This window comes from Crateriforma spongiae (assembly GCF_012290005.1).
GTDB lineage: Bacteria > Planctomycetota > Planctomycetia > Pirellulales > Pirellulaceae > Crateriforma > Crateriforma spongiae.
In genome coordinates this window covers 173,015-230,685 of sequence record NZ_JAAXMS010000009.1, presented here as the reverse complement: position 1 = coordinate 230,685, position 57,671 = coordinate 173,015, and the positions used below count along the sequence as shown (strand labels likewise).

Sequence of the window (57,671 nt, the reverse complement as noted above, 5' to 3'; positions counted from 1 at the left end):
CGTTGTATGCCGCCAAGAACACGGGCCGCAATCGTGTCTATTTCCACGACGGCCGTCACACCGCGTTGCTGGGCGCGCCGGAAATCGTTCACTGACGCATCGCGGTACGCCGGGGATTTTGTTCGATAAATTCCCGGCAAATTCATCGCTTCATGCGGATGATCTTTGGCATCGCACGCTACAACGCATGCCATGGACCCGTCGTTCGTGTCGGAATCGCCTCAGGCGAGTGATGCCGCTCCGTTGGTGATGCCGCCCTGGTCATGCGCCTTGTTTGCACGAACGTGCACGTCGGCACGGTCGCAAGTGTGACGTTGTGGGGACGGCCGTCGCACACCGATCGATCTCTATGCCGCCGGGGCCCGGCATCCGCCGCAACCGCAGGTGCGTGGCACGCCCCGTGCTTCCGTTCGTGTCGTCGGAGGTGATCACGGTGGTTGTCGGCAACTGCCCGAAAGTGGCAGGTGCGGTGACCGGTGGGTAGCATGAACCGTCGCTTGCCAATGGACCGTTTCGAAAAGACACGATTCGAAAAGACACGTTTTGAAAGAAGTCCACGACTGATTTCACCGGAATCGATCCCCCCGAAGCCATTGGCCGAGCATTCAAAGCAGGCCACGATTGGACATCGACGGATGCGCCCATCGGTCGAGGCCTTCAGTGCAGTGTTTCAACCGCGATGCGGTCGTTTTTGTCTTCAGACCCAAAGGGAAAGAGCCATGTTCAGCAGAATCGGATTGGCGGCCGTGCTGGCCGTCGCCGGCGTCCTGGCGACGTCGCAACAAGCGTCCGCGCACGGGCCGTTTTGGGGGCCGCGTGTGGCGTACCGCCCCTACGTTCCGGTGTATGTCCCGGCGGTGCCCGTGTACCGTCCGCCGGTATACACCTATCGTCGCGTGGTCACGCGAGTCCCCGCGGCCACCGTTTATCGCCCGCCGGTGGTCTATCACGGCGCGGTTGTCCAACGCCGGACCACGTACTATCGGGCCTATCCCAGCTATCGCAGTGGTGTGACCATTCGCGTCGGGTACTGAGCTGACGAATTGGGCCGACGAATCGCAGGATTTGCGCTCGCTTTTTGCCTTGGATGCAGAACGCGGGCGTTTTTTCTGCGCCAAGGCACCGCTTGCCGCGACCGGCGGGGACACGGCAATGCATAGCGTCTAAAATCGCGAAACGCCGAAGCTTCGCAGGAACTTCGCCGCAATCACGATTTCGTCGGACACTGTGCAAGTCCGGCCGGCTTTCAAACGTATGGATTCGATTCGCATGACCGGTGGAACCAACGATTCGGCATCGCCAGGTGGCAACGGGACACACCCGGAATCCAACCCGTTGCATTTGTCCGATGTCGAACTGGACAAGGAACCGTCCAACGTCCCACCGCCCCAAGAATTGCAGACGGGGCAGCCCGCCGGCCTGTGGGTGCTGTTCATCACCGAAATGTGGGAACGGTTCAGCTATTACGGCATGCGAGCGCTGTTGGTCTTGTACCTGATCGCATCGACGGCGGAAACGGAATCCAACCCCGGATTCGGATGGTCCGAGGCCAACGCGGCGATTCTGTATGCCGTTTACACCTGGGCGGTCTACCTGACGCCGATTTTCGGTGGTTGGTTGGCCGACCGGTTCTTGGGGACGCACCGGTCGATGTTGATCGGAGGATGGATCATCGCTGCGGGGCACATCGTGTTGGCGATGACGGAGATGTTCGGCATCACTGCTGGGGAAGCGGTAACTCTGCAGACCGGCCCTGGGGCCCTGTGTTCCTTCATTGCGGGCTTGGCCCTGATCGTGATCGGGACGGGTTTTTTCAAGCCCTGTGTCAGCGTGATGGTCGGTCAGCTGTATGGCAAAGATGACCCCCGTCGTGATAGTGGATTCACGATTTTTTACATGGGGATCAATTTAGGCGCATTTTTATCGCCCCTGATTGCGGGAACTTTGGGCCAGAAGGTTGGCTGGCACTGGGGATTCGGATCCGCCGCGGTGGGAATGATTTTGGGATTGCTCTGTTATCAGTTTTTGCGTCCGAAGTATCTGTCGGGGATCGGATTGTCGCCCAAGGAGGTCGCCGCCAATGGTACCGCCAGCGCCGTCGATCAGGCGGAACTGCAGCGTCCATTGACCAAGGTCGACACCCAACGGATCGCCGTGATTTTGATTCTGGCCTTGGTCGGAAACATCTTCTTCTGGGCCGCCTTTGAACAGGCTGGCAGTTCGCTGAACGTGTTCGCCGACCAGAATACCGATCGCACGATCATGGGATACGAGTTTCCGTCGACCTGGTATCAATCGGTCAACGCGTTGACGATCGTCATTTGTGCCCCGTTCTTCTCCATGCTTTGGGTTTGGTTGGCCAAGCGGAATGCCAACCCGTCGACGCCGATGAAGTTTGCATGGGGGTTGTGGTTTTTGGGGCTGGCGTTCGTGGCCATGGTCTTTGGTGCCCTTCAAGCACGTGACGGTTTGGCCGGTCCCCATTGGTTGTTGATCACTTATGTGTTGTGTACGTGGGGTGAATTGTGTTTATCGCCGGTCGGTTTATCGATGGTGACCAAGTTGGCGCCCCTGCGTTTGCAGTCGTTGATGATGGGAGTTTGGTTCTTGTCGTTTTCCGCCGCCAATTTGTTGGGCGGACTGATGGCGGCGTTTTCGACGAAGTTTAAGCCCGGTGCGGACGGCAGCCCCGCCGAGATTTCGTTCGTGATCGATGGGCTGCCTGGGTTCTTCTTGTTGTTGGTCTTGTTGCCAACGGTTGCCGGAGTGCTGTTGGCAATCGTTTCACCGGTCTTGAAACGTATGATGCACGGGATCAAGTGAGCGAGGTCGATTCGGCACGACTGATCGGATTGTTGCGACGGGTGATTCGCGACTGCCAGAAACTGTACGTCGATTCGGCGAAGTGGCTGGCGAAGCGACACCCGACGTTAATTGATGGACGCGCGACAGACTTCATCCGGCTGATGGAAGATCTGCATCGCGGGCTGTTGATCAAGGTCTACGTCGAAATCGTCCGCGCCGACGATCGATGGACGGGGCCGGAAAAACGTGTCGCGGCCGCGATGATCGAACATCTGTGGGACGAGAAACTGGCCGGTGCCGCGCTCCGCGAAGCCGCGATGGGGTTGTTCGAACAAGCCGATCGTTTGACTTGGGCCAGCTTGGTGGCTCCGTTTGTGCGGCACGAACCATTGGCGGGGGCACGAGCACAGGTCGAAACCGTGACCTTGCGTTTAGCAAACTTGATCGCCAAGTGTGACGGGCAAACCATGCCCGAAGAAGCTGATGCCCTGCACCGATTGCAGTATCAGATCGATTCGGCGCTGTACCCGGTCGGTGGTGCACAGGCATCCGGTGTCGATCTGGTCGACGACGGTGGACCGTCCCGGCAGGCCAAAGCGGGCCAACCGCCGGCGGACAAACATGGCACCGCCGTCGAACCGGCCGGGCCGCTGACCGATCAGCAGCGTCAGCAGCAATTGAGTTCGGCACGAAAAGAACTGGATTCGTTGATCGGCCTGTCCGCGGTCAAGTCGCGGGTCAACAGTTACACGAATTTCTTGCGACTGCAGCAACAACGTCGTGACAAAGGCATGTCGACGATGCCGATCAGTCTGCACATGGCTTTCCTGGGGAATCCCGGGACCGGAAAGACGACGGTGGCTCGCATCATCGGCCAGATCTTGGGCGCGATGGGAACGCTTTCGCGGGGACATATTGTCGAAACCGACCGCAGCGGCCTGGTTGCCCAGTACGCGGGTCAAACGGCGGTGAAGACCAACGAATTGGTCGATTCCGCCATGGGCGGCGTGCTGTTCATCGACGAAGCGTACAGCTTGATCGATGCGTCGGGGGATGATGCCTATGGCCGCGAAGCGGTGGGCACCTTGCTGAAACGGATGGAAGACAATCGCGATGACTTGGCGGTGATCCTGGCCGGATATAGCGGCGAAATGGCCAAGATGATTGAGTCCAATCCGGGTTTGAAGTCACGCATCAATACCACGATCGACTTTGAAGATTATCGTCCACAAGAATTGGGTCAGATCTTTGAATTGATGTGTCGCAAGAACCAATATCAGTTGGATGCAGCGGCACGCCATCGATTGCTGGTGGGATTCGATCATCTTTATCGCACCCGTGATCGGCACTTTGGCAACGGACGTTTGGTCCGAAACACTTTCGAAGACACGGTTCGTCGGTTGGCCGATCGAGTCGCCGAAACGACGCAGTTGTCCGAGGACTTGTTAAGCCGGCTGAAAGAAACCGACATCAGCATCAGTGGGACACGGCGATCGGTCATTGATCAACGAATGGCGATGCCTCATCGACTGCGGATCGATTGCGAAGGTTGTGCAAAACGTGTTTCGGTTCAACCGGATTCTCTGGGACGTCAGGTCCGCTGTCCGAAATGTCGTCACGTCCAAGCGGTCTTTTGGGCCGACGTGCACTATGCCGATTCCGATTCAAAGTGCTCGTAGGGAAGCGAGTGAGCGTCTCGTTTCGGGGCCGGCGGCGTCATTTTTACTGAGGACGTTGCAAACGCATGATGCGGATCGGGTGATCCGGGTCGTCTTCCAACACAACGCTGTGTTCTTCATAGACCCAGTCGTGGTTCTGAATCCAATCACGAAATTCGTTGGCGATGATTCGATGCGGATCACTTAACAACACCTCGCCGCCGGGGGACAGGTGATCGCGGACGCACTGATCCAGTTGTGGCCACAGTTCCCGCAGGTAGGTCACGTCGCTTCCCAAGATCAGCGGAAAGGTCACGCCGTCGATCCGATCGACGCCGAATCGCAGACGCTGGATTTCGCACCGATCGCGGATCGCATGGCTGCTCATTCGGACCAAATGCAGTGGATCTTCCACACCATCGGTTAGCGTCACGTTGGCACCACGAAGGGCGGCGGAGATGCCGGCATGTCCGGTGCCACAGCCGAGTTCCAGGACCCGCTGGCCTTCCAATCGGTATCGGTCCAAAAAACGGTCCAAACCTGATGCGGCTCGCCAAGTGGTCGCCCAGAACGGATCGATGACGCCTTCTTCGCCGGCATCTTGTCGCTCACAGGCCTCGATCAGCATCGCGTCGGGATCCGTCGCGACCGCCAAGTCCCAGGTGTGCCCGGCGATCGGGGTCGGTTGCCATTTCCACTTCAATCGCTGATCGGCGCGCCGGGTCAACTCGGACGGAACATCGGGAACGGGCATGGGTATTTGGCAACGGAGAAAACGATCGGATCCATGGGGCGGCAAAATGACGCGACGACACGGAACCGGCTAAGCTGGTCGGCCAATCGTAACCCAATGTTCGGTTTTCTTACAGCAAGAAGAAATGCGTCGCATGTCCGAATCCAGCCAACTTGAAAACACACCAATCGATTCAGCGTGCACACGGCGGGTGGCACTGAAATCCGGATTGGTGGCCGCCATTGCCGGCGGGTGTGCCGGTGTGGAATCAACCAGTCTGGCGCAGGCAACGGCAGACGGTTCGCTGGCGATGCCCGCCGACCAGTGGTGGTGTTGGCGGGGACCACGCGGCGACAACACGACCGCACCCGATGCCCAGGCACCCCAGCAACCGGACCCGTCGAAAGTCCGCTGGGCTGTGGATGTTCCCGGACGTGGTCACAGTTCACCCGTGGTGACCGATGACGCGATCTATCTGACGACCGGCGACAAGCAACAGCAAATCCAAGCTGTGCTCGGGTTTGACCGCGCCACCGGAAAACCGTTGTTCCAAACGGTGGTGCATCGGGGCGGAATTCCTGCAAAGAACCATCCCAAGAATACGGAAGCCAGTCCCACGGTGGCTTTTGATGGCCGTTCTTTGTTCGCGTCGTTTTATAACAGCGATGCGATTCAACTGACGTCGCTGACGACCGACGGCAAGATCCGCTGGACGAAGAAGATCGCACCGTTCGATCCACAGCGTTACCAATTCGGTTACGGCGCATCGCCACTGCTGTACGGCAACACCGTGATCGTTGCATCGGAGATGGATTTGGGGGCTTGGCTGGTCGCGCTGGATCGTCAAAGTGGCAAAGAAGTGTGGCGAACGCCGCGACCCAAAATGATCACGTTTTCATCGCCAATCGTCGCCAACGTGGCGGGACGTGATCAACTATTGATTAGCGGTGCGAATCTGGTTTGCAGCTACGATCCGAGCAACGGACGCATGCTGTGGCAAACGCCGGCGACCACCGCGGCCACCTGCGGCACCATGGTATGGAATTCGACGCATGTCTTTGCCAGCGGCGGCTATCCCGACAGCCAAACCGTGTGTGTCGCGGCCGACGGATCGGGCAAGGTCCAGTGGTCCAATAACCAAAAATGTTACGAACAATCGATGTTGGTGGTGGGTAATCACCTGTATGGCGTGACGGATGCGGGCGTCGGCCATTGCTGGGATGTGTCCGACGGACGTGTCATTTGGCGTCAACGGTTGGGCGGCAAATGGAGTAGTTCACCGGTGTTGGTCGGTGACTTGATTTATGCGTTCAACGAATCGGGAGACGGCTGGGTTTTCGAATCCGGTCGAGATCGATTCGTCCAGCGATCCCAAGTTCGTGTGGCCGACGAAGTGTTCAGCACGCCAACGGTGGTGGGCGATACGATGTACTTGAGAGTGGCCAACGGATCGGGGCAGTCGCGACGCGAAAAACTGTTGGCCATGATTTGATGCGGGGTGATCGTGGTCGCCACGGGCGACGACATCCTTTTCCCAAGGCGGACGCGGCGATGAATCGAACGTTATGGATCGGAATAGCCACCGCGCTTTTGGTGGCCGGATGTGGCATGCCGGAAGCCGGTTACAGCGGCAAAATGGCCAGCGTTGATACGGCGGAGGCTGCGGCATACGAATCCGAATCGGCCGATGCGTTGATGTCGGCATTGGCCGAGGCGGATGGATCCGGCAACGCGGCAGATCGTGCCAACGGAGCCACCAAACGCCGGATCATCTATCAAACGCGGTTATCGATGGTTGTCGAGGACTACCAAGTCTTTGAAGCCAAGTTGCCCCAGTTGGTCCGCGATCACGATGGGTTTGTGTCCAACGCCGAAACCAACCGTCGATATCGCGACGAACAATCGGGCACCTGGGTCATCCGCGTGCCAGTGGATCGCTATGACGGTTTCCTTGCGGGGGTGATGGGTCTGGGCTTTGCCGAATCACGCAAAGAAGACGCTCAAGACGTTACCGAAGAATACGTCGACGTCGAATCACGCATCAAGAATAGCCAGCGATTGGAACAACGGATGGTCGATCTGTTGGAAGAACGATCGGGCAAATTGTCCGATGTCTTGGAGATCGAACGAGAACTGGCGCGGGTCCGTGAAGAGATCGAACGGATGCAAGGCCGGCTGCGTGTGCTGGCGGATCGCACGACCTTGGCCACCGTCACGATTCAGTGTCGCGAGGAACGCAAATACACGCCGCCCGCCGCGCCGACGTTCACCTCGCGGATCGGACAATCGTGGTCGCATTCACTGGCTTCATTGCGACTGACTGCGGAAAACGCGGTCGTGTTGGCGGTCGGTGCGGTGCCCTGGTTGGTCGTCGGCGGTTTTGTCTTGTTGCCGACCGTTTGGTGGTGGCGTCGACGGCGGCGACGTCGACGCCAAGGCTGATTTGGTGTGAGTTCAGCTTTCCAATAACTCGGCGGCTTCGGCGGCAAAATAGGTCAAGACACCGTCGGCTCCGGCGCGTTTGAATGCCAACAGGCTTTCCAACATCACGGCGTTTCGGTCTAGCCATCCGTTTTGTGCCGCAGCGGCGATCATCGCGTATTCACCGCTGACTTGATAAGCGAACGTGGGCACAGCGAACGTTTCTTTGACGCGACGGACGATGTCCAAGTAAGGCATGCCGGGTTTGACCATCACGCTGTCGGCACCTTCGCCCAAGTCCAAGGCGACTTCATGAATGGCTTCGTCGGATTGGCTGGGAGCTTGCTGGTACGTTTTCTTGTCGCCACTGCCCAGGTTGCCGGACGAACCAACCGCATCGCGAAACGGACCGTAAAACGCGCTGGCGTATTTTGCGGCATAGGACATGATCTGCACTTGGCTGAAACCCGATTGGTCCAACGCTTCGCGGATCGCGCCGATTCGACCGTCCATCATGTCGCTCGGTGCGATCACGTCGCATCCGGCACGGGCCTGGACGATGGCTTGCTGGCACAGGACGTCAACGGTTTCGTCGTTGACGATCTTACCGTCACGGACCAAACCATCCTGTCCGTGGCTGCTGTACGGATCCAACGCGACGTCGCAGATCACACCGACCGCGTCACCGACCTCGGCTTTGATCGCGGCAACTGTTCGGCAAACCAAATTGTCGGGGTTGATTGCTTCGGCCGCGTCGTCGGTCTTCAATTTCGGGTCGGTCGCTGGGAAGACGGCGACCGCGGGAATCGATAGTTCACGAGCGCGTCGGGCGGCACCGGCGATCTGATCAATGCCCAGGCGTTCGACACCCGGCATGCTGGGGACGGGCTGGACGCCCGGGCCGTCGAAAACGAACCAGGGCCAGATCAGATCGCCCGAACCCAGTCGGTGTTCGGCGACTAAGCGTCGCGACCAATCGGATTGTCGGACCCGCCGCATGCGGGTGGCGGGAAACGGACCACGGGAGGTCATGTTCATCGGTAAAAGATTCTCCGGGAAATGGATACCCCATCATCGTAATAGTCCGGCGGCGGGTCGTTAGCCCGGCATCAGAATGCCCATCTTTCGGAAAACCGATTCGGCCGCGGAAGGAGCCAAGCTGTCGCAGCGTCGCGGTTGCAATACCGAGGCCATGCAATGCCCGGGCATCGAGAGTGCTAAACTGGGCGATTGAATGGGGCGACCCAAACAAGTGGCCGCCCGAACGAACATTGACCCATGGGTAACTGCGAAGAAGGACAGTGATGCTCGCACGATTAATCTTGGCGGTCGCCGCCACGTTTGGATTCAGTATTTTTAGTTTCGCGGCAGCTGCATCGCCGTTGAAAGTGTTGATCATCGACGGGTTCAACCCGTATCACGATTGGCAAAAGACGACTCCCGAACTGACGGCGATCTTGGAAGGCAGCGGTCGTTTCGAAGTCACCGTCATGACCGCGCCACAAGACGAAAAGGCGATGCGTCAGTTTCGACCCGACTTCGACAAGTTTGACGTCTTTGTTTCCAACTACAACGGATTGGCGTGGACGGAACAGACCCAACAAGCTTTTGAAAAGTACATCGCCAGCGGTGGTGGATTCGTCAGCGTTCATGCCGCCGATAATGCTTTCCCGCAATGGCCCGAGTACAACCGGATGATCGGACTGGGCGGCTGGGGCGGACGCAACGAAAAATCGGGACCCTACGTGCGGTGGAACGATCAACAGCAACGCTTCGTTCGTGATCTGTCACCCGGGAAAGGTGGTGCGCATGGCAAGCGAGTGCCGTTCTTGGTGATTTGCCGTGACATGGACCACCCGATCACACGTGGCTTGCCGTCATCGTTTTTGCAAACCGATGATGAACTTTATTCGAAGCTGCGTGGTCCGGCGGAAAACATGCATATTTTGGCCACCGCGCAACAGGACCCATCGACGGGCGGCACAGGATTGCATGAGCCGGTTCTGATGACGATTCACTACGGCAACGGACGCGTGTTCCATACGACGTTGGGACACGATTTGACCGCGATGTCGGGTGCAGCGTTTCAAGTCACGTTGCTGCGTGGTACCGAATGGGCGGCAACCGGTCAGGTGTCCGACGATATCGTCGACGCGAAGGTGTTGAGCGCTGATGAAGCCGTGGTGCTGGTCAAAACCGATGCGGCGGACAGCACAGAAGAGGCACCGGCGATCGATGGCGAAGGTTGGGTCACGATCTTCAACGGCAAAGACACGACCGGCTGGACTCAAAAGAATGGCACCGCCACGTATCGTATCGAGGATGGTGTGGTCGTCGGAAAGACCGCCGAAGGAAGCCCGAACAGCTTCCTGTGTACCGAGAAGTCCTATGGTGATTTCGAATTGACTTTCGAAGTCATGGTCGACCCGGGATTGAACAGCGGTGTGCAGATTCGTTCCGGAACCAAAGAAGATACCGGCCGCGTGTATGGTCCCCAGGTGGAAATTGAAACGGCTCCCGGCGAATCGGGATACGTCTATGGGGAAGCGACCGGGCGTGGGTGGCTGAGCCCGAACCAGGACACCAAAGACGCCTACAAGAACGATCAGTGGAACCGATACGTGATCCGCGCCAAAGGCGATCGGATTCAAACGTGGATCAACGGCACGATGGTCGAAGATCTGCGCGATGCGGAATCGCGACGCGAAGGCTTCATCGGATTGCAGGTCCACGGCATCAAGAAGGGTACCGGCCCGTACGAAGTCCGCTGGCGCGACATTCGCGTACGTGAACTTTAACGATTAACCCGGTTGTCACCCCTGTGACCGGCGTGACGAATGCCGACATGTCGCCGGTTGTTCGGTCTGTCGCAGGGGCACGGCGGGTTTCCGTCGACCACCGACCGCATTCCCGTCAACGGAATTCGCCTGTTCAGTCGATTGAAGCACGATGGATCGGTTGTCTTCGGTGTGCAAGGACGCATGCCGGGCCGCCAAGAGGGATCATCGTGAGCCGCCACTGTCATGGAAGTACGACGAAGTGATCGTTGTCGACGTGCGACAAAAAGTCGGCGGGTCTGGATCGCCCTATTAAGCCTGTCGTGCGTCGCCGCCGGCAGTTCCGCGTTCGCACAGCAACAGTGTGTTCGGCTGCCCGCCACCGGTGAAACGGCTACGGCGTCGTCACCGATCTTCTTGCCACCGCCCACGCCGCCTTCGCTTTCCACCACGGTTGCGGCTCGCCAAGCCAAGCCTGAACCCAGGCGCCTGCCCACGCTTGACCCTGGCGGTGCCGACGTATTGGAGTCGGCCGACCCGAAATGGCGCGATCCCGATGCGATTCGATTGCGCAGCCAATCCGTTCAATCCCTTTACGATGCCGCGGCTTCACTGCAACGTGGCTCCGTCTTCACAGCCGAGCATCAGGCATGGTCGGCGCTGCAGCAATGGGTGGCTTCGCGCGACGCGGCTGAAGACACGACGATTCATAGCCGACAGTTGAACCGTGCCGTTGATGCGGTTCGCGAGGCGGAAGACTTTGGCGGTCGCTTTGATGGCATCGATGCGGATGCGATCGCGCGAATGATCGAAGCTCACCAGACCGTGACTTTGAAAGATCGTCCGGCAACGTCGCTGACCGCGGATCAAGCCACCAAGGCTTACCTGGCTGAAGCGGAACGCAATCTGATCGCTGCTTGCGGCAATTCCCCAGAAGCGGGCGATGCCTTGCTGGTGTTGGCGCGAATCCGCAATCGCCGCGATGAAGGAAACCGCCACTTCAACGCTCGAGTGGCCATCACGTTTCAAAAAGCCGCGGTGATGGCATCACCACAAAGCGCGATCGCACGCCGCGATCTGGGGGCTTCGTTACTGAAGCAGGGAATGGTGCCTCAGGCGATCGAATCGCTGTTGATGAGCAATCAGCTTGCTCCCACACGCCAGACCACTGAACTGTTGATGACGGCGGCGGGCACGATTGGTCATGCACCGTTAGTGCAAGCTTGTCACCGCAGTTTGCAAGACACTCGGCTGCCCAGCGACTTTCCCGTCGTACAACTCAGCCCACAGGCCTTCGCTCAAACGAGTGCTAGGCGCGGGCCGTCGGTTAGCCCACCGACACAGATTGCCACACGCCCCGGTCCGCCATCCGAAGCAACGCCGACACCGGCGTGGTACCAATTCTGGCGACGATAAACCTTTGGATTCATGGACTCTGGCTTTCCGTCAGGCATCAACGATGACCCAACACCGCGCTGCACGACCGATCACCGCCCCAATCGCGACTTTGGCTTTGGCCGTCGCCATGTTGGGTGGATTGATGCATGGCGATTGTGCTTGGTCGCAGACGTTGTTACCGCCCAATTCATCGGTCAGCGGTCAACGGTCCATGCCCACGATGCGTTTGCCTGCTGGGAATGAGTTCGGCAAACATGCCGGGCCGATCGGCGAAGTCGGGCTGTCACATCACCGACCGGCGCCGTATGCCGTCGCCGCGATGCCGATGGTCGCACCGTCCACATGCGCGTCATGTGCCGGGGTGGGATGCCGTGTTTGCGTCGACCGCGATGGTCGCGAAGGCTTTGATCAGTTCGCCCATCACCAGGGCATCTGCACGGATCAGTGTGCCCAAAGTCAGTGTTGGCAGTGTCCGTACACATCGCCGTTTGATCTGTATCGACAAGGCGGATACGCCGGTCCGTCCCGAACACCGCACGTCTATCAGTACCGCTTGCGCCCCGGTGACGTGATTCAGTTGACGTATTTGTTAAGCGACCACCAAACGGCCACTGAGTATCGATTGAGCGTTGGTGACGAACTGTTGATTGAATCGGAGGCCGATGAAGCGCTGACTCGGGGAACGCTGGAGAACGGAATCGAAATCCAGCCGGATGGTACGATCACGCTGCGGTTCATTGGAACCGTTCACGCTGCGGGGCAGACGATTGACCAACTGCGTGAATCACTGAATGACAAATATTCCAAACTGTATGCGGATCCAGCGATTGACGTGACGCCGGTTTCCACGGCGACTGCCTCCAAACGCATCCGAGATGCGATCAGCGGTACCGGTGGATTCACGGCGCAGTTCGTCAACCAAACCGTCACCCCCCAAGGCGAAATTCGCTTGCCCGGCATCGGCAGTGTTCAGGCACAAGGCCTGACCTTGGAAGAACTAAAACGCGAAATCAATCTGCGGTACGCTTCGTCAGTGGGTGGGATCGAAGTCGAACCGGCACTGCAGCAACAGGCGCCACACTACATCTATGTGCTGGGCGAAGCGGTCACGCCGGGACGATTCACCATCGACCAGCCGACCACGGTGTTGGGCGCGATCGCGATGGCCGGCGGTCACGTTCCCGGTGCCAACCTTCGTCAGATCGTCATTTTCCGACGCGGTGAAAACTGGGAACTGATATCGACCATGTTGGATTTGCGTGGGGCCATTCTGGGCAAATCTGCGCTGCCACACGATGAGATTTGGGTCCAAGACGGTGACGTGATCATCCTGCCCAGCATGCCGATCCGACTGTTCGATAACTTTGTGCGTCTGGTTTTCACCGAAGGCATCTACGGCATTGTCCCATTCCAAGGGTTTTCCATCGACCTGGATGACAGCAATTAATCCTTTGCCAGGGTTGGCCGTTTGACACGAACGACCCACCAAGCGTCTTCGTAGGCCCTCGGATTCTCCAGGGGATCTGCGTCTTGTAGTCCCTCCGTCATTTGGTCGGGACGTTGCATCGGTTCCAGCCAAATGAGGGCGCTGGATTCACCGTCCACGCGATATCGCAATGGCAACGAATGACGGATGCTGGATCCCTCCGGTGCGATAATTTGTTCGAATTCACCGGGCGACGGCCATGATCCGCGTTGGGCCGCGGATCGTTGGATCTGCAGGCCGGCTGAAACCACCGCGGCTGTGGTTTCGGATCTGGCGAATGCCTTGCTGATCGCAACCAAGCTGGGCCGTGACATTTCGGTCAAGGCACGATCCATCTTGGACAGCCAGCCGGCTTGGGCGTACTCCGAATCCAACTGCGTCGATAGCTGCTGGATCTTTTCGTCGGTGGTGTGAATGTTGCCACCGATTTGCCCCAAAGTTTTTTCGAACAATTCCAACGTGGCCAATGCGTCGAAGGGGCGTTTTCCCAAGCCAACACCGCCGGGAAGGTTTCGCAGGTTGGTCAGCATCATGCTGCGTTCGCCGATCAATGCCAGTCGCAGTTCGTCCAGCGGATCTCCGCGGCGGTCGACTTCTTTCAGCAGTTGGTTCAACTGCGATACGTTGTAAGCGTCGTGGTCCAAACCGATGCGGATCTGTTGAAGGCTGATTTGCAGGATGGCGATGCGGATCAGCTGGGTGATCACGTCCGGTGTCCCTTGCAGTGACCTGGCGACGGCCAAGGTTTGCGTGGTTGATTCGGTCGCTTCGGCGCCGTCGCCATCACGCATCGCCACACGGTGCCGCAGCGTTAACAAACGGGCCAATGCCCGACATGCTTGCTGGTGTTGCAATCGCGCGTTGGCGTTGTTGAATGCGATCGGATAGCGAACCGCACCCGGTGATGCCGCCAGGATTGCCAGTTCGTCGAACACCGATTTCTGAGATTGCAAAAAGTCACGCACCGTCGATTCGTCTTGCCAATCGGAACCGGCCGACGGAACGTCGTCTGCACCGCCCAGGACCGGCATTCCACGCGCGGCTTGTAAAAACTCGGGCGTTTCGACGTGGGATGTCAGTGCGGTCCAGCGATTCGACAGGGCGTCACTGGAATGGCTGGCGTAGTACTGCTGATGACTGGTGATGTCGATGGGCTGGCCATCGGCGGCCAGCGTTGCCAGTGCGTCATCCAGTCGGCCTTGGGCGAAGGAGTTTCGACCCAACCACCAAGTCACCACGATCAAAACCAGAACCAGTGGCGCGACGAAAACCGCAATCATCAGTTTCGCCATGCACGACAATCCCCTGCTCTCGCGTTTCTCACTCATTCGTTTTCCTGGGGTTTCGTGGAGATCCGAATCACCATGTCTCGGTCCGGGTTCAGGGTCAGGTTGGGCGGTTCGGTTGGTGTCGGGGCGAGTTCACTGAATGCTGAGTAGTCCGTGGTCGGATCAAATCCCCAAACCAACAGCGTACCGTCGGCTTGTTCATGAATGCCGAAGGGCCGGTCGCCACTGGGATGTACTGATTTCGCGTCCAGGCCGACTCGCTGAAGTTCGTCAACGGTTTGCGGCCAGCGACTTTCTTGATGGCGATACAGTCTCGCCGCGATCGCGGTACGAACGAGTCGACGTTGATGTTCGTTTCGAAGAAATGCCAACACCGACATCTGGATCGGGGGTGTCAACGTTGCCGATACGCATCGTTCGGCTTGCTGAAAGACGTTCAATTGCTGTAGCGATTGAGACTGTTGATCGGCGATGTCCAGAAGCAATGGAGCGTCTTTGACGAGATCGTCGGACACCGCGCGAAGCCACAGTTCAAACGATTCAATCGCCGACAACTTGTCGGTGGCGTGGCCGCCTAGTGTTCGTTGCAGGCGATCAGGTTTGTCAAAGAACAGATTTTCGTCGGCAAAGACGTCGCGATTGAAGTTGTCCAGCGCGAAGGCGCGTTCGCCGATGATCGCGTTCCGAAGCGATTCGGCGGAAGAATCCAATGCGTCGATCGCTTGCAACAGATCCGACAGCTGCGACTGATCCAGCGTGTCGGCTTCCAGTGCCATGTCAATACTGTCCATTGCGACCGATTCTACCGCGATTCGCACCAAATGGCTGATCAGCAACGGCGACTTTTCCTGGCTTCGTGCGAAGAAGATCCCGTTGCGAAGGGCCTGGTGGGCGGACACCGAATCACCATGGTGAATCGCGTGTCTTGCTTTGACACGTAGCACTCGGGCCAGGTTGCGTTGATCGCCAAACTGGTCAAAGACGGTATCAAAATCCCGGAAATCGACGTCCACTCGAAAGTGTGTGTCGGCATCCAACCATTGATCGATCTTGCGGAAGAATTCAACGTTGTCATCAAGGAATTGTTGGACTTCTTTGTCGGCCGGGTATGGCTTACCCGGCAGTGGAATTTCCTTCTCATCGACCGCAATCAGGACATTTCCGAGCGATGTGGCAAAGGGTTCCGAATTCAATTGGTCTCTGATCGACCGCCAAAGGTCACGGCCGTGGTTTGTCGTCGACCGGTTGTAATACGTCTGCAGGCTGATCGCGTCGATCGGCAAGCCTTGCGCTGAAAGCGTTTGCAGACGGTCTGTGACGGCTTGATTTGCCAACGCTTGTCGACGCTTCCACCACAGCCCCATTGAACCGGCGATCAACAACGGCAGAACCGTCAACAGAATCAGCGACCATCCCAGGCAGCCGAAACCAAACGAGCCGCGGCGATCGTTGTTTTTTTTAGGATCGGGCGTTGATCGGTCAGGCGATGACATCGCGACGGCGGGATAAAATCAGGACGGGCGACGGGACCGAATCGGTGAGATTTCGATGGTCAGCGACCAGTCTAGGCCAAGTACCAGGCGATCAGGGGCGCGGTTCTTTTAGCAATTCTTTCGCCGCGCGAAGTCCGCTGTTCATGGCACCCTGGATGCTGGGCGTTTCCAGGTAGTCGCCGCATCGAACCAGCGTTCCAGCGGGCACGTCGGCGTCACCAAGTCGCCGAACCGACGCCGGTTGAATCACGGGATCCAGATCAGTGACGGGCAATCCGAACGGTACTCGGTACACGTGCAGACAATTCCACCCGCATGCTGAATCACCGAACCACGATGCCAATTGGTTGCGAACTTGGGTCTCCGTGGTTTCGGTGTCGCCGGTTTCGGGATCCATGTCGGCCGAATCGACCGATACGCTGATCAACGATTTCCCCGGTGGTGCGTATTCCGGTGCCACATCGCTGATCACGACGGCCGTTTGGATCGGACCCGATTCGTCGCCGCGGAGCATCAATAGTTTTCTCGGATCGGGTGTCCGATCGGTGGTGAAGTAATAGTTCGTGGTACCCGACCACGGCGTTTCCATGGACGCATCGCCCAGTAGCGCCGCCGCGGCATTGCTTTCCACCGCCACGGCGACCCGGTCGGACGTCAACGATGAACCGTCGGACAACCCGATCCGGTATTCGCCGTTCTGACGCACCAGGTCGACGACCGTGTGCGAAAACCGCAACGTACCTTGTGGCAGTTGGTCGGCCAGCTGACGCGGGATCGCGGCCATGCCTTCGGCGGGAATCGCAATGTCGCCCTCGGCAAACATGCGAAACACGAACTCCAGCATACGGCTGGACGTTCGAAGGGTTTCATCCAAAAAGACGCCACCCAAGAACGGTCGGAAAAACTGATCGATCATCGACTGGCTGAAACCCGCCTGATTCAGTCGATCGATCGTGGCCGTTGCCGGACGTTGGTATAGGCCGTCCAGAGTGCCATGCCGGCTGGACGAACGTAATTTCGCGACCCGTATTTTATCGCTCAACGTTCCCACCGGGTTGGTCAATGTCGCGATGGCTTGGGTGGGGCGTCGCCAAGGATCGCCCAGGACCGCAAACCGACCTTGTTGTCGAATGAGCGCCCCCGGTTCAAAGGGGCGCAACCGCAACGCGTCGTAGTCAAGCAGTTCGCGACAGGCCGGATAAGCAGTCAACAAGACTTGAAAGCCGTGGTCCAGCGTGAAGCCGTCGATCACATCGGTGCGGACGCGACCACCGGGACGTTCGCTGGCTTCCAGAATTGAAAAGTCGACGCCATGATTTGCCAAGTGTGTGGCACAAGACAATCCGGCAAGCCCGCCGCCAATGATCAGGGTGTTGTAATGAGTTTTCATGGCTGCGATAGATCCTGAATAATATGCCGGCGGGATGGCCGACGATTAAAAGTCGTCGACCTGGTATCCCTTCTCGGTCAGCTTCTTGGCCAGGGTGCGTTTGGGTTGGTAATCCCCGTGGACCAACCGAATACGTTTGGGGGCGGATTCAAAATGGTCCACAAATTCGATCAGGTCCGCTTGGTCCGCGTGGGCGCTGTAGCCGCTTAATTGGTGGACGTCTGCGGCGACGTGGTACTTTTTACCGTCCAGCCGAAGCCAGTGGGCACCACGCTGCAACCGTTGGCCCGGTGTTCCGCTGGCTTGGTAACCACAGAACACGATATCTGTTCGCGGATCGTCCAAGAAACGTTTTAGATAGTTGACCACCCTGCCGCCGGTGCACATGCCACTGCCGGCGATGACGATGGCGGGCAGTTCGGTGCGCGCGATGTAATTCAGCGTGTCCCGGTGTTCGTCGTGATCGCCGATCTTGACCAAGTTTTCGAAGACCAGTGGTTGATCATCGGTCTTCATCAAGTGCTGGGCTTCTTCGCTCCAGTAGTCCTGCAGGTCGTCGTATAGGGCGGTGAAGCGTGACGCCAAAGGCGAATCGATCAACACATCGACGCGGTGCAAAAGCGACTGTCCGCCTTCGGATTGCAACCGCTCAAAGATGCCGTTCATCTCGTACAGCAGCGCTTGGGTACGTCCCAGACTGAATGCCGGGATGATCGTCACGCCATGGTCTTGCAGCGTTTTCCGCAGGATCGATTCCAATGCGGCTTGCCGATCGCCCGATCGCGGGTGCAATCGATCGCCGTAGGTCGATTCCAACACCAGCAAGTCGGCCTCCGGCGGACTGGTCGGCGGATTCAACAATGGATTGGTGCCCGCACCCAGATCGCCGGAAAAGACCACCAACGATCCGTCGGGCAAACGAACTTCGAAAATCGTCGATCCCAGGACATGTCCCGCCGGACGAAGACGGATTTCCACACCGCCTTCGATGCGATGCCATTGGTGATAATCCAGCGGGCGGACCAACGCGTCGACCGCTTCCAGGAATCGGTCGATCAGACGTTCCGATCGGGTGAAGCCGATCCGAATGGCGTCCTCCATCACCAGCGGCAACAACTTGGCCGATGGAGGGCTGCAATAAATCGGCTGTTCGAACCCCGCGGCCATCAAGTGGGGTAACCGTCCACAGTGATCAATGTGAACGTGGGTCAGCAACAGACTTTGGATGCCGTCGAGCGGAAACTCGATTTCTGGTCCACCGTGTTTCTGGGCTTCATCGCCTTGGAAGATCCCACAGTCAACCAACAGACTGTGACGTCCGTCATCCCAAGACAACTGGTGGCATGATCCGGTCACGCCTTGGTGGGCCCCGTGGTGAAACAGCTTCATGAAACCGGTGGATGCATGGAATTGGCGGCGGTGACCAGACGTGTCATTCGCCCGGCGATCTTTGACAACAGATCGGATGAATCTATTCGCCAAATCAAGGATACGGAATCATGGATAAGTTTTACGTGCAATCGGGATCGTTTCGTTGTGTCGTCCAAGCTGACGATTCCCGCAAAGCAGCGTTGTGGGCGGTGCATCAAGTGATGGGCCAAATTTTGCCGATCGACGGCGACGAACCGACGGCATCGGAATCGGCCGATGGCAACGAAGCGTCCAAACCGGTCGCCGTTTTGGGCGGTCGTGTGAAAGTCAGCCGTCGCGGGTATGACCGCGACGATGCGGGTGAAATGCCGACGATGGACGTGGTCGCGGACTGGAACCAGATGGTCACGACGTTGGACCGGTTGCAACGCATGATGTACCGCGCGGCATGATCGTGTGCCGGATCCGGCCTGACCTGCCCGCAGCGTGCGTCACGAACCCAGGTGGCCGACGCTGGTTTGAAAGTATTTGGTGCGCCGGCGGACGGTTTCTTCACCGCCGGCCGCCGCGGCTTCCAAATCCGCCAGATTGGCGGCGCAGTAACGACAACCGACTTGTTCCAGATGGAACCGAATGTAATCGGCGCGTTCTTCGTCCAAGGTGCCCAAGATGTATTGCCCCAGTTCGCCTCGGTCGGGGCATGACAGTCGGTTGCGTCGCCAAATGCCGCCGATGGTGTGCAGGCCGGCGGATTGTCGTCCGGTCACCTCGGTCAGCCGATGACGCAACGCCGCGTCGGTTCGCAGATGATGCTCCAGTTCCGCCGATCGCGATGGCGGCAGGGCTTCGTCCAGAAAGGCGGCCAATTCGGCGTCGGTAAACTCAGCCATGGTGCAACTCAGCCAACAGAAAACATCAGCCGTCGTGGCGGCTTAAGCAAAGCGAAACGTTCTGGCCGCCGAACCCGAAGCTGTTGTTCAAAGCGTATCGGATTTCGCCCGGGCGGGCTTCGTTGGGAACGTAATCCAGATCGCATTCTGGATCAGGATTTTCATAGTTGATTGTCGGTGGCAAAACGCTGTCACGCATCGCCATCAAACACACGATCATCTCGGTCACGCCGGCCGCGGCGATCAAATGGCCCATCATGCTCTTGGTGCTGCTGACGGGGACCGAATCGGCCAACGCGCCGAACACCTCGCGGCAAGCTTTGGTTTCGACGCGGTCGTTGACCTTGGTGCTGGTGCCGTGGGCGTTGACGTATTGAATGTCGGCGGGTGTCAAACTTGCGTCGCTGATCGCCATTCGCATCGCGGCAATCGCGCCGTGGCCGTCCGGTGGAATGTCGGTGACACGGTACGCGTCGGCGGTGGTGCCATAGCCGGCGATTTCGCCATAGATCGTCGCGCCGCGTTTCTTAGCCATCTCCAGTTCTTCCAAGATGACCATTGCCGATCCTTCGCCCAGCACGAATCCATTTCGTTTCAAATCGAACGGACGGCTGGCTTTGGTCGGCTGGTCGTTGGATTCGGACAACGCGGTCAACAGGTTGAACCCGGTCACGCCGAACGGATGGATCATGCTGTGGGTTCCGCCGGCGATCATCGCGTCGGCTTCGCCGCGACGGATGATTTCGGTGGCTTCGCCGACGGCTTGGCTGCTGGCGGCACAGGCGGTCAGGCAATTGAAATTGGGACCCTGGGCATTGAACTTGGTCGCCACGTGGGCGGCCGGCATGTTGGGTTCCTGTTCCAGTTCCTTGGCGGGATCCAGCAGGTCCAGTCCGGCACGGACGAACTTGGCTTCGTCGTATTCGCCTTCGGCCAAAGCGGCGACCATCATTTTGCTGAAGGTGTTGAAGTCCTGATTGCCTTCACCACTGCCCAAGTAAACGCCCAACCGCGTCGGGTCGGTGATCGCGTCGATGATGCCGCTGTCACGGACGGCTTGGTTGGCCGCGCCGATGGCAAACTTGGTATGCCTACCCAACTTGTCGACCGATCCCATGCCGTCGTCGGCTTCGGTCAGGTCCCAGTTCTTGATTTCGGCGCTGATCTTGGTCGGAAATCCGCTGGCGTCAAACAGCGTCGTCGGTGCGACACCGGATTTGCCTTCCTGTAACCCGGACCAGACGGTGGCAACGTCGTGTCCCATGGGATTGATCATCCCGATACCGGTGACGACGACGCGACGGCGATGGGAATCAGTGGGCATGAAAGCGTGGGTCCAGCGGGGAAAGTCGATGACAAAGGGCGACACCGATCACGGTACGCCGTCGTGACGACAGGCGGTCGATCAAAGGTTGTCGTAATGGGGCAACGGATTGCCGTCAGCGTCGACGGCGACGTGAAAGAAATTCATGATCCGCAGCATCGTTCGCAGGTCGCCGGGTTGGAACAGAGGGCCGTCGACCAGATGACCGGGTTCCAAAAAGGCGAACATCAAATCAATGTCGGCTTGCGGTTGCGTACCGCAAACACTGTGTCCGGTCGCAATGGCGCCGGTGTCGTTGGCCGATTTAAAATCGACGCGATAACGCAGTTGGTCACCGACCCGAGCCGGTTGGTGGTACGTCGCCTTGCCGACTTTGGCCAGCACGACACGCTTTTCAAACTTGAAGTGTTCGGCCACCAGGATACCGCCCAGCTGTGCCATGCCCTCGATGATCAGGGTCGGCGGCAGGACGGGATAGCCCGGCAGGTATTCGTCAACCACTTCTTCATCCAGCGCGACATTCTTGATCCCGCTGGCGTGTGAACCGCTGACGAACTCGGTAAATCGGTCGATCCAAAACCAACGCATGGATCACTGGCCGAGCTTGGATTCGACGTATTTGCACAAATCGCCGACGGTCAGAATGTTTCCAAAGTCTTGGACGCGAGGGTTCTTTTCGAACTCTTCCAGATCAGCCCAGGGCATACGTCGTTTCAGTTCCGCCATGCCTTCGGCGGTCACGGTGCCGTCCTGGACGTATTGACTGTTGGTCAAAATGTCTTCGGGCGACAGTTCTTCGCGCGGGATCGAGATATCGAATGCGCTTTCAAGTTTGAAAACGATGTCCAAGAAATCGATCGATTCGGCACCCAAGTCGCCCACCAGGGTCGCTTCGCGGGTGACCTCGTCGTCATCGACGCCCAGTGCGTCGACGAGTGATTCCTGGACTTTTTCGAAGATTTCATCCTGTGACAGACTCATTGTGCGATTTCCTTGGCAGGGGTGACGTTGAATGGAAGTGAATGGGATGTCGGATGGACGTTGATTTTGATGCCGGTCGGTCCCGGTCGCTAGCGGACGACGTTGCGGCAAAACGGGGAAGCCATCGCTAGGCGGCTTCGACTTCCGGAATGTCTTGGGGACATCCGAACAATGTCTGAAACTGGTTTCGGCACCGCTGCGCCAATTCTTCGTCGGTATTCAGACGCGCCGGATCCCCGCTGCTGCGGACATCCATGTGCAGAATCGCACTGACAGTGACCCGGCCCTCTTTGGCGGCGACCGCTTTGATGCGGAACGAATCGCCGTCGCGTGATTTGATCTCGGCGGTCACGCGGAGCGTTTCGCCGGGGGACAAAAAGTCGCCGAACTTCACACTGCGGGCTTCCCGCAGAAAGATCATCGGGCACTGAAAATCCAGCGTCGAACGGACCAGCCAGATCGCCGCTTGGTGCAGCGCTTCGAGCATCATCACCCCGGGCATCACGGGGAGATTCGGAAAATGGTCGCTCAGATATTCTTCATCGGCCAAAAGCGTGCGTTCCCCGACCAGCCGCGAACCGGGCTGGAGGGCGATGATTTTATCGATTTGCCGATATTTCACTGCAGTATCTAACGGTGCCAATCAGGCGAAGTGGGGCGTTTGCCAGCGCGGGCGCGACCTGAAGTCGAATCGATACGATAGTTGTCGGCATATATTGCCTCAACCGGAGTTCTTTCCAGCCGCAGCCGCGATTTGCCACCGCGGGATACCAAATCGGCGTTCGGTGCGACCAGATCGACCCCGTCGGTCCAAAACGATTGGTTCAGCGATCGGTGACCTGATCGCCGGCCGTCGGTTCCGCGGGCGGGGGATCACCACTGGTGGTGACGACCTGGCGTTGGGCGGCAACGATGACCAGGACGCCCGCAATCAACAACGCGGTGCCCAGCAAACGCATTGGCGATGCGGCGGTCCGTGGATTTCCCAGCCATCCGTAGTGGTCCAGGATCACCGCACCGACGGTCTGGCCGGTCATCACGGCGGCGAACCACGGCAATGAACCCACCCGGGGCACGAAAATCAGCGACGTCGTGACCATCACCACGCCGATGGCACCGCCGAACCAAATCCACCAAGGCAATTGGCCGGCTGGGCGGACAAATTCCGGCGGAAACCGGCCCATCGCCAGGCAAATCACGAATACGATCGCCGCGCCGCTGGCAAAAGAAATCATGGACGCCTGCATCGGGTGTGCGACACTTCGTCCCAATTGTCCGTTCACGCTGGGCTGGGTTGCCAACAGGCATCCGGTCGCCAGACCCACCAGCACGGCGACGGTCAAAATTCCGAAATTGGACAAACGCGATTACCCCCCCGCCGGGCTTCGACGCTGGGGGCCGGCCAATTCGGGGCCGCCGTGAACGATTTGGTTCGATTCGTCGACGAACACCAAACGCGGCTGATGCCGGTCGACTTCGGATTCGGGCACAAAACAGTAGGTCGCCAGGATCACCAGATCGCCGGGGTGAATCAGGTGGGCCGCCGCGCCGTTGGCGCAGATGTCGTTTGAATCGGGCAGCCCTTCGATGGCGTACGTTTCCAGACGGCTTCCCCGTGTGACGTCCCACACGTGGATTGCTTCGTAGGGAACGATCCCGGCGGCTTCCAACAAGTGTGGTGGAACCGTCAGGCTGCCCTCATATTCCAAATCGGCACCCGTCACCGTCGCGCGGTGAATCTTTGATGCCAACATCTTTCGAAAACGTCCGTTCATGCGTGAATTATGGTCGTCGGTCGACCGATCGCCAAGCGCAAACGGTTCTTTGGTCGCACCCGATGTTGACCACTATGCATCACCCAGAAAGGGTTCCAACAGCGACCGTGTTGCCGGATCGGTCAACGCCAGCTTCCCGAAACCCGGCACCGCACCGGTTTCGGTCGCGGTTTGTTGGTGTTCCTCGTAATTGGAAACCAGCATCACCGGAACCGCATTGGTGTCTGGATCCGATTTGATCTGACGGATCACGTCCAGGCCATCGGTGTAGTCACGGTCAAGTTTACGATTGACCGTGACCAAGTCGACCTTGCGGTTCTTCAAAACCTCCAGGGTGTCTTCGGCCCCATGAGTCTGAATCACGTGCACCTTGAAGTGACGGGTGACCATTTGACGGATGGAGGCAAAATCAGGGCCACAGTTGCCGCAATCGACAAGCGTCTTGGCGGTTTGCCCGTTGGACGATGTGTTCAAGATTGGGTTCGATGGTTGAGAAGGAAATTGGATTCGACAGCGATGCCAAAAAGAAACCGACCGGTTCTGACGCCGCATGGTTGGTACCTGCGGCGGCCGGGATCGGTCGGTCAAGAATGACATTGTGATGATTGTTGGCAATGACGCCGCCATGGCAAGGATGCCGTAAGCGGATGTCAGCGGCCTGCCGGGCCTGCCAGGGTCCGCCGTTTCGGCCGACCGCGACGATGCCCTAAACGCACCTACGCGATCATCGCCCCGGCGTCGTGTCGGCCGGGACGTTTCGCATGTCCGTACTGCGTTTTCTACTCTTGCTCGATGGCAAACAGCTTGTCTTTGGTGCTGATGTACAGCCGGCCGTTGGCAGCCACCGGCGTGCTGTAGACGCTGGTTCCCATGTTGATCTCCTCGATCGGCTCGGCATTGTCTTTGCCGAGTTCGAAGACACACACGTCGCCGTCTTCGTCCCCGACATAGACTTTGCCATCGCTGATCAACGCACTGCCCCAGCTTTGGGCCAGCATGTCATAAGTGAAGTGGACGATCGGTTGCCCGTCATCGGTTCCCTTGGCATCCAGGCAATGCACCAAGCCGGAAAAGTCAGCGATGTACAGCAGGCCGTCTTTGATCGCAACGGTGCCGCAGGTGCGGTGCATTTCTTCTTCGAAATCGATGTTGCCGTCGCCGTCTTGGTCTTGCTGGCTGTAATGCCACAGCGCGGCGGAATTCGGGTTGTCGATCGCTGCTTCGCCCTTCTCCGGTTCAACCGCTTGAATGCGTTTGTGCGGGATCGGAACGCGTTTGTCGCCTTCGATGCGAACCGCCAATTGGGGTGACACGTCGCCGCGTTTGTTCGGGTCGATGCACCACAGGTGACCTTCGCCCTCTTGGTGTTCCGGGTCTTGGCCGACGCCGATGTAAACGCGACCGTCATAGGCGACCGGCGTGCCGATCAAGTTATTCCGGGTGCCTTCGCCGCCCAGGATCCACTTGGACGTCTTGGGGTTACAGTCGAATTTCCACAGCAATTCTGGGTTGCCGTCGCTGCCGCGATCGGCGCGGAAGCTGTACAGCCAACCATCGCCGCCACAGAACAGCACTTGGGGAACGCCGTTGCATTCGGCCACCGTGGGGCTGGACCACTGACCGTGCAAGATGTTCGTACCGGGCGAATTGTCCGTCCAATAGACTTCGCCGGTGTTCTTGTTCATGCAGAAGAAGCTGGGGGCGTCCGGTGCGGGCAAGTTGCCGTGAGATTCGTCTTGGCCGTTGCTGGTGTTGACGAACAGCAGGTCGCCGTAGCTGGTCACACTGCAGCTGCACATGTTGTGCTGGCTGGTCCCCAGTTCGGTCATCATGTTGAAGACCCAAATCGTGTCCGCGTCGTTCTTGTCGTTGACACCGAGTGCCTTGAAAACACTGATCCGCGGTCCGATCTGCTTGATCGTCAATTCGCGGTCGACACCACCGAAGTTGCCCGTGGCGGTCCAGACCTTATTTTCGGTGACCGTTTTGATGGCGGTTTCGCCCTCGGCCGCTTCACCGGCTTGGGCGATTTGTTCCAGCAAAGCGGCGGGGAAGGTCCCGCCGTTCAGTTCGGCCAAAGCTTCTTCGAATGTGTTGCCTTCACCGGTGTCCATGATCGACGCGACGAATGCCGGTTCGTTCTTGACCGGTCCGTCGTCTTCGTTGTCATAGAAACCTTTGGTGTCCAGACAACGGACTTCGCCGCGACTGGTGACAAACCACAACCGTTCGCCTTCGACCAGCGGGGCACAACAGATGCCTTGCAGCGGCCAATCGTGAACGCGTCCGGTGATCAGTTTCTCGCTGCTGTGCTGCCACAGGAAGTCGCCGTTTTCTTCGTCAAAGGCCAGCAAGCATCCCAGGTCGACCTTGGCGGGATAGCGTTTCAGGTAGCCGGCCCCGTTGTTGGTCCCGACATAAACCTGACCGTCCGCGACGACCGGATTGCCATAGGTCTGGCTGCCCAGGTTGGCGTACCAGCGAATGTTTTCGACGCGGCTCTTGTCCCACTCACCCGTGCGACGGTCGAAACGGCCGGTGTTCCAGCTTTCCGGCAAGCCCGTCACGCCGGGAACGTTGTTGCGGACCCGGGTGCCGCCCCACTGGGGCCAGTCGCCGCCGGCGGCCATGATCTTTTCGACAGTGTCTTCGGCGACCGATGCGGTCAGCGTGGACCCTTGGACTTCTGCAGTCTCGGGTGTCGATCCGGCCAGCGGCGTTTCCACCACGCCGGCGGCGCCGACGGTGGTGTTGCCGGCGTTCGGGGTTTCGACGCCGGTGGTGACGTTGTCGCCAGGTTCCAGCGGCTCGGTCGACACATTCACGTCGGTCGATTGGGGCGGTTTACAACCGCTAAGCGATGCGGTCGTGATGCTGCCTAGGATCAAGGAACCCAGGATCATCATCGTGGCGGAAAATTCGGTTTGACGCATGGAGTTGATTCGACAGATTTCGAATGAAACGTGGTGGGGGGATTTTCTTTGTCAGAAGCCGTCGCGGGTTCAGTCTTCGTTCGCGGTGACTTCGATATTGTCCAAGTACAGTTCGGCGACTTTGGCGTTTCCGTACAGCCCGGGGCTGGCCGACAGCACCGGCGATTCGTCACGCGCGGTGACCGTCCACTCCTTGGGCTCCGGTTCGTCACGCGGCCAGATCTTGCCTCGCAAAATCGCGGTCGCGGCGGGGCCTTCGCTTTCGATTTCCGCGCTGAACTTCATCCGATACCAGACGCCCTCTTTCCACTCGAAAGGAACGGTGGAACGGGCACGTTCTTCGGACGACACCCAGGTGCGGATTTGCAACTGTTGGCTTTGGCCCATCAGGTCCAGCACATAGCCTTGAGCGGTCAGGCCGATATCGGGCAATTGGTCCAGATTCCGGGAACCCATGACGTCGGCGCTGATGGTGTATTCCGCCATGTCGCTGGGGCCCATCCAAGCGCGGCTGCGGGCACCCTTGGGGATCGTGCTGATCTTGGTCAGCGCGGGTGAACCGTCGACGTCGCGGATGACGTGGCGATAGCGTGCACCGACCCACGACAGCGGCGGATCGGAAAGATCGTCAAAGGTGAATCGCCACGGCAGCGATGGAACGATACGGACGCGGGCCACCCCCGTCGCGTCGCCTGCCTTGGCGTGAATCACCGCGGCGGTGTGCTGGGCCTGGGCGTCGGCGACAAAGGTCATGCCGTCAATCGTTCCCGGACCCTGGACGGTCAGTTCGACATCGGCGGGTGTTTCGACCGGCTGGCCGATTCGATTGTACGCACGAACCGACAGCTGGATCGATTCGCCGGGCTTGATCAGCGATTCGTTGGGAACCAGTAACAACTGCGTTGCAGCGGGATTTTGGGAAACCGGTGTTTCCTGGCCCAAGACTTCTTCGGCCGTGGGCATGGTTTGGCTACCGCTACCGGTATCCAAGCAGTAAAGCGTATTGGTGCCTTGGAAATAGACGCGACCGCCCGACGCGATCGGCGACGCGGCGAAACCTTGGCCACGAATGCGGCGCTGTTTGTTCAGCACTTCGAAGCCGTCTTCGGTCGGTTCCAAGATGGCCCAGCCGCCGCCTTCGGAAAGCACGTACAGTTTGCCGTCGGCATAAAACAGTGCCGAACGCTGACGGGACCCCACCACACTTTTCTTTTCCAAGATGATTTCGCCGGTGTCCGCCTGAATCACCCACATTTTGTTGCGGTCATCCAAGACATACAGGCGGTCGTCGACCATGACCGGTTCGCCATAGCCGCAAACCAGTTCCTCGATCTTCCACAGTTCTTTGACGGTGGTGTCGTCGCCGGTGCCGCTGATTTCCAATCCGACCATTGCGCCCATTGCACTGCCGGAGACGTTTTCTTCGCTGTGGCCGGCAAAGACACGGTTGCCGACGACCAGCGGGGTGGCGTACAGACCGCGGCGTGAAAACGGATAGCTCCACAGCGGTTTGCCGGTCCGCGGTTGAAAGCCCCAGACTTGGCCGTCGCCACAGCCCAGGATCAGTTGCCGCTGGCCGTCGATCGTGACCAGGCTGGGGGCGGAATAACTGGTGTCATACGGCAGATCGCGGGTGCCGCTGAACCAGACGACTTCGCCGGTTTTCTTGTCCAGGCCCAACAGACGGTGGTTCGGTTTGGCCCGATCGCCCCAGTTGATGATGATGCCGGAGATGATCACCAGGTCTTCGTGGATGATCGGGAAATTCGTGCGGCCGCCGTAGGTCGACAGCATGCCGAATTGCTCGTGCAGCGGTTTGTTCCAGACCACATCGCCCGTCTCGCCGTCCAGGCACATGAAGATGTCGCAGGACCCCAGGACATAGACGTATCCGGTTTCCGGGTCGGCGACCGGGCTGCTCCAGCCGACCCGTTCGGCCGGGACGTCCGACAACCAGACGTTGTACGAATGTTCCCACAGGGTTTCGCCGGTGGCGGCGTCCAGGCACAGCACGCGTTCGCCTTCGACTTCGGTGTCCGCATCGCTCCGCTGGATCGTGTACAGCCGGCCGTTCATCGAGACGGGGGTACAGATGCCGCCGACGTCGTCACGTTTCCACAGCAGATTACTGCCTTCGCCGCCTTCGGGGTCCCAGTCCTCTGGCAAACCCGTCGCATCGGCGGTCCCGTCGTAGCGGGGGCCACGCCAATAAGGCCAGTCGGCCGGTGCCGCCGAGGTGACCAAGATGCCGACCGCCAAGGTCAGGCCCCATGGAAAACGTGCAGTGAAGATGAAGCTTGGCATATTCAATCGAAAAACTCGTCTTCGGGGTCAAATTCGGGGCTGCAAACGATCAGCACCGTCAGGCGGCCGACGGCGCGATGGCGAACCCCGGGAGGGATCAGGATGGAGGTGTGGGGGCGAACCGGATGCGGGGTGCCGTCCAGTTCAATCGCGGCGTCGGGGTCACATTCCAGGACGACGTAAATCTCGGTGTGATGCCGGTGGTAATGTGTGCGGGCGGCGTGGTCGATGCGGGTCAGGTGGACGGTGCCAGGGAAATCGTCATGTTCGGCGAATGCCCGCCGGGCGACGCCGCAGGGGCAATCAATTCCGGGCAGGTCCGGCAGGTGGACGACTTCGGCCCGTCGGGGCTCGGTTGGGGGGGCGGGCGATTTCAAGGCGGATGAAACCGTGGGTCGGGCGACAGGAACCGAAGGCGGACGATCGGAGGCCAACGCCGGCCGGGCCGTGTGTTCCCGGATCAACGCGGACAATCGGCACATCGTGGCGGTCTTCCAGCCACCCGTCGGAAAATCCGAATCGCGGCACCGAAGGCCCCGACTGACAGTTTAGACGTGATTTGTCGATTATGCCACGCGCAGCCGTTTCGTGATGCAAAACACCGGCATCAGGAGAAAATTTTGGCTGACCGGCAAAGGTTAACAAGCCGGCGAAAATGGTGTGGAACAGTAATTACCCACAGCACCAGGGCCGATAGCTGTAACTGAATCGCTGGGCGTCCCGTCGGCTCGTGGTCGACGCGGATGTCTCGTGAGGAAGACCCAGAGGCAAGGCAACCGGAAGTTGCCTGTCTTGTGGTCGTGACGACTTTCGTGACCCGTCGGATTCGAACGCGGCAAAGGATCGGAAACGATTCGACGTCGTTGGCGAACGGCAAGCTGAACGAAGTCAACCGTCACTCGGACGCGGTTGGGCCATCGGCCCTGCGGCATCTCCGAAGGACAAATGTGCTTGTTGGGCCCCCGGAGGCATCCGCCGGCGACTTCGTCCGCCGAATGGTTCCGGATCCCGCCAACGACGCAGAATTTGACGGTGACAAGCGACACGACCACGAACCGACCCGCTTTATGGTGAAGGGAGACGTGGCTCCAATGACTCGGACCATTCTTACTCTGACCATGGTTTTGGCGTGCAGCTGCTGCACTCAAAGTTATGGATTCGACTTGCTGGATCGCATGTTGGGCTTGGACGGCTGTTGCTCGTCCAGCAGCTGCGACAGCGGTTGTGACGTTGGCTGTGAACCGACCTGTGGCTGCGAAGCCCCTTGCGGTTGTGCTGCCGAACCGACCTGTGGTTGCGAAGCACCGGCCTGTGGCTGTGTTGCCGAACCGACCTGTGGTTGCGAAGCTCCGGCTTGCGGCTGTGCTGCTGAGCCGACCTGTGGCTGCGAAGCTCCGGCTTGTGGCTGTGTTGCTGAACCGACCTGCGGCTGCGAAGCTCCGGCTTGCGGCTGTGCTGCTGAACCGACCTGCGGCTGCGAAGCTCCGGCTTGCGGTTGTGCTGCTGAACCGACCTGTGGCTGCGAAGCTCCGGCTTGCGGTTGCGGCGTCGACGTCTGCGAACCCGCTTGTGGCTGCGAAGTCGCTTGCGAACCGTCCTGCGACGGTTGCGGATGCAGCAAGAAAAGCTGTGGCGGCCTGCTGAGCAAGCTGTTCGCCAAGAAGAGCAGCTGCTGCGGTGGCTGTGACAGCTGCTGTGCAGAACCCGCCTGCGGTTGCGAAATCGCTTGCGAACCTTCCTGCGGTTGTGACATGGGCTGCGACAGCGGCTGTGACAGCTGTGGCTGCAGCAAGAAGAGCTGCGGCGGATTGCTGACCAAGCTGTTCGGCAACCTGAAGAAGAAGAGCAGCTGCTGTGACAGCGGATGCGACATGGGCTGTGACACCGGATGCAGCAGCTGTGGCTGTGGCGCTCCGATGGCTGCCCCGATGGCCGCTCCGGCTCCTTCGGCCGCTCCGATGCCGCCCGCTCCGGTCGTCGACCCCAGCGCCAGCATCTCGCGTACTCGTCGCGTCATCCAGGCCAGCGCCAGCTACGCTCGCTGAAATATGCAAGCAAGTAGCACGCTGTAACCTTCAGACGTGATCTATCAACGGCCCGCAGTCGCGAAAGCACTGCGGGCCGTTTTTTTATGCGCCCACCTCTGCCGGGACGCGTTCAATCCGATTCTGGAACTCAACAAGTCCATTTCTTTGCGTTGACACACCGCCCAGCCTTTTAGTATTCCCCAGCTTGCAACCGGTTTCACGACGTCGACTGGCGCATTTCGCGATCCACGCGATCCGACGATTCCCAAACCCTACAGGCAAGCGAACCGATGAAAGCAGTCATACTGGCCGGTGGACTCGGGACACGGCTGAGCGAAGAAACGTCGGTTCGACCCAAACCGATGGTCGAGATCGGAGGGCATCCAATCCTTTGGCATGTGATGAAGATCTATGCCAAACATGGAATCACCGATTTCGTGATTTGCGCGGGATACAAAGGCGATTCGATCAAACGCTATTTCGCGGAATACTTCATGCGGAATGCGAACGTGACGTTTGATCTGGCTGCCAACCGGGTGACTTACCATGACGGCCAAGGTGAACCATGGAAAGTCACCGTCGTCGACACCGGACGTGACACGATGACAGGAGGACGCTTGAAACGAGTTGCGTCTTTTCTGGACGATGAAACGTTCTGTATGACGTACGGCGACGGCGTGGGGAACGTCGACATCGGCGAAAGTATTCGTATGCATCGCCGGTGTCGCCGCGACGCAACGCTAACGGCCGTGCAGCCCCCCGGTCGCTTCGGCGCCCTTCGCTTTGATGCCCAAGACGCCGACCGCATCGGCTGCTTTCGCGAAAAACCGGTCGGTGATGACGCTTGGATCAACGGCGGCTTTTTCGTGCTGGAACCTTCGGTCATTGATCGCATCGATGGCGATTCGTGCATTTGGGAACAAGCCCCACTGCGAGGCCTGGCGGACGACGGCCAGTTGACCGCTTTTCGGCATCCAGGGTTTTGGCGTCCCATGGATACCTTGCGCGACAAAATGGAACTGGAGAAACTCTGCCAGCAGGGGACCCCTCCTTGGTTCCAAGCTCCGTCGACTCCTCTCCGCATCGCCGCATAAAGCGAAAGCATGTCCAAAGACTTCTCTGGCTGCTTCGGCGGCGTATTTGATGGCCAAGACGTGTTGGTCACAGGTCACACGGGTTTCAAAGGTGGTTGGCTGTGCCACTGGCTTGCGCAGTGTGGTGCTCGGGTTCACGGTCTTGCCATGGATCCCGACGACGGACACAGCCTGTTTGCAACGATTCAGTTGACCAAGGATTTGGCCGGCGACCACCGAGGAAACATTGCAGATCGCCAAATGGTGTCGGATCTGGTGCGTGAGATTCGGCCGAGATACCTGTTTCATTTGGCTGCGCAGCCGTTGGTCCGCCAGTCGTATCAATGTCCGGTCGAAACATTCGAAACCAATGTGATGGGGACCGTGAACGTTTTGGATGCGCTTCGTTCGGCCGGTCATCGCTGCAATGTCGTGGTGGTCACCACGGACAAGTGCTATCGCAATCGCGAATGGGTGCACGGGTATCGTGAAGACGATCCGTTGGGCGGCCATGACCCCTATAGTGCCAGTAAGGCTGGGGCTGAAATCGTCACGTCGGCCTATCGGGACTCCTTTTTCCGAAACAGCCCGATTCGAATGGCGTCGGTCCGTGCCGGCAATGTCATCGGCGGCGGTGACTGGGCGGCCGATCGCTTGGTGCCCGATTGCATTCGGGCGCTGACGCATGACGAGGAAATCTGTGTCCGGAATCGTCACAGCACTCGCCCGTGGCAACACGTTTTGGAACCCTTGTCCGGATATCTACATTTGGCCAGCCGATTGGAGATGGCCGATGATGCTGCCCCACTTACCGAAGCGTTCAATTTTGGGCCTCCGCTGGCCAGCAACCGTTCCGTTTTGGATTTGGTTAAAGAGCTGATCCGTTATTGGCCCGGACGCTGGCGTGACGGAACGGATCCGAACGCCGTTCACGAAGCGGCACTGTTGAACTTGGCGATCGACAAAGCACACCACACGCTCGGCTGGACTCCCGTTTGGGACTTTCAACAGACGGTTTGCCAAACCGCCGTGTGGTATCAGACGCATCATGCGGGCGAAGACATTCGTGCGTTCACGACGGAACAAATCCGACGTTACGTCTGCGATGCGTCCAATGCCGGCCTGTGCTGGACAGGCAAGCGGGCAGTTCAACGTCGCGCTGCGGCATGATTTGAACACCCTCCTTTGACCGGTCATTTCTGAATCGCACTGCACGCGAATCCCCCAACGACTGACATGCAAGACTTTGCGGATTTCTCCGACCAAACACTGAAAGAACAGATTCTTCAGATGACCGCCGAATACAGTCGGCGTTGCCATCAACAGAATCGCCCGGCTGATGACGCCGTCACTGCCAAGTTTGTTGCTGGTGAAACGACCATCCCTTATGCGGGGCGGGTTTTTGATGAACAGGAAGTGGTCGCAGCGGTCGATTCGACACTGGATTTCTGGCTGACCCTTGGCCGCGAAGGTGAGAAATTTGAATCCGGGTTGGCGGACTATTTGGGCGTGCGGCGCAGCTTGTTGGTCAACAGCGGCAGCAGTGCAAACTTGGTCGCTTTGTCAGCGCTGACCAGCCATAAACTGCCGAAAGAAAAGCGGATCATGCCCGGCGATGAGGTCATCACCGTTGCCGCCGGATTCCCGACCACCGTCAGCCCCATCATTCAGTGCGGCGCGCGGGCGGTGTTCATTGACGCCGATCCGGTGACGGGCAACCCAGAATGCGAACAGTTGGAATCCGCGTATCGTCCTGGGAAAACCAAAGCCGTCATGTTCGCCCACGCACTGGGCAATCCGTTCGACCTGTCGGCAACGATACAGTTTTGTCGGCAGCACGATTTGTGGCTGATCGAAGACAATTGCGATGCATTGGGATGCGAATACAGTGTTCCCGATGATTCTCCGGTGCAATCAATGGATCCGAAAGCGGTCCGCGATGATTCGGGACGCTTGTCCAAGCCGACCGGCAGTTGGGGCGACCTGTCGACACAAAGCTTCTACCCGCCACACCACCTCACGTTGGGTGAAGGCGGCGCGGTGAATGTGGTCCGCCAACCGGCGTTGAAAGTTTTGGTGGAAAGCTTCCGGGACTGGGGACGCGATTGCTGGTGCCCGTCTGGGAAGGATGACACTTGCAACAAACGCTTCGCTTGGCAACTCGGCGAACTGCCCGAAGGCTATGACCATAAATACATCTATAGCCATCTGGGATACAATCTGAAGCCTTTGGACATCCAGGCCGCGATTGGCGTGCAACAGTTGGCAAAGTTGGACCGCTTTGTGCAAGCGCGCAAAGATAACTGGCAACGTCTGCGTGCCGGTTTGGCGGACCTGGAAGACGTGATCGAATTTTCGCTGCCCACTCATGCGACCCGTTGGAACTCCGATGGCAGCTTTGACTGGGATTCGACCGGATGCCGGACCGAGTGTTCCTGGTTCGGTTTCAAAATGTCGGTCCGTGATGGAGCTCCGTTCGGTCGAACGGACCTGGCCCGACACTTGGATCAAGCCAAGATCGGCAACCGAATGCTGTTCGGCGGGAACTTGGTTCGTCAGCCCGCATTCGTGGCTCTTCGTCGCGATAATCCCGATGCGTTTCGCGTGATCGGTGATTTGACGGGAGCCGATGCGATCATGAACCAGACGGTCTTCATCGGGACGTTTCCGGGACTGACGGGACCAATGATCGACTACATCATCGATAGCATTCAACAGTTCGTGAAATCTGCCCGCCGCCGACCGCTGCGTCAAACGGCTGCCTAAGAACCGGTTTTCGGTTGGTCGATGCATCCGACGTAACGCATGACCTCGTTTTCACGGTAGGCAATGGCACCGGGAATCAGTTTTCCGGTTGCCCCCCAATGTTTCCACCAATGACGGCTGAATTCCAGGATGGATTGGGGATGGCCTGATCCCAAGTTGTGATACGACGCGACTCCCGATTCAGTAGCTCCGGATTCGCAAGCATCCAACAGCCTTTTCGCGACGTCTTGCACCGCAATGAAGTCGCGGATCTGCTCGCCCTTGGTCATGGCGAAATCTTCGCCCTCCAATGCTGCTTTTCGAAGCGACGGCCAGAGCCGCCCCTCCGCTTCCCCCTCGCCGTACACCTGAAACAGTCGATGAACCGAAACTCGGGTTTTGGTCGTTGCGGCAAAGCTGCGGAGGGCGACCGATGCTGTCGCTTTAGACGTCGGGTACGTTGCCGTCGGCTCCAGCGGCGCGTCCACCGGAATATGTTCGTATCGTTCGCCTGATCGCCCGTATTCAAAGCACGATCCGGTAACGACGAATCGGTCGACGCCGGCGGTCACCGCCTTGCCAAGGGCGTCAAGCGATACCATGACGTTCCAATACAAGCACTGCTGCAATGTATCGTACGGCGGATTGGTCGAATGCGCCGCCAGGTGGACCACAACATCCACGTCCGTGAAGTCTTCCGGAGTCAGTTCGGACAAACATCGATCCAGCCATCTCGGTTGATGGGTCAATTCAATCCTGCACCCACGGTCGGCGGATCGGCGAACGCCGGTCACCTGATGGCCACGGATGACCGCCTGCTGGACGAAGTGAGAGCCGACGAATCCCGTCGCGCCTGTGACGAATAGATGCATGATGTTGATCCAGAATGGCAAAGCCTTGGTTGGCACCACTAAAAAGGACTGGAAAATTCGTGCAATGTTGGATGCATTTGGTCCCGTGGAGAAAGAGAGACCGATGATTCGTCGCACGGCCAAGACATGCCAAAACTGTCCCAGCGAATCCCTGCATCAGATTCTGGATGATGCTCGCGGTCGGTCTTGTAGATCAGGCAGCTGTCGTCTGCAAGCGACAAAAATCCGTGCGCCAGTCCCTTGGGAATCCACAACATTTGTCGGCGCTTGCCAGATAGTTCAACCGACAGGTGCTTACCATAGTGCTCTGAACCCATGCGCAGGTCTAAAACGACATCCAAGACACGTCCCGCAATGCAATAGACAAGCTTGTGGTGATCATGGGGAGGCAACTGGAAATGCATCCCACGCAGAACGTGCTTTCCCGAGATCGAGAAAAACTCTTCACGCACCTTGAATGACAAACCCCGCTGTTCGAATAACGGGTGGTGAAAGGTTTTGACGAATTCGCCACGTTGGTCCATGTGCTGGAAACCATCGATCAGGTAGACGCCTGGCAGGGACAACTCGGTGAATTCCATGGCGGGGCAAAGTACTAGATGCTTGAGAGATGAGGTTGGTCTTTGATTTCCGGTGCGGACAGATGGCTTAGCGTTTCCATTCGCGAAGCGTGTCTTTGATGCGTCGTCGCAGCGACCGTTTGCTGGCGTTTTCCAGATGTCGGTTTTCACCCAGCACATCGCGTAGAACGGCGATCAAGTCGGCGTCACCGCAATCGGCCAGGATGGTGCGCAGGTGAGATCGCCAAGCCTGTCGGCGCAGCGGTCCGATCCAATCATCCGGGACGGATTCAGTGAGATTTGCATCGTAAAGGTATTCCCAGCAAATGGAGGCTTTGCACAGTGCGTAGTGCGCCCGCAAATTAGCGGACGTTTGGATTCGTACCGCCGGACTGTCATCGTTGTAGGTGAAGCTGGAAAGGATTTCGTCAACGAAACCGCCACGCTTGGACAGGAAGCTCCGAAGGGTCAACTCGAGATCCGGAAACGACATCATCCCGTTGTAGGTTTTTCCACAATCAGGAATGACCGACAGGCAAGACGCAGAAAAAATCCACGCATTGATGTCACCGAATGGATTGAAGGTACTGTCGTCGATCGACAACAGCATTTCTGCTTTTTGTTCCGGCGTTAAGTCGGCGTGAATCTTCTGCCGAAATTCGTGGACTCGGTTGTAATAGCTCCCTCCAAGCTTGGGATCGTTGCTGATCACTTTTGTCAAACCGACGGCAAAGTCCCAGTCATTAGCCTGCATCTTTTGAACGACCGGGCCGGGATCCGCGACACAGGCGTCGTCGCCCAGACAGAGCTTGCGATAGTCCGCCGTGCCGTACCGCAACGCGGCGATCCAGCTTTCATTGATGGGCAGCACGTGCTCGCTGCGGTGAACGACCGCACCAAGGCGGTCCTGCCAGTGGGCGATTCTTGCGGACGATTCGTCCGTGCTGCCGTTATCAAAGAAGACAAACTCGCATTGATCCAAATCGACGTAATCCACGAACGAATGCAACACGTCATCGATGTATGCACCCTTATTGAAAATCGGGAAACACAACGACAATCGTGGCACGGGTTGGGGCATCGGTTTAGCAAGCAAAGTGAATTGACGTTTCGATCGGCCCGGCGTTTAGGTTCACGTTGAACGCATTGCGTTCGGACGCCGGCCAGGCGAATGTCGGGCCATGATAGGGATTTTGCCCTGATTTCCTACCTTTCTTCCACGCTCGATTGCGATCTGTCGTATCGGCCGGCATCGATTCGGCTTTCGTCGCGTCCGGCCCTTTTGCTATACGCAGACGTTGTGTGGAAGGCCAACCCTTTCGGTGAAGGCCGGCCGATTCCGCCTGTTCGAATTTCGCCCGCCCTTCCAAATACCCAGGTTTCATGAACGTCGCCAACGAAACGATTCATGTCGCGTTCGCGGTCGACGGTTCTTTCGCGTCTTTGTCGTGCGTGGCCGTCGAATCGGCTATTCGGCATTGTCAGCGCGACGTGCATGTGCATGTGCTGCACGATCCGGAAGCCGATCGCTGCTTCGGACCGCTGCGGCGCGTCCTGAAACGGCTGGAAACCGAGCATACATTTCATCCGATCGATCCGTCCTGTTTCGCCGGGCTGCCCGTCACCGACCATGTCAGCTTGGCCACGTACTATCGCCTGGCGATCGCTCGTTTGATCGACGAAGCGGTGCCACGAGTTATCTACCTGGACGCGGATCTGATTGTGCGAGACTGTCTCTCTCTTCTTGCCGATGTTCCCCCGCATCCGTCCGGAATCGCCGCCGTGCCGGAACCGAGTGATTCGTCGCAGCGGTTGGGCATGACGCCGGAGACACCCTATTTGAATGCCGGGGTGTTGGTAATGGACTTGGATACTTGGCGAAACAACGGGGTCACTGAAACCCTGTTCGACATTGCCGAGAAGCACCGTGACCAGTTGCGATTCTGGGACCAGGACGTTTTAGCGCTTTATCTGCAAGGACAATGGCAGCCGCTGGACCGGAGGTGGAATTGCAACCACCGCTGCTTTTTCGGTCAGCATCGGCTCAGTCTGCCCGACGATCCCGCGATTGTCCATTTCAGTGGTTCGGGACTGAAGCCCTGGAGCCCCAATGTCGTTCATCCCTATGCGGATGAATTCTGGCAGATCGCCGATCGGCTGCGACGCGACGGTGTGCGGATCGACCGACCGGGCAAAAAGAACTGGTGGCGGCGACGAATGGAAAAGCTGGGGATCCGGCGACGAGCGGCCTGATCAATTGAACTGATACCCCGATCTTTTAGGGCAAGACGATGACGCATCATCCCACACGGATCACCGTGATGATGCCCAACTACAACAACGCAAGGTACGTCAGTCAGGCCATCGCATCGGTGATGCGCCAGACCTGGCAATCGTGGGAATTGTTGATCGTCGATGATGCGTCAACCGACGATTCCGTTGACATGATCCGGGCCGTTGGTGACCCGCGGATTCGTTTGGTGATCAATTCACGAAATGAAGGGATCAGTGCCGTTCGCAACCGGTTGCTGGATCTTGCAAGTGGTGATCATGTCACTTCGTTGGACAGCGACGATGTCTTCTACGGTGACGACAAGTTGGAGCGCGAAGTCGCGGTGCTGAGCCAGCCATCGTGGGGGCGTCCCCAAGTCGCCTTTTCCGACGTGATGTTGATTGATGAATCCGGAAACGATCTGGCGTTGGTCAGTGAACAACAGCCGTTGCGTGAAGGCCCCCTTTTCCATGGCATGTTGCGTCGGTCCGTGTTCATCCCACGCGACTATCTGGTGAATACCGATGTTGCCCGATCGGTCGGCGGTTTCGATACGACGCTGAAGATCTACGAAGATTGGGATTTCAAGTTGCGATTGGCCCGCCGCGCGAATTTTTGCTTTAGCGGGGTAACCGGGATCGGTTATCGCCGACACGGAAACGGCCTTTCCAGTGCGTCTTCGTGCCAGCATGTGAAAGTTCAATCACAGATTCAAATGCGTTACAGCGGCTTGGCCGTCAAATTGGATTCGAAGGGACGAGTGATGGATCGAAAGGCCGCGTGATGCTGGAAACGAGCGATACTCATTCAAATGGCGGATCAACGGTGGGGACTTGCCCGCTTGCCTTGATTGCATCGCAGCCACGTGCCGGATCGACGCTATTGCAAACGATGCTTGGCAAGCACCCCGACGTCGTCTCGGCGGGTGAAACCTGGTTGCTGCTGCCGCTCGTGTATGCGTTGGAATCCCGCACGCACGGTCACCCCATGCCGTTTGACGGGGAACTGGCCGATCAGGCGGTCGATGACTTTGCCAAGTCAATGTTGCCCGGCGGGCGACGCAGCATCGAGCGGGCGATGGCGACGATGGTCAATGGGATTTTTGATCAGGCTCGAAACGCGGCGGGTCAAAAGATGTTGGTCGATAAGACGCCACGCTATTACCGGATCATCGATGAGATTTTGCGAATTCTTGACGACGTGCGGATGGTCCTGCTGATTCGCAACCCGTTGGCCGTTTTCTCATCCATACTGGATACTTGGATCCGCGGTAACTGGCCCTACATCGCAGTTCACCGCGACGATCTACTGATGGCTCCGGTGCATCTGGCTGTAGCGTCGGAGTGTGGCGATCGGCGTTTGCGGACCGTTCGCTACGAAGACCTGACGGCTGACCCCGATTCGGTGTTGGCGGATTTGCAGCGGTTTCTGGGGCTCCAATTGACCGGAGGATTGGCGGACTATGGCGAAGCGACACATCGGCGTTTCGGCGATCCAAAGGGGATCGGACTGCATCGGTGTGCCAACGCACAGTCGATCGACAAATGGGTTTGTCGCGCCGGTCAGGACCCGGTGCATTGGCGGATGCTTGACGACTACCGTCAGATGCTTGGCAGCGAATTGCTGCAGCGATTGGGATATGACGACCGCCAGCTGGCCGACCAGTTGGCACAAGTTCGCCCCAAGGCGGTCGGTCTCGTGCCTCCCTTGACCACGTTTCTGCGACGTCCGGTGAAATCGAAAATGCGACGATCCATCAAGTCGCGAATTCGTTTGGCTCAGGCGATTTCCCAGCGTCCGACGACACCGTTGACCAAATCGGCGTAATACAGTTTGCCGTCGACGCCTTGTTTGATGTCGGTGATCCACTCGGCACCGGTGGCGAACACGCTGCTGCCCAGCAGGGTGCCGTCGGCGGAAACGTCCGCGTGGCTGACGATGCCGCGACCAAAGTCATTGTAGAAAAGATCGCCGTCATACTGCGGACCATAAACCAGTTCCGTCGCTACATCGCCCACGACCACAACATTGGGGCCGGTGCCGTGTGGAATTGCAATCAGTGCCGGCGTCGCATAGACGCTGCTGTAGATTGCTTGTGACTGGGCCAGATTTTGATAGGTCGGTGTCGGACGATTGGTGCCTTGGCCGCCTTCGTAAGCGGGCCAGCCGAAGTTGGTGCCCGGGTCCCCGGTGTTGATCTCTTCGAAGTTACTGAGTCCTGTTTCGCCGATGAACAGTCGTCCGGTATCCGGATCGACGGCTAGCCGCCACGGGTTTCGCAAGCCGAGTTGATAGACCTTGCTGCGGTTGTCGTCAGGGTTTCCGTTGTAGAACGGATTATCCGATAGGCCTTGCCCTGTGTAGGGATCAATCCGCAGTACTTTGCCCGAAAGACTGTCGGGGTCTTGGACGCGGAATGCGCGAACGTCGGTTTGGTTGAAACTGGCGCCGTCACCAATCGACACGAACAAATTGCCGTCGGTGCCGAACTCCAACGAACCAACCGTATGGCTGCGGCTGTCGCTGTTGATGAAGTCATTGATGTAACTGCCGTCCGGATTCTGGCCGGCCGGGGGTTCACCAAAGTTCAGTGTGCTGTCGGTGAACGCGTTGAAGTTGTTCCAAGTGCTTTGGCTGCCCAGAAGCGTGACTTCGCTGCCGGGAACCACCGATGTGAATCCTGTCGATGCGTCCAAGGTGACGCGGATCAGTTGACCGGCGCGATTGCCCTGGCCGTCGGGGCCGGCATAGATGTTTCCGACGTTATCGTAGACTTCGGGCGGGTCCACGGTGTACAGCAGGTAGAGATATCCGTTGGATTGAAAATCCGGATGCACGGCGATGTCAATCAGCCCGCGGTCTTGAAAATCATTAACGCGATCGGCGATGTCGATGACGGTGGTCACCGCGCCCCCGTCGCGAACCACTTTGACACGCCCCGGTTTCTCGGCAATGTAAAGATTGCGACCATCGTTCGACCATTCCAGAGAAACCGGTTGGTCCAGTCCTGAATACAGTGCAAGCTCGGTCGGTGTCCCGGTCGGATAGGTCGGTGGATCGGCCGCGGGCGTATCCAGGGTGAAGGTCCAAGAATCAATGTAGGTGTTGTTGAATGCCGTACCGGTCGATCCGGCGAACCCAACGTATGCTTGATCGCCCACGGTTGCGGCTAGATCGACGGTTGTTTTAAGGATTGCAAAGTCGGGCTTTTCGGATGTCTCTGACAGATAGACCGCCAGCACGTTACTGTCGCCGTTGTAGTCGACCCACACGTATTTCTCGGTGCCATCATTCAAATCATAGGGGGATTGAATGTTGGCAAGCGGATAGACCGGCAATCCATCTTTGACGATGGTGATTTCATCGGCGTAGGTCTCGTAAACATTTTTGAACGTATCAAGTTCAACCGCCAAGCTGTTGGGGACAGCGTTGTAGTCCAACCCGCCGGAGTAGTTGCCGATGTTTTGGGCGGAGGTGCCCGCAGGCGAATTCTGGATGACAAACGCCAGGCCTTCGCCCCCGGCGGAACCTTGTCCACCGGTGAATCTTGCCGTGAAGGAAGTTTGGAATGATGTGCCTTCACTGATCGGGATGGCCGCCGTGTAGTACGCACTGCCCCGTTGTTGTGCAGTTGCCGCGGTCAACTGCAGACTGCCGCCGGTGACCACGGCGTTTCCGTTCAAGTCCAGCCCGTTTGCGGAATCGAAGGAGGCATAGAGTGGCAGGTTGGAATCATCGTCCAAGATCTGGATGACTGCGGTTCTCGGTGCCAGCAGGCCCGCGCCGTTCGGATTGTTCAGCCGGATGCTGAAGGATTCGGTCGATTCCGCTTGGCCATCGTCGTAAATCGGGATCGTGACCTGCTTGCTGGTTTCCCCGGTGAAGAATGTCAACTGACCTGACACGGCGGCATAATCTTGGCCGGCAATTGCGGTGTCATCGGCGGTGAAGTACTCGATGGTCGCTGTCCCGTCGGTACCTCCGATTCGTTCGATGGTGACGGTGACGCTGCCATTGGATTCGTCGACGGATTCGCCACCGGTACCAAGTGCAAAACTGCCTTGTTCACCATTTCCCGGATTTCCACCAACGTAGTCGTACTGGAAATAGCCGTTGTCATGAAGGATGTCGCTGCGCCAGTTGCCGGGAATGATTCCCTGGCCGTTGACGTAGGTGCCAGTGCTGTAAGTGGATGCCGATTCTGATTCGAATGATTCACCGTCGATGCGAATGCGATCAACTCGTAAGTTCTGGTCATAGCCAAATTCGGGCTGATAGACTGCACCGATGAAGGCCACACGAACGTCGCCGGGCGTGACATCACCGTAATAGTCGTAGCTGTAAGTGGTGCCGCCGGTCGGCACGTTCAAGTACGTCCAAACGACTTCGTCTTTGACAATCAACTGCATCGCTTCGTCGCCTGTTTCACCGAAGGCGTCGATTTCAATCGTGGTGATCGTGGACGTGCCGCCACCGTCGGACGCGAATTGGAAATACCCGTTATTCGTCAGGTACTCGCTTTGTCGATTGCCGGGCGTCACGCCGGTGTCAGGCTGCCAAGTCCCCGTCGAATAAACACTGGGGGCTTCGGTCTCGTAAGTGATCCCGTCAACCACGATTTTGTCGACACGTAAGTTGCGGTCGGTTCCCGAGGCGGGATCATAGAAGTCGTTAACAAAGTTGATTCGAATTTGATCGGGTGAAATTCCGTCAACGTTGTAGTAGTACGGCAGGAAGGTGCCGTCATTGGCGTTGGTGTCCCGGACGAACCAACTGTCGACGACTTGACCATCGATCTCCAGTTCCATCAGTTCATCGGTGGTTTCGCCGGCGGCCCAAATTTCGATCCCAAGGTGCTCGCGGATTCCGGACAACGCCTGTCGGTTCAACAAGGTGGCAAAACGAACGTCGCCGACGGTGAACTCGAGGTCCCAATCGGCCGCCGCCAAATTCTCGCTCGTGTTGCCTGTCGCATCGTCGGAAGCTGCGACATCGACACCGGCCAACCGTGACAGCATCCGCGCGAACGATTTCCCTTCGGGTCCACCAGCCACGTCGCATCCGTAAAGCAACAGGTCGGCATCGTTCGCAAACGCAGAACGCCAGTGGCGAATCTGTTCTTGCTGGATCGTGAGGGTCTGTTGATCGATGGACTGGCCGGCCAATCGAACTTGTCCGACACTTCCATGGCTAATGACATGCAGCGATCGGATGTCGCGGCGTTGGGAAAGAATTTGGCTGATCTGATCAATCGGATCTGCGCCCGGTTGCAGCACAGCTATCTCAGCCGTCTCGGGCAGCGCCGATTCCCATTGGGAAAGATCGGTGATCTCGCTATCGATCAACACGAGGTGTTCGCAGCTACTTCGCGACGTCGCGTCGACTTTGTTGGCCACTGTTTCCACGGCTACTGAGCCGGAGATTGGTGCCGCAGCGGCGACGCCCGCGTCGGCGGCCAACATCAATCGTGGTTCCAAAGAGGCGAGGGACCAGCGGGACGGACCGCTTCCTGGACGGAAACTCTGACGGCGTGAGCGGCGGGGCATCGGGGGGCCTGATAGCGAAGAGGGCAAGAACGCTTCTGGCCATCACGCTAGTACGAAGGCGGGCGAATTCAAGAAACGTTGCACCAACTTCTCGGGCGTACGAATCGTTTCTTTGGGTTGTGACGATTGTAGGCCAGGAATTTCCCGACCGGTATCGTTGTCCTGATGGTGCCCTTGCCGATGGAAGCCGAACAGAGGCTACGCGGCTTGAGACTGTGGATGGGGCATCGAAGCGTTGCGGTGATAGACCGTCAGCACCGCGGGCGTGCGATCTTTGATGGCAAACGTCGCATCCAAGTGAAGACGCCTGGGGCACGAATCGACGGTTCGTCGAATGGTGTCGGGACCGTCTGGCGCCGCCGATGGTCTCGGGATCGGTTTTCGGCCGGTGCACCAATCGATGAACGGGTCCTTGGCTTGCAAGTATCCGTGCACCAAAACGACATTGGGGTCTTCAAGGTCCATCGCAAGCCGCTGCTCGGTGGTCAGGCGGATGCTGGGCGTGTCGGCATAGCCACCGGTGGTTGCCAGAATCTGGCCAAGTCGGGTGTCAAAAATTCCTTCACGATGATCGTCGGGCATATGGCGAACCAGATCGTTTCGATAACAGGCGCCGCCGTTGACGTGTTGGCCGATCCAGGGCACATGAACGTGATGGTGCCGACGCCCCCGCCAGGTCCAGCGAGTTTTTCGGATCAGGCGATTGGTGTGTGGAATGACTGTGCCCATCACCAAGACGTCGCCACACTGTCGCCATTGCGAGTCCAACCGTTCGACCCAGTCGGGACGGACCGGGCACATGTCCGATTCCAGCCACAGGGCGAATCCGTCACCGGCCTGCTTTGCAAGATGGTCCATGCAGTCCCAGAACATTGCGGAGGGACCTTCGGGATAACCAAAGACTTGGCTAGGGCATTCAAAGTGTTGCACCGGAGCAACGGCTGATGCCGCTTTGTACAAGCGATCGCTGGCGGACGTCTTTGGACTGGCCGCCAACAGGAAGCGAAATTCCACCCGCGAAGGCCCAAAAGACTGCATGTGACGGAGGATCGACGTGTAACGTTCGACTTCCTCTTCACAGTAATACGGCAAAATGATCGTGTGCACGTGTCAGATCCTGGGGTCACGCCGCTTGTTGTAGTGTGGATGGACGCTGGGATTGACGGGAGACACCCAGACGTTTGCGGATGAAGTCCAGCTGAGTGTGCGTTTGGACGCGAGCATCCAGCGACAGACGCAGGGCTTGGCGTCCGAAGGTCTGGCGTTTCATCGCATTGCCGGCCAGGTCGGCCATACAGCGTCCCATGTCCGACCAATCGAATTCGTCGCACAGATATCCATTGACGTCTTGGGTCACTTGTTCGCAAATCCCCGCATGTCGTGTGGCGACGACCGGCAATCCGCGTGACATTGCTTCGCCGATGGCGACGGGCCATCCTTCCATCATTCCGTTGGCTGCCGTCACACTGTGCTGAACAAACACGTCCGCTTGCAACATCTGGCGTCGAACGACCTCGGCCGGTTGGACGCCCTGCAACGTGACGTGATCTTTCAAACCCAGACGCTGAATGAGGTTTTCGGTCTCACCACGCATTGGTCCATCGCCGATGATGGTCAATCGGCTGGCCGGGTGCAGGCTTTGGCATAAAGCAAAAGCACGGATCAAGTTCAGCGGCGACTTCATTTCGCACAAACGACCGACCGCCAGAAACTGACAGTTCGATCGTTGGGGACGAATCGACGTCGCGTCGGGTTCTAAAGGTGCGCCATAAGGAATCAAGGCGACATGTTCGGGGGTGGCCCCGCGACGCAGCAGCCATTGTTGTTGATATCGGGCAACCGTGATCAATCCCGCAAAGTTGCCGATGGACCGCACCATTCGTTCGCGTCCGCGTCGTCGATGGACTAAACAAGATAGTCCGTCGCCGTTGAATTGGACAAAGACAGGGATGTTCAGTCCGGCGACAGCGTCCAGCGTTGAAAGCCCCACCGTTCCGTATTGGCAATGAATGGCATCCGGTCGAATGCGGCAGACCTGTTCCCGAAACCATTGCCGTTGATGCTGACCGTATCGTGTGCCTTGCATGCCGGGAAATCGAATCCGGTCCCAATGCCGGCGTAATCCACGCAGCGGGCTGTTCATCGATTCGGGCACCGTTGTGATCGGGATCCCGGTCAGATCGAATTGTTCGTGCCGATGTCGATGCCCGGCAATGATGTGCAAATCTTGGTGGCGAAAGACCTGCAATTGGCGATACATCCAAACTTCGCTGGGCCGGATCAAATGGGGGATGACCGCCAAAATTTTTAGTCGTGACACGAGTTAGCGACTCCCTTCAGGGCGCTTCGACGGCGGACAGCCGGGAACGTTGCGAAGTTGGCAGCGGAGCTTTCCGCACACCGACAACATCCATAGGGGGACCCGCCGACCGAAGTCAACGTCGTTTGATGGGCGGGCGATTTCGTCGCGGGCAGATGATGTTGCGGGCAGGTGATCAGCTCACGCTTGCATCTGAGTCGCCCGCGATCGTTCTGTCGCGACGATGCGCCCTCTGTCGCGGCGATGCACCTCAGGGGGCCAAAAAACACTCTGGCCACCGACGGTGGAAATTCGATAGGGTCGCGTGCGAACAGGAAATCCGTTGGTCGACAGCATCGTCGGCCCACACATCCTTTCGAGCCGATTCATGCGTTCCTCCTGTCTGATCAACTGCCACAACTACGTCGACTATGTCGGTGAAGCGATCGATAGTGCGCTGGCACAGTCGAAACCGTTTAACGAAGTGATCGTGGTCGACGACGGATCATCGGATGGTTCAGTGGATCGCATCCGTAAGGACTATGGCGGCCATGCCAAGGTGCGTTTGATTGCCAAACCTCAGGCCGGTCAGCTGTCGTGTTTTCACGTCGGATTGGCCGAATCTCGAGGCGATTTGTTGTTCTTTTTGGACGCCGACGATCGCTATGCCCCGGAAATGCTGCAGCGGGTGACGGATCTGTATCGGCGGCGGCCCGAAATCGGTTTCGTCAGTACGGGGTACCGGCGGTTTGGTGCGATCGAAGGCTGGCATCCGCCCGCATCGGGATCTCGTCGACGTGGCATCAGTGTTGCATCGGCGGCCCTGCATCGCTGTTGGATCGGAAACCCGACGTCGTGTCTGTCGATGCGCCGAACGATGGCCCAAAAAGTACTGCCCTATCCCGACGAATCGGATTGGCAGACGCGTGCCGATGACGTTTTGGTGCTGGGGTCGTCCATCATGGGGGCCGACAAGTATCACCTGGAATTGCCGCTGGTCGAATATCGCATTCATGACCGCAATCACTTTGCCGGAAAGCGACTGGATGCGGTCGGAAAAATGCGATACGCCCTTTGCGTGGAACGAATGGTGAATTGGTACTTGCGTGCCGCGAGGGTGAATCGCGACAGCATCGCGTACCTGCTGCATCGAGAGTTCCGCACCTGCGAACGTCCGTCTTCAAAAGAACTGCGGAGCTACCTGCGGATGCTGGGCCGCGGTCGCCTGCCCTGGTCCACACGCTTGGATTACGCCCTGAACATGGTGTTGCATTACGCCAAAGAATATCGGCGTCGCAAAGCCACACCGCCGGCGGTCGAACCCGACTTGGCGGTGACCGAAGCACCTCGCCACGCAAACGCGACAGGCACTTCCCAATCGAACGTCAAGGCGGCCTGAGATCCATGAAGCGGCCCTTGATCAGCATCGTGACGCCGTCGTTCAATCAGGCAGAATTTCTGGAACAAACCATTCGCAGCGTTTTGTCCCAGGCCGGACGCGGCAGCCGGTTCGACTTGCAGTACTTCGTCATTGATGGCGGCAGCACTGACCACACCGTCGATGTCATTGGCCGGTACGAAAGCGAACTTGCCGGTTGGTGCAGTGAACCGGATCGTGGACAAACGCACGCGATCAACAAGGGGTTCCAGCGTTGTGACGGCGATCTGTTGGCGTACATCAACAGCGACGATTATTACCTGCCCGGTGCTTTCGAAGCGGTCGTGGATGCTTGGGAAGCCGATCCACGGCGTGATTTCATCTTCGGCACCTGCCATCATGTCGACGAAGCGGGGGAATTGATTCGTCCGCAAACCGCCACCATCACAAGCTTTGCGGAAATGCTGGATCTTTGGCAGCATTGGCTCCGCTATTTCGACAATCGCAACTTCGTCCAGCCCGAAGTTTTTTGGACGCGACGACTGTCCCGGCAACTGGGCGGATTTGACGAGTCGCGACACTATGCGATGGATTTCGACTACTGGCTTCGCGGCTTTGACGCCGGCATGCGGATTCACCATATCGATCAACCGCTGTCGGCATTTCGCATCCACGGTGCCCAAAAAACATCGCAGATCGATCAGACCCGATTGGAACTGATGGCGATTGTCGACCCGTATTTACAGCGTCCCGATCCGCGGATCGATTCTCAGGATCGGGAACGTATGATCGCGCTCAACGCGATGGAACGGGCCATGATTCTGCAGCGTGAGGAAAGTGCGACGATCAAGTTTCGGAAGTTGGCAAAATTGGCCACGGGACATCCTGTTCTGTTGCAGCAGCGTTCCTATTGGCGTCATCTGCGACGTACCGGCAAACGTTTGGTTCGCTGGCCCGCCCAACGCCGCGCCGCATAATGTTTTCGGGCTTTTTTGCGGCCGTGCAAAACTTGCACGCATGGCCCATATTCGCTTCCGGTTCACCCCAAAGATGGGGATTCTGCTGAAGTTTCTTGGCCGTTCCGGCGATACCGGTTTGGAAAGCCTTGTCGATCGATGGCTGTGACGCCGGAACGTCTCTGGAAGACCTTCCGCGTCGACGGCAGCCAGCCGGCGGGGTGGTCCGACGCCGCGAGGGGAGCTTCGAAGCATGAGAGCCAGCTGTCTGATCAACAGCCACAACTACGTTCGTTATGTCGGACAGGCGGTGCGGAGTGCCCTGGAGCAGACGATCCCGTTCCACGAGATTATCGTGGTCGACGACGGATCGACCGACGGGTCCCTGGAAGCCCTGAGACGCGAGTTTGCCGGTCAGGGGACGGTCGAGATTTTGGGCAAGCGACAGGCGGGGCAGCTGTCTTGCTTTCATCACGGTTGTCCGCTGATCACGGGCGATGTTGTGTTCTTTCTGGACGCCGACGACATCTTTGATCCCGATCTGGTCGATCGATGTGGAGCCATCTATCGGCAACGCCCCGACGTCAACTTTTTAAGCGTCGGCTTCCGTGAAATCGGAAACGTCCGCAATGTGAAACGTCGTGTGAAACCGACCCGCGATCGAGGGCTAAGTGCACTCGCATCCGTCTTCAACCGGTCGTGGATCGGCAACCCGACATCCTGTTTGTCAATGAAGACGGATTTGTTGCGAAAGATCCTGCCCTATCCGCACGAAGACGACTGGGTGACTCGTGCCGACGACGTCTTGGTGTTCGGTGCTTCCTTGGCCGGCGGTCACAAGTATCACTTGGACATGCCGCTGGTGAACTATCGGATTCACGACCAGAATCACCATGCGCGGAAACGATTCGACGCCGCTCAAAAACTGGTTCACGCGCTGAAGCTGAATCGATTGATCGCCCACTACATCGATCGCATGGGGTACGACGTGCCGTCGTTGGGGTACCTGTTGCCCAGAGAGTTTCGCACGATCGAAAAGCCGACGCTGCGGGAATTGGTCAGCTATGCCAAGATGTCCTCCCGCGCACGAGTGCCTCTGCATGTGCGACTGGAACAGTACCTGTTGATGTCAATCCACTATGCCCAACAGGTCCGCGCCCCCAAGACGGATCCCGATGCGGTCATTCAGCCCGTCGGATCGGCCGACCCGTTGTCGGCCGACCCGTCCGTACCGCCAGGAATTGCAAAGCCGGCCAGGACCCAGGCGAATCGCTCTGGGGACGAGCGGCCACAGCGACGTGCCGCCTGATCCGATGCGCGGCGCGGGTCGCTAGGACGCGGGTGACAGGTCATCGAATCGCCGGACAAGGCGATGCGAGTCAGGGCGGCGGAGCCGCGGTGGATAGCGCAAGGGGTGATGCTAGCAAGCTGGAATTGGGATCGCGATTGACGTTGCCGGCGAGATTTTGCTATCGCATGTTTCACGCCCCCAATCCTTCGATCCACCAACCCTCCTGTTAGTCTTGGCTACGCATTGGCATGATTCTGATCGGTAAACGACCCGGCCGGCTGGGGAACGGGCTGAATCTGTTCGCCCACTTCATCGCCTTTTCGGTGCAGCACGATTGCCCGTTGGCCAATCCGGCGTTCTTCGAGTACGCCCATCTATTCGAAGGGACTTATCGCAGCGGATTGGCGTGTCGCTTTCCCGCCAAACCGGCGTCGATGGTTCCCGCGCCATGGGTGCGAAACGTTTCCTATCGCGGGCTGCATGTCGTTTTGGCGTCACTGAATGACACCGGCATGGTTCGGTGGCCATTGCGGATCCATTCGATCGATTTGACGAAAGACTGCGATCTGGAATCCGACGACTTCTTACGTCGTGTTCGCGAAGGCAACTTGGTCGTCCGCGGTTATCGTTTCCGCTGTCCGAATCTGGTCCGGCGTCATATCAACGTGATCCGCGACTTCTTTCGGCCCATTGAAATCTATCGGCGTCAAATCGACGCTTCATTGCAGGTCGCTCGAGACGGATGCGACGTGCTGATCGGGACGCACATCCGGCAGACCGATTATCAAAAGTTCATGAACGGCGATTGGTTTTACCCCGTCGCTCGGTACCACGCTTGGATGCGTGATCTGGCGAATCAATTTCCCGGCCAGCGTGTTCGTTTTCTGGTGTGCAGCGACGGCAAGCTGTCGGCGGACGACTTTCCCGATGTGGACGTCACGATCAATCGTGGCAGCCCCGTCGTGGACATGTACAGCTTGGCCGGATGTGACTATCTGATCGGCCCGCCCAGTTCTTTTTCGGGCTGGGCGTCGATGTATGGCGACGTGCCGCTGCGAGTGCTGCATCCGCACGACCGGCACATCGGTCGGAACGAATTTCGTGTCTCCGGCGACGTGGATTTTGCGCCCACGACCGCAGCCGCCTGATCTTTTCATCGCGTTTACAGGTTTCAACCATGACCCATCAGGTCGAAGACACCGAACTGATCATCGGCGATTGGCACCATCGATTCACGGGTGTCAGCGCGACGATCGCGACCATGTTGCCCGAAATGGCAGACAAAGAACGTTTGGCCGTGTTGTCGGGGCGGGAAAGCCCGTACCCTCGCGTCGGCATGTGGCAGGCGATTCAGTTGTGTTGGCGTCGACCGGTTCAAAAGCCGTTTCGGATCTTGCATGCCCGTCGAAATATCGAATTGTGGTTGGGTTTGCTTCTTCGCAAGATTTTGCGTCGGCCCGTCCGCGTGGTGTTCACGTCCGCGGCCAAGCGTCGTCATTCGGCGGTGCCACGCTTTTTGATCTCGACCGCCGATGTTCGGATCGCGACAACCGACGAAGCGGCGTCCCATCTGCGCGACGTGGCCGCCGTGATCCCGCACGGCGTGAATTGTCAAAAATTTCGTCCCGCCGATGACCGCACCGGGGTGTTACGGTCCTTCGGCATTCGACAGCAAAAGGCCGCGGCCATCGTCGGACGCATTCGTCCGGAAAAGGGCACCGACTTGTTTGTCGAAGCGATGATTCCTGTGTTGCAGCAACGCCGGGACGTCGCGGCTTGTCTGGTCGGGACCGCAACGCAAAAGTTTGCCGAGTTCGCAGACGATTTGAAAAAGCGGATTCATGAAGCAGGCGTCACGGATCAAGTCTATTGGATGAACCAATTGGGCCACGACGATTTGGCTCGTTTGTTGTCGGGCATCTCGATGTGCGTGGCGCCCGCACGCTATGAAGGCTTCGGCTTGGTGCCGTTGGAAGCCATGGCATGTCAGGCGGCGGTGGTCGCCAGCATGACCGGGGCGTATCCGCAGATCGTTGTCCCCGAAAAGACAGGCTTGTTGGTCGACTGTGGTGACGCCGATGGTTTGTCCCAGGCGATCGCGAGGTTGCTGGATGATGACACGCTGCGAATTTCGATGGGCCAGGCGGGACGTCAGCGTGTCATAGATCACTACAGCGCGGAATTGGAATCCCAGCGAATCCGCGAGGTCTATCAAAACCTTTGGAACAAGGCGGCCTGACGATGCGCATGGGTGTGATCATCAGCACTTACAATTCGCCACAGTGGCTTCAGAAGGTTCTGTGGGGCTACGAATGTCAAACCGACGGCGACTTTGACACCATCATCGCCGACGATGGATCGGGATCCGAAACACGTCGGTTGGTAGATGACTTTCGGCAACGCGGTCGCTTGAACTTGCACCACGTTTGGCACACCGACGACGGGTTTCGGAAGACTGAGATCCTGAATCGTGCGATTGAACAAAACGATTGCGATTATTTGATGCTGACCGATGGCGATTGTGTTCCGCGTCGCGATGTCGTCGCATTGCACAAATCGATGGCCAGACCGGGGCACTATCTGTCGGCGGGATACTTCAAATTGACACGGCCGGTCAGTCATGCGATCGGGCAAGCCGACATTGAATCGGGCCGCGCGTTCACGCACCGTTTTTTGCGAGACGCCGGACAGCCCCTGCGTTGGAAAAACGCACGCATCGCCGCCCCCGCCGCTATCGGTCGTTTGATGAACCGAATGACGCCGACCGTGGCGTCGTGGAACGGGGCGCAAAGCAGTACGTGGAAATCAGACTTGATCGCCGCCAACGGATTTGACACTCGGATGCAATACGGCGGCGAAGATCGCGAATTGGGCGAACGTTTGGTCAACGCCGGCATGAAAGGCATTCAGATCCGATACACCGCGATCTGTTTGCATTTGGATCACGATCGTGGTTATGTGACCAAGGAAATGTGGGCAAACAACGATCGGATCCGGCAACAGACCAAGGTATCTGGTCGCACCCGGACGCCTTGGGGCATCGTGGATGATTCGGCGGCCGCAGCCGCCTAGTTTGCACCGGACGCAGTTTCCATTCGTCGCACCGGAGGGTGTGTGTGCCGATGCGGTGAGGCCAAAAGAAAAGGTTGCCGAAGCACCGCTTCGGCAACCCTGTGGGCGATTGGTCTTGTTTATCTCGTGCGTCGATCAGGCCGCTTTGGCCGGTGCCGCATCCGTCCAGGTCGGGTCGTGACGCAGCCAGTATTCGCGAACCCAGTCGACCGGCCCGTGACCAAACTTGCGTTTGGTGCCCCAGCGATAATCACCCAGCGGCACCACATCGATCGGACGCGGGTTGCCGTGGAAGACGACGACTTTGGCGTTCTTGGGCTCGTGGATTTTTGTCAGCACTTGGTTGATCGGGTAATAGTGCAAGCAGTGCCACTTGAAGCTGGCGGTCCAAGCGAAGGGCCAGTCTTGAGGCGACTGGGCGTTTTCGCTCAGGAAATCCTGATCCAGCGGAAACGCTTCGAAGCAGTGTTCCTTCTGGTCATAAAACTTGTGAAACAGTTTGGCTTGTTCGCCGGGATAGAAGCCCAGGATTGAACCCTGCACGCCACGGTGCGGTCGCATGGCCAGTGGAACCATGCTCCAGATCGTCGGGTTCCATTCCCGCAGCGCGTGAAACCCGCCGGTGGATTCGATGCGTTCAAAAAAGGCATCCAGGTCTTGGCGGACCATCACGTCCAGATCCAAGTACAGCGTCGGCTGGTCGGCCGGAAGCAATCCCGGCGTGAAGATCGAAAGCTTGGGCCAACACCCGCGACGTTGGTATTGCAGCGGAATTCCCAGATCCGGCATCTCGACGCCTTCCACCCCGTTTTCCAACCCGTCCGGGTTGTCCGTCACACAGACGAAACGGTGGGGACGCTTCAGACTGGCCGCCACAGCGTTGCGTAGCACAGTAACGTACGAAGCGGGAAACGCGTCCAGCCAGCGGGTGCAGACCACGGTGACCATTGAATCAAACCTTCCATGCGATGCGGTCACGGACCGATCGACAGCCGGTCCTTTTAACACCGGCGAACTTAGGGGATTCCGGTTCCCAAACGCCATGGCAATTTCGCCCTTTTTGCCGGGCCAGCCGCCCCCAATGGCGGTTGTACGGAAGGCAAGCCGCTGGCCCGATATCGCCGACGACCTGAGCGAGCCGATCGCCGGAAAGCATCCAACCGAGGCGGGAGGTTAGTAGAACGTCACCCGCCAGAAGTAGCACTTCAGTGCGTAGTAGATGAATCGGGCGAAAAAGCCTCGCTGGTTTTGGTAGTACTGCACCAAATCGGCCAGCCAAAGTTCGGCGTCCCACAGGAAGCCTTTCGCGGCGGCTTCGGCACGCAGCAAGCCTTCAAAGTTGGTTTCGAACTCATACGGTCCGGCGGTGTTCCACGAAAACCAGCTGATGTTCAAACGCTCCATCGACTGGTGACCATAAAAGTCGCCGTCGTATCCGGGTGCGTCGGGATCCGGGGTTCCGTCGTCGACATACTGGGGGAAATTCTGTTCGGTGTTCAGAATCGCGTACTTCTGTGCGACTTCCGTGACGTCGTCACTGGTCCAAGGCAGGTTGGAAGTGTCGTATCCGTGATAGCCGATCGATGCGTTGGTGAAATCGACGCCCATGCTTTCCCACTGGTCGGCGATCGCCAACATCGTGCGTTCGTTCCAGCTGGCCGGCGTGACGAAGCTGCCCAATACCAAGTGTGTCTTGGGGGCCCGGCGGCGGACACGGCGGTACAAGTCATAGATCGCTTGGATGTCATCGTCGGAATAGTCGTTGGGGTGATAGCCGACCGGTTCGTTCATCAATTCAAAGAACACGTGCGTTCGGTTCTTGTAGCGTTTGGACATCCAGTTCCAAAACTTGTTCAGGTAGGTTTGGGTGTCGGTGTATCCGAATTGCCAGTCGTTTGTCGGGATTCCGCCCGCAAAATCCGGATCGGTGTACCCGAACACGTCGTGATAGTTGATCATCACATACATGCCACGCTGGGCGGCCAAGTCGATGATGGTGTCAAAGTCATCGAACAGCTTGTCACGTTCTTCCCGCAGCACGCGTTTGGCGGCCTTGCGATCACCTTCATCGGCCAAGCCTTGGCGATAGACGTCCTGCACCGTGATCGGCATGTAGGGATAGGGTTGATCGGTCACGTAGTCGCCGTGGGAACGTTGCCACGGGTCAAAGAAGACCAGCCGGATCGCATTCACACCGGCGGCTTTCATCTGGTCATAGAATTCGGGGTCGCGTGCGTAATCGGTCGCCGGACCATGTTCGGTACCGATCAAATCACGCCGGTACTTGAACACCGGGATCACACCGCCGCGAAGCAGTTGTCCGGTCGATCCGGTGACCGTTTTGCCCCAGGCCGTCCGCCGGACGATGACACGCGACGGGTCTTGGACCTTCTTGGATGCCGACGGTTCGCCGCGCCCGGACGGCTGTTTGGCGGTGACGCCGGTCGGGGCAAGCAGCAGCAGACAAGCCGCAAAGCCGAACGCAATGCGGGCGGGCCGAATGTGAAAGCAACAAGGATTCAGCGAAAAATATTGCAGGCTCATGATCCATCTCTTGAGAGGCAAAGCGGCGGAATGCCGCACCCCCAGAGTATGGTAGGGCGTTTACCTAAGTGAAGCTGTCTGCGGTGGATTCGCCATAAATTCTTTTTCGGTGCTCTTTTCGGCTTTCATTGCGTCGTCATGACGAGCACAAGGGCGTTCGATTAGACGTCGATTTCGACGGCGTCTTCGGCCCGGTCCATGATGAACCGGAATCGTGCCGACGCGTCGCGGCCCATCAAATCGCTGATCACACGATCGGTTTCCAGGTGGTCGTCGATTTCCACCTTTTCCAGTTTTCGCGTGGCCGGATTCAACGTGGTTTCCCACAGGACGTTGGGCATCATTTCGCCCAGTCCCTTGAAGCGGGTGATTTCCGGTTTGGCGCGGCCGCCGTGCTGGGCCAAGATTTCTTCGCGATGGGCTTCATCGGCCGCCCAGTAAGTTTCTTTGCCGATGTCGATGCGATACAGCGGCGGGACGGCGATGAACAGCCGACCGTCGGCGATCAGCTGAGGCATGTGACGATAGAAGAACGTCAGCAGCAACGTCGTGATGTGATGCCCGTCACTGTCGGCGTCGGCCAACAGAATCACACGGTCGTAACGCAGACTGGCGACGTTCATGTTGGTGCCGATGCCGCACCCCAACGCCGCGATCATGTCTTGGATTTCTTTGTTTTCCAAGATCTTCTTTAGCGTCGCACTTTCAGTATTCAGCACTTTTCCACGCAGCGGCAGGATCGCTTGGGTGTTTCGGTCGCGGCCTTGTTTGGCGCTGCCACCGGCGCTGTCACCTTCGACGATGAACAGTTCGCTGTACCCTTTGCCGGTCGAGATGCAATCGGAAAGCTTGCCGGGCAACAGGCTGCGTTTGCCGGCGGTCTTTCGTGACACCGCTTCGCTGGCGGCGCGGCTGGCGGCGCGGGCCCGAGCGGCGGCGATGATCCGCGCGACGATCGAATCAGCAATGCTGCGGTTGTTGTTCATCCATTGTTCGGCCGACGGACGCACGACGCCTTCGACCGCGGCCTGGACTTCGGGATTGTTCAATCGGTCTTTGGTTTGACCTTGGAATTGCGGTTCGGAGATGAACACGCTGACAATCGCGACCAAGCCTTCGCGAATGTCTTCGGGTGAAATCTTCACACCCCGCGGCGTCAGGTTGTGAGTGTCGATGTAGTTGCGGACCGCTTTGGTCAATCCGCCACGGAATCCGTTTTCATGGGTGCCGCCGCTGCCGGTCGGGATACCGTTGACGTAACTGCGGATGTGTTCGTCGGTCGATTCGGTCCACTGCAGCGTGATCTCCATCCGTGGATCGGCGTCTTGGTTCAACGTGAACGGAGACTCATGGATCGGTTTGGCGTTTCGATCCTTCAGCACCTTTCGCAGATAGTCGACGATGCCTTCTTCGTGCAGATAGGTCTGCTTGGTGCCCTGGGTTTCGTCGACGAAGGTGACCTTCAGCCCGCGGTGCAAAAAGCTGGCCGTTTCCAAGCGATGTCGGATCGTTTCGCTGTCGAACGTCGTTTTGGGAAAGATGGTCGGGTCGGGCGTGAACGTGATCATCGTCCCGCTGCCACGAACCGTGCCCCGCAGTTTCTGTAGCTTGGACGTCGGCACGCCCTTGGAAAACGTCATCCGGAATTGGCTGCCGTCGCGACGGACGACCGCGGTCAGTTCTTTGCTGAGCGCGTTGACGACGCTGGCACCGACGCCGTGCAGACCGCCGGCGGTCTTGTAATTGTTGCCTTCGAATTTGCCGCCCGCGTGCAGGACGGTCAGCACCATTTCCAGCGCCGGCTTTTTCGTCTGTGGGTGCTTATCGATCGGGATGCCGCGGCCGTTGTCGGAGACCGACACCGTGCTGCCGTCCTTGTGCAGCGTGACCGTGATTTCGCTGGCATGCCCGTTCATCGCCTCGTCGACACTGTTGTCGACGATTTCCCAGATCAGGTGATGCAGGCCGGCCGATCCGACGCCGCCGATGTACATGCCGGGGCGTTTGC

General features: G+C 58.3%; 49 protein-coding genes (2 of these 49 running past the window's edge). 23 read left to right on the top strand and 26 right to left on the bottom strand.

All coding sequences use genetic code 11. From position 1 onward, the window contains the following. From HFP54_RS21835 to HFP54_RS26255, 4 genes are all read left to right on the top strand, one after another. On the top strand, positions 1–95 hold the end of the coding sequence (locus tag HFP54_RS21835; RefSeq protein ID WP_145292988.1) for a GGDEF domain-containing protein. The gene continues 826 nt to the left of window position 1, outside the view; the window shows 95 of its 921 coding nt (coding positions 827–921); its start codon lies beyond the left edge, outside the window; its stop codon occupies positions 93–95. A gap of 624 nt (positions 96–719) precedes the next feature. Then, positions 720–1,034, top strand: a complete 315-nt coding sequence (locus HFP54_RS21830; protein ID WP_146416031.1) for a hypothetical protein — start codon at positions 720–722, stop codon at positions 1,032–1,034. A gap of 235 nt (positions 1,035–1,269) precedes the next feature. Continuing rightward, the gene (locus HFP54_RS21825; protein WP_168566775.1) at positions 1,270–2,823 is read left to right on the top strand and encodes a peptide MFS transporter; all 1,554 of its coding nucleotides are present in this window, start codon (positions 1,270–1,272) and stop codon (positions 2,821–2,823) included. Next, positions 2,820–4,484, top strand: coding sequence for an AAA family ATPase (locus tag HFP54_RS26255; protein WP_146416029.1), 1,665 nt, complete (start codon positions 2,820–2,822; stop codon positions 4,482–4,484). The genes HFP54_RS21825 and HFP54_RS26255 overlap by 4 nt, the downstream gene beginning before the upstream one ends. 43 nt (positions 4,485–4,527) lie before the next feature. Here the strand turns inward: HFP54_RS26255 and HFP54_RS21815 are convergent, their stop codons facing one another. After that, on the bottom strand, positions 4,528–5,217 hold the full coding sequence (locus HFP54_RS21815; RefSeq protein WP_146416028.1) for a class I SAM-dependent methyltransferase: 690 nt from the start codon (positions 5,215–5,217) through the stop codon (positions 4,528–4,530). A gap of 133 nt (positions 5,218–5,350) precedes the next feature. On the opposite strand from HFP54_RS21815, the gene HFP54_RS21810 reads away from it, so the two are divergent. Both HFP54_RS21810 and HFP54_RS21805 read left to right on the top strand, forming a co-directional pair. Further along, positions 5,351–6,688: a BamB-related PQQ repeat family beta-propellar protein gene (locus HFP54_RS21810; protein WP_168566774.1), complete on the top strand. Its 1,338-nt coding sequence runs from the start codon at positions 5,351–5,353 to the stop codon at positions 6,686–6,688. A gap of 59 nt (positions 6,689–6,747) precedes the next feature. After that, a complete protein-coding gene (locus HFP54_RS21805) occupies positions 6,748–7,638 on the top strand; it encodes a DUF4349 domain-containing protein (protein WP_168566773.1) in 891 nt (296 codons plus the stop codon). 12 nt (positions 7,639–7,650) lie between these two features. Here the strand turns inward: HFP54_RS21805 and hemB are convergent, their stop codons facing one another. Next, positions 7,651–8,655 (bottom strand): porphobilinogen synthase, encoded by a 1,005-nt coding sequence (hemB, locus tag HFP54_RS21800; protein WP_197138360.1) that lies wholly within the window; start codon positions 8,653–8,655, stop codon positions 7,651–7,653. Between the two features lie 266 nt (positions 8,656–8,921). On the opposite strand from hemB, the gene HFP54_RS21795 reads away from it, so the two are divergent. The 3 genes from HFP54_RS21795 to HFP54_RS21785 all read left to right on the top strand — a co-directional run bounded on the left by HFP54_RS21795 (position 8,922) and on the right by HFP54_RS21785 (position 13,239). Beyond that, on the top strand, positions 8,922–10,415 hold the full coding sequence (locus HFP54_RS21795) for a 3-keto-alpha-glucoside-1,2-lyase-like domain-containing protein (RefSeq protein ID WP_168566772.1): 1,494 nt from the start codon (positions 8,922–8,924) through the stop codon (positions 10,413–10,415). A 225-nt stretch (positions 10,416–10,640) separates the two neighbouring features. Further along, the gene (locus HFP54_RS21790) at positions 10,641–11,810 is read left to right on the top strand and encodes a hypothetical protein (RefSeq protein WP_168566771.1); all 1,170 of its coding nucleotides are present in this window, start codon (positions 10,641–10,643) and stop codon (positions 11,808–11,810) included. A 43-nt stretch (positions 11,811–11,853) separates the two neighbouring features. After that, positions 11,854–13,239, top strand: a complete 1,386-nt coding sequence (locus HFP54_RS21785) for a polysaccharide biosynthesis/export family protein (RefSeq protein ID WP_235952163.1) — start codon at positions 11,854–11,856, stop codon at positions 13,237–13,239. Here the strand turns inward: HFP54_RS21785 and HFP54_RS21780 are convergent. The 4 genes from HFP54_RS21780 to HFP54_RS21765 form a co-directional block, all read right to left on the bottom strand. Further along, positions 13,236–14,606: a hypothetical protein gene (locus HFP54_RS21780; RefSeq protein ID WP_168566770.1), complete on the bottom strand. Its 1,371-nt coding sequence runs from the start codon at positions 14,604–14,606 to the stop codon at positions 13,236–13,238. The genes HFP54_RS21785 and HFP54_RS21780 overlap by 4 nt on opposite strands. Beyond that, a complete protein-coding gene (locus HFP54_RS21775) occupies positions 14,603–16,060 on the bottom strand; it encodes a hypothetical protein (RefSeq protein WP_168566769.1) in 1,458 nt (485 codons plus the stop codon). The genes HFP54_RS21780 and HFP54_RS21775 overlap by 4 nt, the downstream gene beginning before the upstream one ends. Before the next feature lie 91 nt (positions 16,061–16,151). Next, positions 16,152–17,450, bottom strand: coding sequence for an NAD(P)/FAD-dependent oxidoreductase (locus tag HFP54_RS21770; RefSeq protein ID WP_168566768.1), 1,299 nt, complete (start codon positions 17,448–17,450; stop codon positions 16,152–16,154). Between the two features lie 45 nt (positions 17,451–17,495). Next, positions 17,496–18,839: an MBL fold metallo-hydrolase RNA specificity domain-containing protein gene (locus tag HFP54_RS21765; protein WP_168566767.1), complete on the bottom strand. Its 1,344-nt coding sequence runs from the start codon at positions 18,837–18,839 to the stop codon at positions 17,496–17,498. 110 nt (positions 18,840–18,949) lie between these two features. Between HFP54_RS21765 and HFP54_RS21760 the strand changes: the two genes are divergently transcribed. Further along, positions 18,950–19,273 (top strand): hypothetical protein, encoded by a 324-nt coding sequence (locus HFP54_RS21760; protein WP_146416019.1) that lies wholly within the window; start codon positions 18,950–18,952, stop codon positions 19,271–19,273. A gap of 39 nt (positions 19,274–19,312) precedes the next feature. On the opposite strand, the gene HFP54_RS21755 is transcribed toward HFP54_RS21760, so the two are convergent. The 11 genes from HFP54_RS21755 to HFP54_RS26465 all read right to left on the bottom strand — a co-directional run bounded on the left by HFP54_RS21755 (position 19,313) and on the right by HFP54_RS26465 (position 29,510). Continuing rightward, positions 19,313–19,711, bottom strand: coding sequence for an anti-sigma factor (locus tag HFP54_RS21755; RefSeq protein ID WP_168566766.1), 399 nt, complete (start codon positions 19,709–19,711; stop codon positions 19,313–19,315). A 25-nt stretch (positions 19,712–19,736) separates the two neighbouring features. Next, positions 19,737–21,035, bottom strand: a complete 1,299-nt coding sequence (locus HFP54_RS21750) for a beta-ketoacyl-[acyl-carrier-protein] synthase family protein (protein ID WP_146416017.1) — start codon at positions 21,033–21,035, stop codon at positions 19,737–19,739. Positions 21,036–21,116: 81 nt separating this feature from the next. Further along, complete coding sequence (locus tag HFP54_RS21745; RefSeq protein ID WP_146416016.1) at positions 21,117–21,623, bottom strand: 3-hydroxyacyl-ACP dehydratase FabZ family protein; 507 nt, start codon at positions 21,621–21,623, stop codon at positions 21,117–21,119. A gap of 3 nt (positions 21,624–21,626) precedes the next feature. Next, entirely contained in the window at positions 21,627–22,016 is a 390-nt protein-coding gene (locus HFP54_RS21740) for an acyl carrier protein (protein WP_145293022.1), read from the bottom strand. A gap of 127 nt (positions 22,017–22,143) precedes the next feature. Next, positions 22,144–22,638 (bottom strand): 3-hydroxyacyl-ACP dehydratase FabZ family protein, encoded by a 495-nt coding sequence (locus tag HFP54_RS21735; protein WP_146416015.1) that lies wholly within the window; start codon positions 22,636–22,638, stop codon positions 22,144–22,146. 202 nt (positions 22,639–22,840) lie between these two features. Beyond that, the gene (locus tag HFP54_RS21730) at positions 22,841–23,377 is read right to left on the bottom strand and encodes a DMT family transporter (protein ID WP_197138352.1); all 537 of its coding nucleotides are present in this window, start codon (positions 23,375–23,377) and stop codon (positions 22,841–22,843) included. Positions 23,378–23,383: 6 nt separating this feature from the next. Further along, positions 23,384–23,791, bottom strand: coding sequence for an aspartate 1-decarboxylase (gene panD, locus HFP54_RS21725; RefSeq protein WP_146416014.1), 408 nt, complete (start codon positions 23,789–23,791; stop codon positions 23,384–23,386). A gap of 72 nt (positions 23,792–23,863) precedes the next feature. Further along, positions 23,864–24,265 (bottom strand): response regulator, encoded by a 402-nt coding sequence (locus HFP54_RS21720; protein ID WP_197138350.1) that lies wholly within the window; start codon positions 24,263–24,265, stop codon positions 23,864–23,866. A gap of 305 nt (positions 24,266–24,570) precedes the next feature. Then, entirely contained in the window at positions 24,571–26,724 is a 2,154-nt protein-coding gene (locus HFP54_RS21715) for a PQQ-binding-like beta-propeller repeat protein (RefSeq protein ID WP_168566765.1), read from the bottom strand. Positions 26,725–26,793: 69 nt separating this feature from the next. After that, on the bottom strand, positions 26,794–29,028 hold the full coding sequence (locus HFP54_RS21710) for a BamB-related PQQ repeat family beta-propellar protein (RefSeq protein ID WP_168566813.1): 2,235 nt from the start codon (positions 29,026–29,028) through the stop codon (positions 26,794–26,796). A gap of 2 nt (positions 29,029–29,030) precedes the next feature. Beyond that, positions 29,031–29,510, bottom strand: a complete 480-nt coding sequence (locus tag HFP54_RS26465; protein ID WP_390658020.1) for a cupin domain-containing protein — start codon at positions 29,508–29,510, stop codon at positions 29,031–29,033. Positions 29,511–30,779: 1,269 nt separating this feature from the next. Here HFP54_RS26465 and HFP54_RS25825 point away from each other — a divergent pair. From HFP54_RS25825 to rfbH, 4 genes are all read left to right on the top strand, one after another. Next, complete coding sequence (locus tag HFP54_RS25825) at positions 30,780–31,073, top strand: hypothetical protein (RefSeq protein WP_168566764.1); 294 nt, start codon at positions 30,780–30,782, stop codon at positions 31,071–31,073. Positions 31,074–31,345: 272 nt separating this feature from the next. After that, positions 31,346–32,149 (top strand): glucose-1-phosphate cytidylyltransferase, encoded by an 804-nt coding sequence (rfbF, locus tag HFP54_RS21695; RefSeq protein ID WP_168566763.1) that lies wholly within the window; start codon positions 31,346–31,348, stop codon positions 32,147–32,149. A gap of 9 nt (positions 32,150–32,158) precedes the next feature. Beyond that, the gene (gene rfbG, locus HFP54_RS21690) at positions 32,159–33,298 is read left to right on the top strand and encodes a CDP-glucose 4,6-dehydratase (protein WP_168566762.1); all 1,140 of its coding nucleotides are present in this window, start codon (positions 32,159–32,161) and stop codon (positions 33,296–33,298) included. Positions 33,299–33,364: 66 nt separating this feature from the next. Continuing rightward, a complete protein-coding gene (gene rfbH, locus HFP54_RS21685; RefSeq protein WP_145293038.1) occupies positions 33,365–34,894 on the top strand; it encodes a lipopolysaccharide biosynthesis protein RfbH in 1,530 nt (509 codons plus the stop codon). Here the strand turns inward: rfbH and HFP54_RS21680 are convergent. The 3 genes from HFP54_RS21680 to HFP54_RS21670 form a co-directional block, all read right to left on the bottom strand. Then, a complete protein-coding gene (locus HFP54_RS21680) occupies positions 34,891–35,745 on the bottom strand; it encodes an NAD-dependent epimerase/dehydratase family protein (RefSeq protein WP_168566761.1) in 855 nt (284 codons plus the stop codon). The two genes, rfbH and HFP54_RS21680, sit on opposite strands and share 4 nt — an antisense overlap. A gap of 38 nt (positions 35,746–35,783) precedes the next feature. Further along, a complete protein-coding gene (gene rfbC / locus HFP54_RS21675) occupies positions 35,784–36,326 on the bottom strand; it encodes a dTDP-4-dehydrorhamnose 3,5-epimerase (RefSeq protein ID WP_168566812.1) in 543 nt (180 codons plus the stop codon). A gap of 67 nt (positions 36,327–36,393) precedes the next feature. Next, complete coding sequence (locus tag HFP54_RS21670) at positions 36,394–37,386, bottom strand: glycosyltransferase (RefSeq protein WP_146416007.1); 993 nt, start codon at positions 37,384–37,386, stop codon at positions 36,394–36,396. A gap of 302 nt (positions 37,387–37,688) precedes the next feature. Between HFP54_RS21670 and HFP54_RS21665 the strand changes: the two genes are divergently transcribed. From HFP54_RS21665 to HFP54_RS21655, 3 genes are read left to right on the top strand one after another with little or no spacing between them, the layout of a single operon-like run. Continuing rightward, a complete protein-coding gene (locus HFP54_RS21665) occupies positions 37,689–38,558 on the top strand; it encodes a glycosyltransferase family 8 protein (RefSeq protein WP_146416006.1) in 870 nt (289 codons plus the stop codon). Between the two features lie 38 nt (positions 38,559–38,596). Continuing rightward, positions 38,597–39,361 carry a glycosyltransferase gene (locus tag HFP54_RS21660; protein ID WP_168566760.1) on the top strand — a complete coding sequence of 255 codons (765 nt, stop codon included), beginning with the start codon at positions 38,597–38,599 and terminating at the stop codon, positions 39,359–39,361. Beyond that, positions 39,361–40,404, top strand: a complete 1,044-nt coding sequence (locus HFP54_RS21655; RefSeq protein ID WP_235952182.1) for a sulfotransferase family protein — start codon at positions 39,361–39,363, stop codon at positions 40,402–40,404. The genes HFP54_RS21660 and HFP54_RS21655 overlap by 1 nt, the downstream gene beginning before the upstream one ends. Here HFP54_RS21655 and HFP54_RS21650 read toward each other — a convergent pair. From HFP54_RS21650 to HFP54_RS21640, 3 genes are all read right to left on the bottom strand, one after another. Then, entirely contained in the window at positions 40,356–44,123 is a 3,768-nt protein-coding gene (locus tag HFP54_RS21650; RefSeq protein WP_261347010.1) for a DUF4347 domain-containing protein, read from the bottom strand. The genes HFP54_RS21655 and HFP54_RS21650 overlap by 49 nt on opposite strands. Before the next feature lie 198 nt (positions 44,124–44,321). Beyond that, positions 44,322–45,230, bottom strand: coding sequence for a hypothetical protein (locus tag HFP54_RS21645; protein WP_168566757.1), 909 nt, complete (start codon positions 45,228–45,230; stop codon positions 44,322–44,324). Positions 45,231–45,246: 16 nt separating this feature from the next. After that, a complete protein-coding gene (locus HFP54_RS21640; RefSeq protein ID WP_146416001.1) occupies positions 45,247–46,443 on the bottom strand; it encodes a glycosyltransferase family 4 protein in 1,197 nt (398 codons plus the stop codon). A 367-nt stretch (positions 46,444–46,810) separates the two neighbouring features. Between HFP54_RS21640 and HFP54_RS21635 the strand changes: the two genes are divergently transcribed. The 6 genes from HFP54_RS21635 to HFP54_RS21610 all read left to right on the top strand — a co-directional run bounded on the left by HFP54_RS21635 (position 46,811) and on the right by HFP54_RS21610 (position 53,119). Beyond that, positions 46,811–47,821: a glycosyltransferase family 2 protein gene (locus HFP54_RS21635; protein WP_168566756.1), complete on the top strand. Its 1,011-nt coding sequence runs from the start codon at positions 46,811–46,813 to the stop codon at positions 47,819–47,821. A 5-nt stretch (positions 47,822–47,826) separates the two neighbouring features. Further along, positions 47,827–48,777, top strand: coding sequence for a glycosyltransferase family 2 protein (locus HFP54_RS21630; RefSeq protein WP_168566755.1), 951 nt, complete (start codon positions 47,827–47,829; stop codon positions 48,775–48,777). Positions 48,778–49,009: 232 nt separating this feature from the next. After that, on the top strand, positions 49,010–50,065 hold the full coding sequence (locus HFP54_RS21625) for a glycosyltransferase family 2 protein (protein WP_168566754.1): 1,056 nt from the start codon (positions 49,010–49,012) through the stop codon (positions 50,063–50,065). Between the two features lie 230 nt (positions 50,066–50,295). Further along, positions 50,296–51,195 (top strand): O-fucosyltransferase family protein, encoded by a 900-nt coding sequence (locus HFP54_RS21620; protein ID WP_168566753.1) that lies wholly within the window; start codon positions 50,296–50,298, stop codon positions 51,193–51,195. 29 nt (positions 51,196–51,224) lie between these two features. Next, positions 51,225–52,286, top strand: coding sequence for a glycosyltransferase family 4 protein (locus HFP54_RS21615; RefSeq protein ID WP_146415996.1), 1,062 nt, complete (start codon positions 51,225–51,227; stop codon positions 52,284–52,286). An 8-nt stretch (positions 52,287–52,294) separates the two neighbouring features. Continuing rightward, the gene (locus HFP54_RS21610; RefSeq protein WP_206036334.1) at positions 52,295–53,119 is read left to right on the top strand and encodes a glycosyltransferase family 2 protein; all 825 of its coding nucleotides are present in this window, start codon (positions 52,295–52,297) and stop codon (positions 53,117–53,119) included. A gap of 135 nt (positions 53,120–53,254) precedes the next feature. Here the strand turns inward: HFP54_RS21610 and HFP54_RS21605 are convergent, their stop codons facing one another. From HFP54_RS21605 to HFP54_RS21595, 3 genes are all read right to left on the bottom strand, one after another. Beyond that, a complete protein-coding gene (locus tag HFP54_RS21605; protein WP_146416257.1) occupies positions 53,255–54,067 on the bottom strand; it encodes a glycosyltransferase in 813 nt (270 codons plus the stop codon). Between the two features lie 225 nt (positions 54,068–54,292). Next, on the bottom strand, positions 54,293–55,663 hold the full coding sequence (locus tag HFP54_RS21600) for a cellulase family glycosylhydrolase (protein WP_168566751.1): 1,371 nt from the start codon (positions 55,661–55,663) through the stop codon (positions 54,293–54,295). Between the two features lie 161 nt (positions 55,664–55,824). Further along, on the bottom strand, positions 55,825–57,671 hold the 3' portion of the coding sequence (locus HFP54_RS21595) for a DNA gyrase/topoisomerase IV subunit B (RefSeq protein ID WP_168566750.1). The gene runs 73 nt beyond the window's last position; 1,847 of the gene's 1,920 nt are visible here — the last part of the coding sequence; its start codon lies beyond the right edge, outside the window — the gene reads right to left on this strand; it ends in the stop codon at positions 55,825–55,827.

What these genes read in the sequence shown, in the direction of transcription:
- HFP54_RS21600 (WP_168566751.1), bottom strand. Translation starts at nt 55,663, where the DNA reads ATGAGCCTGCAATATTTTTCGCTGAATCCTTGTTGCTTTCACATTCGG.
- hemB (WP_197138360.1), bottom strand. Translation starts at nt 8,655, where the DNA reads ATGAACATGACCTCCCGTGGTCCGTTTCCCGCCACCCGCATGCGGCGG.
- HFP54_RS26465 (WP_390658020.1), bottom strand. Translation starts at nt 29,510, where the DNA reads ATGTGCCGATTGTCCGCGTTGATCCGGGAACACACGGCCCGGCCGGCG.
- HFP54_RS21740 (WP_145293022.1), bottom strand. Translation starts at nt 22,016, where the DNA reads ATGAGTCTGTCACAGGATGAAATCTTCGAAAAAGTCCAGGAATCACTC.
- HFP54_RS21680 (WP_168566761.1), bottom strand. Translation starts at nt 35,745, where the DNA reads ATGCATCTATTCGTCACAGGCGCGACGGGATTCGTCGGCTCTCACTTC.
- rfbC (WP_168566812.1), bottom strand. Translation starts at nt 36,326, where the DNA reads ATGGAATTCACCGAGTTGTCCCTGCCAGGCGTCTACCTGATCGATGGT.
- HFP54_RS21770 (WP_168566768.1), bottom strand. Translation starts at nt 17,450, where the DNA reads ATGAAAACTCATTACAACACCCTGATCATTGGCGGCGGGCTTGCCGGA.
- HFP54_RS21625 (WP_168566754.1), top strand. Translation starts at nt 49,010, where the DNA reads ATGAGAGCCAGCTGTCTGATCAACAGCCACAACTACGTTCGTTATGTC.
- HFP54_RS21615 (WP_146415996.1), top strand. Translation starts at nt 51,225, where the DNA reads ATGACCCATCAGGTCGAAGACACCGAACTGATCATCGGCGATTGGCAC.
- HFP54_RS21620 (WP_168566753.1), top strand. Translation starts at nt 50,296, where the DNA reads ATGATTCTGATCGGTAAACGACCCGGCCGGCTGGGGAACGGGCTGAAT.
- HFP54_RS21665 (WP_146416006.1), top strand. Translation starts at nt 37,689, where the DNA reads ATGAACGTCGCCAACGAAACGATTCATGTCGCGTTCGCGGTCGACGGT.
- rfbH (WP_145293038.1), top strand. Translation starts at nt 33,365, where the DNA reads ATGCAAGACTTTGCGGATTTCTCCGACCAAACACTGAAAGAACAGATT.
- HFP54_RS21630 (WP_168566755.1), top strand. Translation starts at nt 47,827, where the DNA reads ATGAAGCGGCCCTTGATCAGCATCGTGACGCCGTCGTTCAATCAGGCA.
- HFP54_RS21780 (WP_168566770.1), bottom strand. Translation starts at nt 14,606, where the DNA reads ATGAGTGAGAAACGCGAGAGCAGGGGATTGTCGTGCATGGCGAAACTG.
- HFP54_RS21610 (WP_206036334.1), top strand. Translation starts at nt 52,295, where the DNA reads ATGGGTGTGATCATCAGCACTTACAATTCGCCACAGTGGCTTCAGAAG.
- HFP54_RS21795 (WP_168566772.1), top strand. Translation starts at nt 8,922, where the DNA reads ATGCTCGCACGATTAATCTTGGCGGTCGCCGCCACGTTTGGATTCAGT.
- HFP54_RS21715 (WP_168566765.1), bottom strand. Translation starts at nt 26,724, where the DNA reads ATGCGTCAAACCGAATTTTCCGCCACGATGATGATCCTGGGTTCCTTG.
- HFP54_RS25825 (WP_168566764.1), top strand. Translation starts at nt 30,780, where the DNA reads ATGGGCTGCGACAGCGGCTGTGACAGCTGTGGCTGCAGCAAGAAGAGC.
- HFP54_RS21660 (WP_168566760.1), top strand. Translation starts at nt 38,597, where the DNA reads ATGACGCATCATCCCACACGGATCACCGTGATGATGCCCAACTACAAC.
- HFP54_RS21805 (WP_168566773.1), top strand. Translation starts at nt 6,748, where the DNA reads ATGAATCGAACGTTATGGATCGGAATAGCCACCGCGCTTTTGGTGGCC.
- HFP54_RS21775 (WP_168566769.1), bottom strand. Translation starts at nt 16,060, where the DNA reads ATGTCATCGCCTGACCGATCAACGCCCGATCCTAAAAAAAACAACGAT.
- rfbG (WP_168566762.1), top strand. Translation starts at nt 32,159, where the DNA reads ATGTCCAAAGACTTCTCTGGCTGCTTCGGCGGCGTATTTGATGGCCAA.
- rfbF (WP_168566763.1), top strand. Translation starts at nt 31,346, where the DNA reads ATGAAAGCAGTCATACTGGCCGGTGGACTCGGGACACGGCTGAGCGAA.
- HFP54_RS21765 (WP_168566767.1), bottom strand. Translation starts at nt 18,839, where the DNA reads ATGAAGCTGTTTCACCACGGGGCCCACCAAGGCGTGACCGGATCATGC.
- panD (WP_146416014.1), bottom strand. Translation starts at nt 23,791, where the DNA reads ATGAACGGACGTTTTCGAAAGATGTTGGCATCAAAGATTCACCGCGCG.
- HFP54_RS21830 (WP_146416031.1), top strand. Translation starts at nt 720, where the DNA reads ATGTTCAGCAGAATCGGATTGGCGGCCGTGCTGGCCGTCGCCGGCGTC.
- HFP54_RS21605 (WP_146416257.1), bottom strand. Translation starts at nt 54,067, where the DNA reads ATGGTCACCGTGGTCTGCACCCGCTGGCTGGACGCGTTTCCCGCTTCG.
- HFP54_RS21750 (WP_146416017.1), bottom strand. Translation starts at nt 21,035, where the DNA reads ATGCCCACTGATTCCCATCGCCGTCGCGTCGTCGTCACCGGTATCGGG.
- HFP54_RS21810 (WP_168566774.1), top strand. Translation starts at nt 5,351, where the DNA reads ATGTCCGAATCCAGCCAACTTGAAAACACACCAATCGATTCAGCGTGC.
- HFP54_RS21785 (WP_235952163.1), top strand. Translation starts at nt 11,854, where the DNA reads ATGACCCAACACCGCGCTGCACGACCGATCACCGCCCCAATCGCGACT.
- HFP54_RS21650 (WP_261347010.1), bottom strand. Translation starts at nt 44,123, where the DNA reads ATGCCCCGCCGCTCACGCCGTCAGAGTTTCCGTCCAGGAAGCGGTCCG.
- HFP54_RS21745 (WP_146416016.1), bottom strand. Translation starts at nt 21,623, where the DNA reads ATGCGTTGGTTTTGGATCGACCGATTTACCGAGTTCGTCAGCGGTTCA.
- HFP54_RS21825 (WP_168566775.1), top strand. Translation starts at nt 1,270, where the DNA reads ATGACCGGTGGAACCAACGATTCGGCATCGCCAGGTGGCAACGGGACA.
- HFP54_RS21790 (WP_168566771.1), top strand. Translation starts at nt 10,641, where the DNA reads ATGGAAGTACGACGAAGTGATCGTTGTCGACGTGCGACAAAAAGTCGG.
- HFP54_RS21670 (WP_146416007.1), bottom strand. Translation starts at nt 37,386, where the DNA reads ATGCCCCAACCCGTGCCACGATTGTCGTTGTGTTTCCCGATTTTCAAT.
- HFP54_RS21655 (WP_235952182.1), top strand. Translation starts at nt 39,361, where the DNA reads ATGCTGGAAACGAGCGATACTCATTCAAATGGCGGATCAACGGTGGGG.
- HFP54_RS21815 (WP_146416028.1), bottom strand. Translation starts at nt 5,217, where the DNA reads ATGCCCGTTCCCGATGTTCCGTCCGAGTTGACCCGGCGCGCCGATCAG.
- HFP54_RS21755 (WP_168566766.1), bottom strand. Translation starts at nt 19,711, where the DNA reads ATGGCTGAGTTTACCGACGCCGAATTGGCCGCCTTTCTGGACGAAGCC.
- HFP54_RS21760 (WP_146416019.1), top strand. Translation starts at nt 18,950, where the DNA reads ATGGATAAGTTTTACGTGCAATCGGGATCGTTTCGTTGTGTCGTCCAA.
- HFP54_RS21635 (WP_168566756.1), top strand. Translation starts at nt 46,811, where the DNA reads ATGCGTTCCTCCTGTCTGATCAACTGCCACAACTACGTCGACTATGTC.
- HFP54_RS21710 (WP_168566813.1), bottom strand. Translation starts at nt 29,028, where the DNA reads ATGCCAAGCTTCATCTTCACTGCACGTTTTCCATGGGGCCTGACCTTG.